The sequence below is a fragment of the Acutalibacter sp. 1XD8-36 genome, assembly GCF_009917525.1.
GTDB lineage: Bacteria > Bacillota > Clostridia > Oscillospirales > Acutalibacteraceae > Acutalibacter.
In genome coordinates this window covers 52,799-109,067 of sequence record NZ_QZDU01000001.1, presented here as the reverse complement: position 1 = coordinate 109,067, position 56,269 = coordinate 52,799, and the positions used below count along the sequence as shown (strand labels likewise).

The window sequence follows — 56,269 nt, the reverse complement described above, 5'->3', positions numbered from 1 at the left end:
ACCATGTCGGCGCCAAGCGCTGCCTCAATTACGGTGAAGAAGCCCATCTTCTTAAGCCCTGTAATGACCTGTCCCAGGTTTGCATATACAAACTGACTGGAAATTGACGGTGCAACCACCGCGTATACCTTATAATTCTTATTGTCCTCGCTCTTTTTCAGCATATCGATTACGTTGAGCATAAAGGACTTGTCCGTCACCGCACCGAACGGGCACTGATACACGCATGCACCGCACTGTATGCACTTCTCATCGTCGATAGCCGCCGCATTGTTCTCATTGATAGAGATAGCCTTGACCTTGCATGCCACCTGACACGGGCGCTTGCGGTCAACAATAGCCGAATAGGGGCAGACCTTCGCGCACTGTCCGCACTCAACACACTTACTCTTATCGATATGGGCCACGTGGTTATGGTCGAAGGAGATAGCACCCCTGCGGCATACATCCTCGCAGCGGTGCGCAAGGCAGCCGCGGCATGAATCTGTGACCTCATAGCCTGCGGCAGGACACTCATCACAGGCTATGTCTATTACCTCTATAATATTGGGATTATCCGCATGGCCGCCCATTGCCATCTTGACTCGTTCCGCCAAAATCGCGCGCTCTTTATAGACACAGCAGCGCATTGTTGGCTCCTTGCCGGGAACGATGATTTTGGGTATGTCCATCATCCCCTCCAGCAGCCGGTCCTCCCAAGCCATCCTGGCCGTCTCCCGGAGGACTTTATATTTTAGGTACTGTACCTTGGTGTCAAACCGTTTCAGTTGATTTGGTTGGTTCACTTGGCACCCTCCTTAAAAATAGCTTACCTTTACCCTTTTGCCCATCTGCCGCAGGCAATCTACCAGCTCCTCAGCAAGGCTCATCTTAATGCTGAAGGTTATGGGCAGGTCAGGGTTTTGGTGGGCCGGGTTTATCGCCCGTCCCACAAAGAAGTTTATGTCTGTAGCCTCCTCGAACAGGAAGCGACTTATGAGAGCCGCGCCGTCCCGCTTCATGCCCCAGTCCTCATATCTGTCGTTGTCCTTCAGGTAGTCCTTGGCATATTCAAGCACTCTGGCTATAGTTATAACACCCTCAGTTACCAAATCTACTCCCTCCAGCTCCGCAGTGGGCGGTAGGTCTGAGCCCTCAAAGTTGAGGCTGGGCTTCAGCGGCTTGCGCAGGAACTGTGAGGCTATTGTAGAGGTGGTACCGCCGCAGATGATATGCTTGCCCTCCTTGGAGAAGAACAGGCTCATCATTCTGTCGCAGTCGTCACGGTTGGACGGCGGGCCAAACAGCAGGTTCATGGGCTCGCGCTTGCGGATACGCACTACACACGAGGTAACATCATCCTTTGGCTCTCCCCCATACAGCTTATAGCACTCGTCCACCAGCATAGTTGAAAGGGTCTTTGCCGTATATCCGGCAAGGATGATGGTCTCCATAAAGCTAGTGATATCCTCAATGGCCCATCCGAAATTGTACTCTATTCCGATTCCCGCATGTGGGCACCCATCGCTCATGGCGATAAACGCGTCGTTCTCCCTTAAAGGTATAGACGACTTGAATATCTGCTTGCCGCCTATGTTCATCTCGGTCTTGGGATAGTCATAGTTCACCCCATCCCTTAACAGTATAACATGCGGGTTATCATACTGTATCAGCTCGGCAGTCTGATTGTTCAATAGGTGTATTATAGTAAATGTAGAGTAGGCTACACCATGCTCCGAGCTGACCGGCAGTGTGGCCGCCACCGCAGAGACACACTCCTCCAGGGGCATGCCTGCTGCCATCATTGTAGAAATTATCTTTGATGTGAGCGTGGAGAGAATGCTGGCCTTCACGCCGCTGCCAAGGCCGTCCGCCAGCACCACAACGGTGGAGTTGTCTCCCTGCTCTATCACATCCACATGGTCGCCGCATAGCTGCTCGCCATAGTGGTTAATGCTCTTATATCCGATATCAGCGCAAAGGTCATTCATCAGTGATTGACTCCTTCAGCTTTGTCAGCGCTATCTTGGTCTCGGCAGCTGTCTCGCCCAGCAGACTTGCAATGTCCTGGACAATACGCATTTGCTTTTCTACCACCTTGTCGGCAACCTCCACCGTCTGCCGGCTGATGCTCTCCTTCTTTTCCTTATCAAGCTGCTCATCGGTTATATCGCGCATAATTCCAATAAGCAGGTGCAGGTCCCGGTCATAGACTACCGACTGCTCAACATAGCACTTATACTCGGCCAGATATACCTTTTCATCGCGCACATCCCGCTTAGAGTTCAGCACATTTAGGAACACAGTGGGGTCAAGTATCCTCACCACCGGCTCACCCAGCACATCAGACGCAGAGCGTATGTTCATTATCTTCCTGGCCTTATTGTTTATCTGCTGCACTTCCAAGTCCTCGTTGAGCACAATGAGGCCATTTGGTGTATTGTTGACTATGGCGTCAGAGAAGCCCTCTGCCTTATCCTTCAGGAAGGGCAGGCACATGGATATCTCAGCCTTACCCTGGCATACGGCAATGGCCTTCTCGCGGCAGGTGTTATAGCCACAGGAGCCACAGTTCAACTCCTGAGACGGCTTGAACTTACCCATCTGGCGCAGGGCTGTATTTATCTCAGCCTCGGTTGGCATACGGTTTTGCATTTCAAGATAGGCAAACTGCTTGCGCATAGACTTTGGTTCAGGCTGCCTGACCTCAAAGTCCCTCTCCCCGGCATAACCGGACACCGCAACATAATCCCTTACAGGCGAATGCCTTTCCATCACAGGGCCGCCAATACAGCTGCCGGTGCAGATTGACATTTCAATAAAGCAGTTATGCAGCTTGCCGTCTATAATGTCCTTCAGCGCCGCAATGCAGTTTTCCGCACCGTCCAATGCCAGGTAAGCGTAGCAAGGAGCATTCAGCTCCATTGTCTTTAGGATGCCGCCTGTGGTCGGGAAAAAACGCGCACGGCTGCACTCCTCTGAATCTATCTCCTGCTCCAGCTTGATGCCTGCAGAATCCAGCCACTGGCTCAGCTCCTCAAATGTAAGCACACTGTCCACAATACCTTCATATCGGGCCGCCTCGTCCTTTTTGGCAACGCAAGGCCCGATAAAGACAGTCTTTGCATTGGGAATGCGGCGCTTAATGTCCTTGCAGTGGGCCATCATGGGGGAATCAATGTCGGCCAGGAACTCTAAAGCCGCAGGGAAATGCTTTTGGATAAGCAGGTTTACCGAGTGGCAGCATGAGCTGATAACCACATCACGCTTATCCTCTTTGAGCATACGGTCATACTCAGTTTTGACCATTGTTGCCCCCAGAGCGGTCTCCTCTACATCAAAGAAGCCCAGCTGCTTCAAGGCCTTTCTCATAGCTCCAATACCCACACCGGGGAAATTGGCTATAAACGACGGAGCGAGACTGACAATAACAGGGTCACCGCTCTGCATAAAGACCTTTACCTTCTCGGTCTCATCAACTATCTCCTTGGCGTTCTGCGGGCATACCACAAAGCACTGCCCGCATAAGATGCACTCGTCACTGATGATATGGGCCTGGCTGCCGGAAAAGCGTATAGCTTTCACAGGGCAGTGGCGGATACATTTATAGCAGTTTTTACAGTTGGATTTTTTTAACCGCAAACAGTCCGGCATACTCCCAGTCTCCTTTCGGTTTTGATAAGTTTAGACCTTGGCTTTGATATTGGTGTTGAAGAACTCCTCTGCTGTCTCAGGAGAGACGGAGTAGAACTGGTCGTCCACTGTAACACAGACGCCCTGCTGGCATTTGCCCATGCAGAAGGTGCCGCCCAGGTCAACCTTCTCCTTCAGGCCGTTGTCGGCAATGAGCTGCTGAAACTGCTCGACCACCTGACGGGACCCCTTTATGTGGCAGGAACTACCGATGCACACTGTAACTTTCATGACTTTGACCTCCTAAAAAATGTTGTTGGGAACTGTGTCTATATTCTAACATTTTTCTATGAATTTTGCAATGAAAAATTCTGTATATCCGCATAATTGTTATCGATAACTATTTATCGATAACTTGGGCGGCAAAACAGGGCATTCTGCTCAAAAGTAATGTTTTACTGCTTGCTTTATGCTTTCAAAACATTATAACAAGCCTTTTATAGCCAGTGTCATAGCTAAATTACATCACGATTTTCCCAAATGAAACTTCTCACCACACCTCTTGCATTTTCCTTCCAAAAGGCGTATAATAATTGCATTAACAACTATTTTTAGTTTGGGAGAGTGGGTATATTGCAGTTTATAAATGCAGAAAAAATATGTAAGGGTATGGAACTTGGAGAAATTCCCCCTAACAGACAGATATTTCAGGACGCTGTAAATGTCGCCTGGCCCTCGGTGCTGGAATCATTTTTTGTCTGTCTTGCTGGGATGGTTGATACTATCATGGTGGGCTCTCTGGGCTCATTTGCCATTGCTGCCGTCGGCCTCACCACTCAGCCAAAATTTCTGGGGCTTGCCGTGTTTCTGTCCATGAATGTCGCAGTATCAGCGCTGGTAGCCAGACGCAAGGGGGCCGGTGATCGCGAGAGCGCCAACCGTATTGTGCGGATGGCTCTGCTCATCACTATCGCCCTCACTGTACTTATCAGTACAGCCTTTGTGATTTTTGCCAGCCCAATTATAAAAATGGTTGGCTCCCAAGCCGATACCCATGAATATGCTGTTGAGTACCTACAAATTATTATGGGTGGCATGGGCTTCTCCACTATATCGCTTATGCTAAATGCTGCACAGCGCGGTGCCGGTAATACCAGAATAGCTATGCTCACTAATGTGATATCCAATACTGTCAATGTGGTCTTTAACTACTTACTTATAGGAGGCAATTTCGGCTTCCCTGCTTTAGGTGTGCGCGGGGCCGCGCTGGCTACTGTAATCGGAACGGTATGTGCCTGCTGCCTTAGCATTGCTTCCGTCCTTAGAAAAGACGGCTTTATAAACCTGCGCTCAGTAAAGGGATGGATTGCCGACCGTATTAGTATACGCTCCATGCTAAACGTGGGCTCAAGTGCTTTTGTGGAGCAGATATGCCTACGCATTGGCTTCCTGCTGTTCTCTATGACTGTTGCCCACCTGGGCACCACTCAAATGGCTGCCCACCAGATTGGCATGAATCTTATGAGTATGTCTTTCTCCTTCGGTGACGGCCTGTCCGTAGCGTCAGTCACTTTAATAGGTCAGAGCCTTGGCAGGAAGCGTCCGGATATGGCGAAGATATACGGAAACGTGTGCCAAAAGATAGGACTGCTCTGCGCCTGCCTCGTAGCTACGGTATACTTTCTGTTTGGCAAGCAGATATTTACTCTGTTCTCTCAGGAGCAGGTCATCCTCAACTATGGCGAACAGATAATGCGCATACTCAGCGTTACCCTCTTCTTCCAGATAGAGCAGGTGGTGCTGTTCGGTTGTCTGCGCGGAGCCGGGGACACAAAGTTCACCGCTCTGGTGTCACTTATCAGCGTCACTTTCATTCGCCCTGGCATGAGCTGGCTGCTCTGCTATCCGCTGGGTATCGGCCTTATCGGCGCATGGCTTGGCACCTTCTGCGACCAAGTTTTGAGATTTATACTCACCTTCCTACGGTTCCGCAAGGGCCAGTGGACAAAGATACGTCTATAAAATATACGGAAACGGAGCTGATTTTATGTCAGACTGGAACGCCCGTCAATACTTAAAGTTTAAAAATGACCGCACCCAGCCCGCTATAGACCTGGCGGCCCGCCTTAATTGCGATGCTCCGGCAAAAGCTCTTGACGTTGGCTGCGGCCCCGGAAACAGCACCGCCGTGCTGAAAGCCCGCTTTCCCAAGGCTCAGATAATCGGTGCAGACTTCTCAGAGAACATGGTGGAGACAGCAAAAAAGGATAACCCCGGACTTGAGTTTATTCGGTGCGACATAAGCGCGGATATTGACAGTTTGCCCCATGATTTTGACATTGTCTTCTCTAACGCCTGCCTGCAGTGGGTGCCCGACCATCCATCCCTCCTGCCACGGCTTATGAGCCTGCTGAAACCTGGCGGGTTCTTAGCAGTACAGATACCAATGAACTATCAGGAGCCTATTCACAGGATTATCGAGTCAACCGTATCCCATAGCCCATGGACAGAGCTGATACCATATATGAGGCTGTTCCACACTCTCAGTCAGGAGCAGTATTTTGATATCCTCTCTGACATCTCGACTGACTTCACCCTTTGGCAGACTACATATCTTCACCGCCTACCCTCCCATCAGGCAATTATGGAATGGTACAGCTCCACCGGCTTGCGGCCCTACCTGGATGCTGCTGTGACTAAAGAGGCAAGGGATGATTTTTATCAGGAGGTGTTCCGTCAGGTCCGAGATGAGTACCCGGTACAAAAAAACGGCGAAATAATATTCCGTTTCCCCCGCTTCTTCTTCATCGCTGAAAAATAGAAAAATCTCCGGGACTGCTTGATACAGCAATCCCGGAGATTTTTTATTTTAGTCTCCAAACAAATCTCTTAGCTTGGAGAAAAATGTTTTGCGCTTCTGGTAATTCTTATCGTCAGTATTATTGTCCAGCTCCGATAGTATCTCCTTCTGACGCTTGTTAAGGTTTTTGGGTACCTCGACTGTGACCTGCACATACTGGTCGCCTCTGGCCCTGGAGCGAAGGCTCTGTATACCCTTCCCCTTTAACCTAAACACATCTCCCGGCTGTGTCCCTTCGTGGACATGATAGCTAACTTTGCCATCCAGGGTTGGCACCTCTACGTCCGCGCCAAGCGCCGCCTGGGTGAAGGTTATGGGCATTTCACACCAAACGTCGTTTCCGCGCCGTTTGTAGATTGGGTGCGGCCTCACATTGATATACACATGAAGGTCGCCGCTAGGCCCGCCATTCGCCCCGGTGTTGCCGTGACCGCTCACATTCAGCACCTGCTCATCATCAATACCAGCGGGGACCGTAACCTCAATGGTCTTCCTTCTGCGCACCCTGCCCTTGCCGTCACATGTATGGCAGGGCTTCTCTATCAGCTTGCCTGTGCCGTGGCAGCGGTCACAGGACTGGGTAGACTGGACAACGCCGAAGGGCGTGCGCTGGCTGACACGCACCTGGCCCGTGCCATTGCAGTTGGGACAGGTTTTTGGGGTGGTACCGGCTTCAGCTCCGGTGCCATGGCAGTCAGAACAGACCTCTATCTGCTGGTATTCCACATTCTTCTTACAGCCCTTGGCGGCCTCCTCAAAGTCTATGGCAAGGTTTGCCTGGGCGTCAGAGCCCTGGCGCGGCGCATTTGGGTTAGCCCTGCGCGAACTGCCTCCAAAGCCTCCTCCAAAAAAGCTGTCGAATATATCCGTAAAGTCGAAGCCGCCCTGGAACGGATTGCCTCCTCCTGCACCGCCTCCGAAGTTCGGGTCTACTCCGGCATGACCGAACTGGTCATACCGGGACCTTTTATCGCTGTCGGAAAGCACCTCATAAGCCTCATTGACCTCTTTGAACTTTGCCTCGGCAGTTTTATCTCCGGGATTCAAGTCCGGGTGGTACTGCTTCGCCATCTTTCGGTAAGCTTTCTTTATATCATCCTCTGAGGCCGACTTCTGGACGCCCAGCACCTCATAATAGTCTCTCTTATCCGCCACTCAAATCAACTCCTGAAAACCTCGGTTAGTTCACATCCTTAAAGTCCGCGTCGTACACGTTGCCGTCGCCGCCGGGATTGCCGCCCTGTCCAGGGTCCACAGGTCCCTGAGCGTTGGGGTCTCCCTGAGGCCCATTCTGCTGATACAGCTTCTCGCTGACTGAGTACAGCGCCTTCTGCAGCTCATCCATATTGGCCTTTATGGTGTCAATACTGCCGTTTGTGATACTGTCACGCAGTGCGGCGACCTTAGCATTCACCTCATTCTTCTCAGCTTCAGACACCTTGTCGCCGGTCTCAGAGATAAGCTTCTCCGCAGAATAGCACATGCTCTCGGCGTTGTTCTTGGTATCGACCTCTTCCCTGCGCTTTTTATCCTCCTCGGCAAACTGCTCAGCAGCCTTTACAGCTGCATCAATATCCTCTTTGCTCATATTGGAGCTGGAGCTGATGGTAATATGCTGCTCCTTGCCGGTTCCAAGGTCCTTTGCAGAGACATTCACTATGCCGTTAGCGTCGATGTCAAAGGTGACCTCAATCTGGGGTATACCACGGGGAGCGGGAGCAATGCCGTCCAGCTTGAACAGGCCCAACTGTTTATTATCCCTTGCAAACTCCCTTTCGCCCTGGAGCACATTGACCTCAACCTGGGTCTGTCCGTCGGCAGCTGTGGAAAAAATCTGGCTCTTCTTAGTGGGGATAGTAGTGTTGCGGTCTATAATCTTTGTCATAACTCCGCCCATTGTCTCAACACCCAGAGAAAGCGGGGTAACGTCCAGCAGCAGCAGGCCCTGGACCTCGCCGCCCAGTACGCCGGCCTGGATTGCCGCGCCAATTGCAACGCATTCATCGGGGTTAATACCCTTAAAGGGGTCCTTGCCAATGAAATTCTTCACAGCTTCCTGTACAGCAGGAATGCGGGAAGAGCCACCGACCAAGAGCACCTTGCTGACCTCATTTATAGACAGCCCGCTGTCCTGGAGAGCCTGACGGACCGGGCCCATGGTCTGCTCCACCAAGTCGGCAGTGAGCTCGTTAAACTTAGCCCTGGTTAAGGTCATCTCCAAATGCTTGGGTCCGCTGGCGTCAGCGGTGATATACGGCAGGCTTATAGTGGAGGTCGTAACTCCGGACAGGTCTATTTTAGCCTTCTCTGCCGCTTCTTTAATGCGCTGCATAGCCATCTTATCATTAGTCAATTCAACGCCCTGTTCCACCTTAAAGCTGTCAACTATCCAATTTATAATACGCTGGTCGAAGTCATCGCCACCCAAACGGTTATTACCGGCTGTGGCCAAAACCTCCTGCACGCCGTCGCCCATTTCGATGATGGATACGTCGAAAGTGCCGCCACCAAGGTCATACACCATAACCTTCTGGTCGTTATCCTTATCCACACCATAGGACAGGGCCGCAGCGGTGGGCTCGTTGATTATACGCTTGACTTCCAGTCCGGCAATCTTGCCAGCGTCCTTAGTTGCCTGGCGCTGGGCGTCGGTGAAGTAGGCGGGCACAGTAATGACCGCGCTGGTAACCGTATCACCCAAGTAGGCCTCAGCGTCTGCCTTCAGCTTCTGGAGGACCATAGCGCTTATCTCCTGAGGGGTATAGTTCTTGTCATCAATGCTCACCTTATAGGAGGAGCCCATCTCACGCTTAATGGAGGATATGGTACGGTCCGGGTTGGTGATAGCCTGGCGCTTCGCCACCTGGCCCACCATGCGCTCACCGGTCTTGCTGAATGCTACAACAGATGGAGTGGTACGAGCACCCTCGGCGTTGGCGATGACAACGGGCTCGCCGCCCTCAATAACTGCAACACATGAGTTGGTAGTGCCTAAGTCGATACCAATAGTCTTTGCCATAATAAATTACCTCTCTTAATAAAATTTTCAATTCACGTCATATATCTTGTTATAACTTTTATAGCTTTAGTTCGCCACCTGTACCATTGCGTGGCGCACCATTCGGTCGCCCAGCATGTAGCCCTTCTGATACACCTGTGAAATAACATTCTCCCCAATATTCTCATCTTCAATATGGGCAATGGCGTTGCAGCGGTTTGGGTCAAAGGCCTCCCCCACCTGCCCAACGGCGGTGATACCAAGTTTTTCAAAGGCCGTATCTATCTGGGACTGAATCATCTCCACGCCTTTACGCATATCCTCAGCCGACGCGTTCTCCTGGTTTAGGGCAAGGCCGATATTATCGGCGATAGGCAGAATAGCCTGTATTGTGTCAGAAACGGCATTATTATAGATAGCACTCTTTTCGTTGGCTGTACGCTTTCTAAAATTATCGTACTCAGCCAATACCCGAAGATATTGCTGCTTGTGCTCGTCCAGCTCCCGGCGCAGCTTTTCCAGATCTTCCTCCAGCTTTGGAGCCTCCTCAGTCTCAGGCAGTACCTCAACTTCTGGAGGCTTCTTTTCCTCTTTGTCCTTCATTATAGGCATCTCCTTTCCAACTGTATATTTGTATTAAACCATAATATTACTTACTAGTCTTCTCCCGCCAGCAGAGTTAGTTGACCGCTTAGGCGTTCCGTTAGATAATCCAGCATAGCGGTAAGCTTCGGATAGTCCATCCGTACCGGGCCTATCAACGCAATAGCTCCGGCGTCCTGTTCATCTATAACATACCGTGACACCAGCATGGATGCGGAGTCCAGCTCCGGCCTCCCACACTCCCGGCCTATCAACGCTGCTACCCGGCCAGGCTTTTGCTGTAGAAGCGCTGATAGTTCTTCCTTATTCTCCAGCAGGTCCAGTATGCTCCTAGCCGCACCAGGCTCCAGCTCAGGATAAAAAAGCAGGTTCATCTGGCCTCCCAACAGTGTCTCGGTGTGGGCTGTATCCCTGGCAGTCCCAAGAAGTGCTCCAAGCGGCGCTCCCACTAGCGCATACATCTCTCCCAGAGATGCCCCTAAATTCTGTAAAAATGCCGGGGTTATATCGGAAACTCTCTTGCCTGTCACTTCTTTGTTGAACACCTGGAAGAACACCCGCAGAATATCCGTCGTCAAATCATAATCGCATCGGAACACACGGTTCTTCATAGTTCCGGCAGTGCTCATCATCAGCAGCATACCTGTGCGTCGGCTGGTCTGTACCAGTTGTATAGCCTTTACCCTGGTCCCCGCGCCACCTGGAGTTGTTGCCATTGCCGCACAGTGGCTTACAGACGCTGCCAAATCCACCGTTCGCAGCAATAGCTGCTCCGCGTCATACAGTGCCGGTGCCAGTTTCACATCCACCCATCGCTTTTCTCCGGCTGTCAACTCCGGCACTTCCATCAGCCGGTCCACAAACTCCCGGTAGCCGCGCTGGGAGGGTATTCTTCCCGAGGAGGTATGCGGCTGCTCTAATAGCCCCATCTCAGTGAGGCTTGCCATCTCGTTTCGCACGGTGGCCGACGAAACTCCTATCTCCTCAGCGATGGCCTTGCTGCCCACAGGCTCACCGTTCCTGACGAAACTCTCCACCACCGAGCTCAATATCTTTTCCTTGCGCAGGGTCAGCTCCATGGAACAGCCCTCCTTTCTATCGGGCCAGCTCTTTTCTCCTGCATTGTTTAGCACTCATAAGCTCCGAGTGCTAAACTGTATTTATAATGTACCACGATGGTCAGAAAAAGTCAATACGATAATTTGTAAATTGTTTATGAATTGCCATTTCATACAAAAAATCCGCCGCTTGGCAGGAAAAAAGAAGCTTCCATACCTGCGGCGGTGGCATAGTTAACGCAGTACAAAAGAGATGTCACCTCTTTTGTACTTAGCGGCGCGGGTACACCCGCGCCGCTCTGCTTGAAAATCGGTATTTACCGATTTTCAAGTGCGTTTACTATATTACTCAGTTTGCTGCATAGACTTCTTTTCCTCTGTACCGCTTATTAGGCTGTTTATTCCCAGGAAGCTCCCAATGAAAATAGCTCCCGATATTGCCGTTTGAATAAAAACCTGTAAAAATCCGTTTGATATTACCATGTGCTGTAATAGCAATCGCCCTATGCTTACTGCCAAAACCGCACAAGTCAGAGGCAGAAGGATATGCTGTACCACTTGGATGTGCAGGCGGCTAACCTTCATCAGTCTGTGCAAGCTCAAAGACGCATTGAAAATTGTGCTGAAAAATAGGATACATACGTAACTCTCCATCCCAAAGAATCGTAGAAAACAAAGCACCAGAATCACCCTTATAAGTGAGTCCGTAAAATTATACTTCATGGAGTTAAATTGTTCATCCAGGCCCTTCAGCAAATTATCGACCACTACATCCAAGTACGTCAGCGGGACAAGTGGAGCCAGCACACGTAAATATGCTCCTGCACTGTCGCTGCCGTAAAACGCCTGGCCCCAGCTATTGCCGAACGCTATAAATAACACTGCAAAAAACATGCCAAAGGCCAGTGCCGCCTGCACCGCCCGGCCTGAAATATACGCCACAGCATTTTTATGGCTCAGCTCTCGCTCCTTGGCGATTTTGGGTATCAATAGTGAAGCAAATGAGGTTAAAAAAGATGAGGGGAAATACAGCATTGGCATTGCCATCCCCTGCAAAAGCCCGTACTGGGACAGTGACGCCGAGTAGCCCAGGCCATACTTTTGCAGTTCCCTGGGAATGAGCAGGTTTTCCCCGGTGTTCAGCAGGCTCCTTGCGGCAGAGCTGAGAGTGCATGGCAGCGCGATATGTCCCAACCCCCTCAGCACTCCCTTACTCTTTTCCCTCCGGCGTGGAGTATGTCTGCGGATGCTCCCGCGGTACGCGCACCAGCTTGCCACAAACGATACCGCTTCCCCCAAAGTTGACGCCGCCATTGCAGCCAAGCACGCAGTTTCGATACTCTGCGGAGCAAACTTCCAGAAAAGAAACACCGTTGCACCGATGGTGAGTATCTGCTCCAAAGCGTCTGAGACTGCCGTAGAAAGTGACTCATCTACTGCAAGAAAATACCCCTTCATGCAGGTGCACATAGACATGAACGGCAGCCCCAGCCCCAGTATCCTCAAACATGGCGCCGCAGCAGAGTCGCCAAGAAAAAGTCCTGCCGCAAAGTCGGCTGTCAGAAATAGAGTAAACGCAATGCAGATACTTATACTCAGGCAGAATCCAAAACACTTTGCTACCACCGAGCGCACAGTCTCTCCCCTGCCGTTTGCCAGCGCCGCAGTCACCATCCTTGTTACTGCAAGGCTAATGCCTGAGGTGGACAGTGTGACAGTAAGCATAAATATTGAGAATATCAGCTGATACAGGCCCATACCCTCTGAGCCTATCTGCTGAGATAAATAGGAGCGGTATCCCATATTTGTAACTCTCAGGAACAGTGACACCAGGGTAAGCAGGGCTCCCTGCAGGAAAAACTTTTTCTTTGTCATTGGGCTACTCCCTCCATGCAGTGTATATAGGAAACACACTTAAAAACCGGCAAATATCGATTTTTAAGCTAGGCAGAAAAGCTGCCCGTGTTATCTATAAACAGTAAAGATTTCAGAAAAAGATTGACAAAAAAGTATACTTAGTATAAAATGGCTATCAAGCTTAGGCAAAAATAAAGCAGAAAAGAGTAGAGCATATGAGCGAAAACTGGACCGAGATAAAAATAACCGTACCGGCTTCAAAGGCAGACCTGGCTGGAGACATAGCTAACATGACTGTGCCTCATGGTATCTATATTGAAGACTACTCCGATTTAGAAGAAAAAGCCATGGAAATCGCCCATATCGACCTGATAGACGAGGATTTGCTGGCAAAAGACCGCACTAAGGCAATCGTGCACGTGTACATCAGCCCTGAGGACAACCCTGCTGAAGCTGTCTCATTCCTTGAGGAACGCTTGAATGCCTGTGGAGTTGAGTATAGCATCGACCGCGCCTCCTGTGCTATGGACGATTGGCTCAATAACTGGAAGAAATATTTTAAGCCTATATCCGTTGGAAAGAAGCTGCTCATTCGCCCTATCTGGGAGGACGATTTTGACAACATGGGCCGCGCCGTATTAAACCTGGAGCCTGGCTTGGCATTCGGTACCGGGACCCACGAGACCACCCGGCTATGTATGGAGCTCATTGAAGAATATATGGTCCCCGGAGTAGATTTCCTTGACGTCGGCTGTGGCAGCGGCATACTGTCTGTGGCGGCACTGCTCCTTGGCGCTGAATCCGCAGTAGGCGTGGACATCGACCCGCTGGCTGTGAAAACTGCCCTTGAAAATGCCCGGCTAAACAGTGTAGACAGCAAGTTCACCGGTATCTGCGGCAACCTTGCGGACAAGGTGTCCGGAAAATACCAGGTGATAGCCGCAAATATCGTGGCAGACATTGTGATAGAGCTGAGCCGCTCTGTACCGGAGTTTCTTGCCCCGGACGGTGTTTATATCATCAGCGGAATCATTGACACACGTGAACAGGATGTGCTGGACGCACTTGAGGATAGGTTCACCGTGATACAGCGAAAAGCTGAGCGCGGCTGGGTAGCTATGGCACTGAAAGCAATCGTGAGATGAGCAATTACGAGTTTAATTGCCCTCTCAGTCACTGCACCGCCTATTTATTGAAAATGTGCCTACTTGAGGCAAAAATAAAGAAAGCGAGGTCAAAACAATGAATATGATACTCGAAACAGAGCGAATGCGCCTGCGCACCTGGCGCATGGAAGACATACAGGATATGTATGTCTACGCCAAAGACCCGGACGTTGGCCCGTGGGCTGGCTGGAAGCCCCATGAGAGCCTTGAGGAGTCTCGCGAAATAGTAAGCAGATGGGTCAATAATACCGACGAAAATAACATAAAGTTTGCTTTGGAGGAAAAAGCCAGCGGCAGAGTTATCGGGTCGATTGGTATTGAGCCTGACGGCAAGCGGCCTAATATTGATGGCTGCCGAAACCTTGGATATGTACTGGGCAAGAATTACTGGGGCCAGGGACTTATGACTGAAGCTGTCCGCGCAGCCATAGACTACGCCTTCCGGGTGCTGAAGCTGCGTCTGCTGACAGTAAACCATTACACCATAAATGACCGCTCCCGCCGGGTGATAGAGAAATCCGGCTTTGTGTATGACGGCACTCTGCGCTCTGGCAGCAGTATCTATAACGGCGAGGAACGCGACCTGTGCTGCTATTCCATGCGCGCCTGGGAATATTGGGCAATGCGTGCAAAGGAGTCCGGATTCTCTCTGGAACTGCCTGAGGATATTGACCGTGGAGAGCTCCAAGCTATGCAGAAAGAGTTTATAGACGTTGACAAGGATGTCACCCCCTTCGGGCTGGACCCGAAGGATATGCGCTTTGACCGGTGGCTGGAGCGCAGCGTCGCCTGGCGCTTCGTCGTACCGGCCACCTTCGCAAAATCTACCCTATACATCCTGAAAAGCCCACATACCGGCCCTACAGGAGCTCTTGACCTGCGACATTACCTCACTGAACGCCTCAAAAACGGCGGCGGTAACATAGGCTATGGCATTCGCCCCAGCCAGCGAAGAAACGGCTTTGCGCCGTACATGCTGGGGCTAGGTATAGAGAAAGCCAAAGCCATAGGGCTTGACCGTGTTCTTGTCTGCTGCGACGACGACAACCCTGCCTCTGCCCATACAATCGAGGACTGCGGCGGTAAGCTGGAGAATGTAGTTGACGGCCTGCGGCGCTATTGGATAACAATATAATATAAAAATAATCCGGGAGCTTTTACACTCTCGGATTATTTTTATCACTATATTTTCTTCAAATACCAGTCATTGACAATTTTTTCGTCGCCATCACCCATAAATGCGTGCTCTCTGCCGGGTGATACAGTCAAATCACATCCATGAGCCTGGGCAAACTTCTGTATAACCTCCTCAGACTGAAACCAGTCTTTCCCGCCATACAGAATGGCTGTTGGAATATCCCACGCTGTAATGGGATTCGCCTTTACATACTGGTAATAATCCCACCGTAAAGGGTCCACCGGGTTACTGGCCTCGCCCTTTTTCCGCAGCTCGTCCTCTGTTATACCAAACTGTTTCATCATTTTCTTCACCAGGAACTCCATGTCCACAATAGGCGACTGGAACAGGCATTTCGCTATCGGCAGTCTTCTATATGCGTGCAGGCTGAAAAATGCTCCCAGGCTTGATCCAAAGAGGCAAACAGATCTCCAATGCTCAAACGCATACCCAGCGATCAGTTTAAGGTCCCGCGACCCGTTCCAGATATCGCAGTGGCACTCATGGTCATTTGCGCGCTCACCGTGCTCGGGGAGATCGAAGCTCAGGGTCTGATATCCTTTTTCTTCCGCGATAACGGCAAAATCCTCGGCAAATTCCTTTCGGGACATCTTGCCGTGGACGTGGATATAGGCCTTGTCAGCCTCTCGCCCCCAAGTTAAAGCTGGAATACCGCCGATACTCAATTTCTTGACTTCAATAATATTTTTACTCATATCCTTGTTCCTTTATATACGTAATATCTTATATATATCGCATATATACAAGGCTTCGGGACTTCAGTTTCGCTCCATGCTGGTCGTCCCTAAAAAGCCCCGCATGGAGCTGAAACAATGGCAAGCCGCATAGCTGCTCCTTTCCAGGCTTATGGCTTAAAGCTGTCCTTGAGTTTCACAGAACGGTTAAACACCAGGCTGCCGGGTTTGCTGTCCCTGCTGTCGGCGCAGAAATATCCCTGCCGCATGAACTGGTAGCTCTCTCCAGGCTTAGCCCCGGCCAGCGACGCCTCTGCCTTACAGCCTGTCAGCACCTCTAACGAATCCGAGTTCAGATAATCCAGAAAGTCACCTTCTTCCGGGTTGTCAACGGTGAACAGATTGTCATATATACGCACCTCGGCATCAACAGCGTTCTTGGCGTCCACCCAGTGTAAAGTTGCTCCCTTTACCTTGCGTCCGTCTGCAGGGTCGCCGCCACGGCTGTTCGGGTCGTACTCCGCAGTTATTTCTATAATATTACCATTTTCATCAGCCGTAAAGCCCGTGCACTTTACAATATATGCACCTTTCAAACGGCACTCCGGTCCATCCGGATATAGACGCTTATACTTCGGCACCGGCTCCGCCATGAAGTCCTCTGCCTCTATCCAGAGCTCCCTTGAGAAGCTTATCTCTCTGCTGCCGTCCTCAGGACAGTTGGGATTGTTCTCGACTGTAAAGGTTTCAACCTTGTCAACAGGATAATTAGTAATCACAAGCTTCACCGGGTGCAGCACCGCCATAACCCGCTGAGCCGTCATATTCAAATCCTCTCGAAGGCAATACTCCAGGAAGGCGTACTCCACCGTAGAAGCGGCTTTAGACACACCGTTCCTCTCGGAAAAGCTGCGGATTGCCTGAGGAGTATATCCCCGGCGGCGCAAACCGCAGATAGTCGGCATCCGCGGGTCATCCCAGCCGTCCACATATCCACCCTCCACCAACGCCCGAAGCTTTCGCTTGCTCATGACCGTATGGTCTATCCCCAGGCGTGCAAATTCAATCTGTCGAGGCTTTGAAGGCAGGGTTACATTTTCAATGACCCAGTTATAGAATGGCCTATGGTCCTCAAACTCCAGGGAGCATAACGAGTGGGTTATGTGCTCCATCGCGTCCTCAAATGGATGTGCATAGTCATACATTGGATAGATACACCACTTATTACCTGTCCTATGGTGCGCAGCATGGTTGATACGGTATATCACCGGGTCGCGCATATTGAAGTTGCCGGAGGCCAAATCTATTTTTGCCCGGAGGGTCATGCGCCCATCCTCAAACTCTCCGGCACGCATACGCCTAAATAAATCCAGGCTCTCCTCCTTGGGTCGGTCCCTGTATGGGCTGCTGGCGGGCGTATTCAGGTCGCCGCGCATCTCTCTCATCTGCTCCTGTGAGAGCTCACAGACATAGGCCAAACCTTTTTCAATAAGCTCAATGGCACCCTCATACATCTCTTCAAAATAGTCTGACCCATAGTAAAAACGGTCTTCCCAGTCATAGCCCAGCCAGTGAATGTCGTCCTTTATGGCATTTACATACTCCACATCCTCTTTAGTGGGGTTTGTGTCGTCCATCCGCAGATTGCATATGCCACCAAAACGCTGGGCTGTGCCGAAGTCCACATATATAGCCTTTGCATGGCCAATATGCAGGTAACCGTTGGGCTCTGGCGGGAATCTGGTATGCACCTTCATTCCCTCTGTGCGGCCCCCCGGCCCGATATCCTCCTTCACAAACTCATCAATAAAGTTGGTGCTGACGACCTCAGTATTTTCGCCTTTATATTCCTCGCTCATTATATTACCTTCTTTACACATTTATTTTATCGAATTACGCCAGCTTGCCAAGCCCAGCCCTAAGCCTGCGGAGAGCCTCATCCCTGCCCAGCAGTGCTAGTATTTCCATGGCCCCGCCTGGTGTCACAAGCTTGCCCGCAGCCGCTATGCGCACAGGCCATAGTAATGTGCCATTCTTAACCTCCAGCTTTTGGGCTAGACCTATCATCGCTTCGTGAATCGTGTCCAGCTTCCAATCGGGCAGCTTCTCCAGCACTTCTATGGCTGACTCAAGCATCTTGGGCGAATTTTCCAGGTTAGTCTTCGACTTCTTGTTCACAAAGAAATCGGTTGGATAGTCCGGCAGCTCCTTAAAGAAAGCTAATAGCGCAGGTATCTCATTGAACTTCGTCAGCCGAGCCCGCAGTATAGAGTCCAGCACATCCCAAGGCTTCTCCCTATCCCCAAATATCTCCTTATAGCAGGGCATCGCGTGGGCAAGAAAATCCTCGCTGCTCATGGCTTTGATATACTCACTGTTAAACCAGTTGAGCTTGTCATAATCAAATACCGCCGGAGATTTGCTGATACGGTCCACCGAAAAATTCTCCACCAGCCCTTGCAGGCTGAATACTTCCTGGTTATCTCTGGGGGCCCAACCCAGCAGGGCAATATAGTTGGTAATGACCTCCGGCAGATAGCCGTCCTGCACAAGCCCCTCAAAGCTCGTGGAGCCGTGCCTCTTTGCCAGCTTCGATGTGGTACCATCTTCATTGCGGCCCATTATCAGCGGCAGGTGGATATATGTGGGCTGCTCCCATCCCAGCGCCTCATAAAGCATCTGATACTTGGGCGTGGATGTCAGATACTCGCTGCCTCGCACCACATGGGTTATATTCATCAGGTGGTCGTCTATAACATTTGCAAAGTTGTACGTTGGATAGCCGTCTGCCTTGATGAGTACCTGGTCCTCTATCTCCTTATTCTCTATAGTTATCTCTCCAAATACCTCGTCTTTGAAGGTAGTAGAGCCGGTAAGCGGCACCTTCTGCCTGATAACATATGGAGTCCCCGCGTCCAGAAGCTTTTGAACCTCCTCCTGCGGAAGCTCACGGCAGTGGCGGTCATATCCACCGAATCCCTGCTCATGAAGCTGCTCCAGCCGCTCCTTGGTGCAGAAGCAGTAGTATGCCTTCCCCTCCCTCACCAGCTGCTCAGCATACGGCTTATATGTGTCCAGACGTTGGCTCTGGATGTATGGGCCGTACTTACCGCCTATATCAGGTCCCTCGTCGTGCTTCAGCCCAACCTTCTCCAGTGTGCGGTAGATTACGTCCACGGCACCCTCCACGTAGCGCTCCTGGTCTGTATCCTCCAGGCGGAGTATAAAGTCCCCCCCCTGGCTCTTAGCTACCAGATACTCATAAAGGGCCGTGCGCAGGTTGCCCACATGCATAAACCCCGTAGGGCTTGGGGCAAATCTTGTCCTTACATTGCTCATGGTCTTCCCTCTTTTCACTTCATTAGCTTTGCCTTTTATCATACAATAAACCGGCGTGATTGGCAAGATATAATTTAGCCGTCCTGGGCATAATTTTACCACAAGACGGCTGTTTACAGCGATTTTAACTCTGCTTTTAGCTACTTACGCAACTCCCTGGTCCTTCAGATACTGAACATACTCCTCAAGGCACATATTCAGGCGGTTCATTTCCCTGGCGTTCTCAGCACCCACATACCTGTAATGCCAGCTTTCGTTGTCTATTCCTGTAATTTCTACCTTATCCGAACGGTAACGCTGCACAAAGCCGTAGTCCTCCGCATATTCACTCAGCCATCTGTATGTGTCTGTCTCCTCAAAGGCGTCATCCACATCGTTTAAGTCCACCACAAATCCGGTATGGTGCTCACTGTGCCCGGGGCGGGCTATGGTACGCAGTGAAAGCTCTCTAGCCTCTTCCTCAGACATACCGTTATTCATATGCTGCTCTATTTCCCGGTTTAGTATTATCTCCTGTTCCTCCACGCTGCGGTAGCCCGAGCATATCCACAGACTCACACCGTCCTCCTGGGCGGCGCGCATCATTGCACTTAGCTGGTCATATACTCGGATGTCAACGGCTTCCTCGCCTATAAAGCTTGGAGTCACTTCCCAGTTTTCCGGCAGCTTAACCTCATCGTTCACCAGCACCAGGAACGGGTCTGAAAGCTGCTGGAAGCTGCTTTCCTCCGGCTTCACATCCTGCCTTGTATATGCGTCCTGCTGGCTGCTGCTTTCAACGCGGATAGGCGTACCGGCAGTCTGCTTTACAGGCATATCAGCGCCGCCGTCAGCAAAGCTCAGCGATATAACCACTGCAGCCATACACGCCAACATTGCCCCAATAACAATTAACGCCGCCAAAGTTTCCTTAGCCCGCCGCCTCTGCTGCCTTGAGCGCCGGGAAATATTATTTTCTGCCATATTGACCATCCTCTCTGTAATCTGTTTGCAAGAAGAATATTCTTGACAGAAAAAGACTGCCGGCTGTACAATACTATTGCACTTTCTTTTCTGCCATCCAAGGGTTAGACAGAAAATCATTTAAAAAGGTAAGCAAAATTTTTTTGTTCCAAAGCATATTATAATGTGTAACCGTCTGCAAGTCAACGGATACTCTGTAAACTTTCCTGTATGCACAAAAAATCGTTCTACAATATGCGACAAGTTTTTACAAATTTCCACAATATATCGTACTTTACTATTTTTTCAGCAAAGGAGCGCACCAATGAAAAAAATTTATATTTACGGAGACCGTGAGAAGCGTTTAAATTATGTTGAAGCTCTTGAGGACTGCGGAGCTCAGGCGGTTGTATCCACAGATGTGCGTGATGCCGAAAGCTGCGACGCCCTGCTTCTGCCCGGAGGCGCTGACATGGACCCCAGCTTCTATGGCGAGGATAACCATGGAAGTAATGGCATAGACCGCGGCCTAGACCTCACAGAGCTGGCGTTAGTCAATGCCTTTCACAGCCGGCCTATTCTTGGCATATGCCGCGGTATGCAGGTGCTGAACGTGGCCTTTGGCGGCACGCTGATACAGGACCTCCCCACCGCCGCTGTACACCGCTGGCAGGAGTGTGACCAGGTACATATTGTCTCCGCTCCAAAGGACAGCTTTCTTTATAGTCTATATGGCGAGCATTTCTCCGTCAACAGCGCACATCACCAGGGTGTCTCCCGACTTGGTGACGGCTTCAGCATAGCTGCTATAGCCCATGACGGAGGTATAGAGGCTATTCAATGGCCTGAAAAGCGGATATATGCCGTACAATGGCACCCCGAGCGCCTCACTCTGCATCATAAGCGAGCAGATTCTGTTGATGGTAAAGATGTATTTCAATTTTTCCTGGGAAATATATAGCTGCAAAAAATGCTGAAAAAGCATAGATTGCTATACAAAAGGAGTATTGGACATATTAGGCTAGCCGCGATATAATAATTAAAAGAATACTACAAACGGAGGAATTATAGTGAAATATACAAAACTCGGCAATTCAGATTTGAGCGTTTCACGAATCTGTATGGGCTGCATGGGCTTCGGCGACCCTCAAAAGGGAATGCACTCATGGACGCTTGACGAACATAATTCAAAAGTGATAGTAAAGCGTGGGCTGGAGCTTGGCGTCAACTTTTTCGACACTACTATCTCCTACCAAGGCGGCACTGGCGAAGAATATCTCGGACGAATCCTGCGGGATTTAGCCAGGCGTGAGGATGTAGTCGTTGCTACCAAGTTCCCTCCCCGGACCCAGGCAGAGATTGACGCCGGAATAAGCGGAAGTCAGCATGTACAGAATATGTTAGACCAGAGCCTTAAAAATCTTGGCACGGACTATATTGACCTTTACATCGTCCATTCCTGGGACTATAACACCCCGATTTTCGATATTTTGGACGGTCTAAATAACGCCGTAACGCTGGGCAAGGTCCGGGCCATAGGCATCTCCAACTGCTACGCCTACCAGCTGGCAAAGGCCAACGCCCTGGCTGAAGCCCACGGATTTCCTAAATTTGTGTCCGTTCAGGGCCACTACAACCTGATTTTCCGTGAGGAGGAGCGCGAAATGGCACGGCTCTGTGCCGAAGACAATATTGCAATGACTCCCTACAGTGCCCTTGCATCAGGCCGGCTGGCAAAACGTCCTGGTGAAAGCTCCAAGCGGCTTGAACAGGATTCCTATGCCAAAGGCAAGTATGACGCCACCGCCGGGCCGGACAGCCAGATTATCAACCGGGTATCGGAGCTGGCTGATAAATATGGTGTAAGCATGACAGAGATTTCCCTGGCCTGGCTGCTGACAAAAGTAACCTCACCAGTGGTGGGCGCTACAAAACTTCACCATATTGAGGACGCTGCAAAGGCGATTGACTTGGAGCTTACACCCAGCGAACTGCAATACTTAGAGGAGCCGTATGTTCCTCATAAGCTGGTTGGGGTTATGGCGCAAAACTCATAATGCGCACCTAATCATCCCCCTAGTAGGGATAACTCCTAAATAGCATGGAAAGTTTGACGCCATATTACAATCACGGGCTGCCGGGTGGTGCCTATAAACGACAGAAAACTTCTTAAAAGCCTGTTTATGAGCCGCAGATAAGGTGGCACCAGCGCGACATGGTACGCGGCTAATAAGATGGGGCTACACTCACACAATAAATGCCACCGGCTTCGCCGGTGGCATTTATTGTGTGGAAGCAACATTTAATTCATTTTTGACTATTTCTTATTATGGGGAATCAGAAAATTCGGCTTTTACCGTATCCCCCGGCAACTTTTGTAGAGCTGGAGCTCAAACATCCGGCCGACATTGGCAGCAACACGACAAGCCATTCATGATATGCTTTATGTGCTTCATGTCCAGAGCGATTAGGCTACACCACATTTGGCACAGATACCATAAAATACGCTATGGTCAGCGAACCTTTTATTATCCTCCAAATCATTTGGGGTTTCAAAATTAACGTACAAATAATAAACTATCTATAGGCGTTATTTTCGCTTAAACCTTCCCCAAAATAATCCCAAAACATCGAAATCTATAGCAGGACATACCGATAGCCCCCACTATTCACGCCACTTTCTCCAAGCACAGCACCACTTTATAGATTCGCCAAATTTTCCATCTGCCTTTGCAGTTCTCCCACAATCTCCTCATTTGTGGACATTCCCCGAGTGATCCCAGCCATATCCTCAACCAGGTTTTGAGTCCGCCCTGCCGCGCTGTGCACGCCCTCCGCCGCGCCGCCGATGGCGTCGGAAATATTGGCGATGGAGCCGGCTACCTCGTCCATAGCTTCCCGCAGACGCTCTACCCGGCTGTTGAAAGCTTCGATACTTCCCTCTACATAAATTGCATCGTCGCGGTACTGCTTGCCAGACTCCGCCGAACGCTGGAACTGCTCAAGCACTGCATGGCCCAAATACTCCACCAGCTCCTGGGCGCTGCTGGAAAGATAGTCAACCGCCCCGGTAACTACGCCATTCACCCGCTGGATGTGTCCAGCAGTTTCCGCACACGAATCGGCCAAGGTGCGTATCTCCCGGGCTACCATGGCAAAGCCTTTGCCTGCTTCCCCTGCCCGGGCCGCTTCAATTGCCGCATTGACTGCAATCAGGTCGGTTGATGAAGAAATAGAGAGAATGTCTTTGGTTAGACTGCTGATTTCCCCAACGCTTTTGCTCTTTTCGATAGCTGTGCCCAGCTGGGATATAATTTCCTCTGTCCGCGCCCTAACCGATTCCATATTGTTGCGGGCGGTTTCCTCAACCTCCTCGGCTCTCCCCCGCATTTCCACCGAATAAGCTGTAATTGCGGCACACTCCTCTGCCATGTCCTGGGCGTCTGCCCGGGTTACGGCAGCGCTTCCACTGATAGTCTCCGTGCTTCCGGAGACCTCCTCCAAAGCGGCGGAGAGCTGAGACGTTAGGCTAGAAAGTGCCTGCACGCTGCCGCTGGAGCTATGGATGCGGTCATGCACCTGCCCCACCACTCCGCCCAGCCGCTGGGAGCTGTCCTGCAGTGTTCCTATAGCCTGACGGATTGGGACCATAACATATTTCTTTACGATACGGAATGCCGCCACCACCAGGATGATACCAGCCGTCAGGGTGCAGGCGCTGATTATCAGCGAGGTAAGGTATACTATAAACAGCCTGTCCCGGGCCTCACCCGCCAGAGTGCTGGCAGATGTATACAACTCATCTATCCGCTTCTCTGCCGAGCTTCCGTAAGACGCCACGTCTCCATTTGCCATGGCATAAGCCTCCTGGGTTTTGCTGTCCGCGCTGGCGCATACCAGCCTTACCAGAGCGTGCTTGAAGGCGTCATAGTCCTCTAAAAGCGCCTGATACGTCTCGCTCTCTTCTTCTCTGACAAAGCTTTCGTATGCATCCAGTCTTTCGTCCAGTGCCGCCTCCTCGTCTTTGATTTCCTGCACCAGCTGAATCATAGTGCTGTGGTCCGCCGCGACGATATGCGATAGGGCCAGCCGGTGTATTCCCATCATCGACCGCCGTATCTCCTCCAGCTTGGTCTCGCTTGCCATGTAAGTATCAACTATAGTACCTGCGTTGGCATTGACGTTGTTGACGCCGAATACAGCCAGTATGTTGGAAAGCAGCGCCACAAGTCCAAGCAGAACAATAGGCAGTATCAGGCGCTGCTGCAGGGTAAGCTTGCCTTTCATTAAATCCCCTCCGAGAAATATTATAGGATATATGCTACAATATAAAGTTCCCTATCGTGCCGTAACTCCCTCCACAAGCCTGTCCAGCTGTTCCTGCAAGGGAACTTCACCCGGATTACCTTGGGCCATATTTCCGGCGAACTCAGTAACCGGGTCCCAGAATTTTCCTCCTACCCGCTGCAGCTGTGAAAACTCAGACTGGGCTAGCAGTGCCGCGATTGCCGGGGAACCCTGCACTTCAGGGGAATTTGCCGCGTTTATGTTGGAGGGTCCCTGCCCCCTTACTGCAAAGCGGCGGGATTGCCCGCTCTCGCTGGTAATCCATTCAGCCAGCCGGGAAGCCCACTCAACCTCAGGCGAATAGGCGTTGACTCCAATCAGCTTGCACCCAGAGAAGGATGCCATCTGGATTTGCTGTCCGGCGCAGTCAAAGGTTGGCAGCTTTGCCGCTCCAGTGTTTTTTTCCCCCCAGGCCTCTTCCACTGCCACCGCGTTCCATACGCCGCTGACACCGGCCGCCACTGAGCCGTCCTGTACCCCTGCCAGAAAATCCGTGTCCAGCCGGCTGGCAAATCCCGGGCTGGCTGCAATATCCAGCATAGCCTGCGCCACGTCAACCCCGCAGATAGGCCCTTCGGTACTATTCCAGGTACAGCTGTTGGTAATACCGTCGTCGTTTATCCGCACCTCCATGCCGGTATTGCCAAAAAAGGCATACACATACCAGGCAGAGGACCAATCCATGGTTACCACTTTCCCGGCCTTTGCCGCCGATTCTATCAGGCGGTTAAAGTTCTGTATGTCCTCGTCTGTAAAATAAGCTTTATTATAATATAAAAAATACCCGTTGTCCGCAGTCAGCGGATAGGCGTAGAGCTTACCGTCCACGCTTGCAGCTTCCACAGCGGCAGGCAGATTTGCGCTGCCAATACCTGCCGTGTCCTCAGGAGGCTCTAGGGCTCCGGCTGCAGCCAGTGCCGCCAGCTGGTCGTCCGCAAAGGCGAACACGTCCGGCCCGCCCTCCAGGTCAGCCAACAGTGCGTCTTTGCAGCCGGATTCGCTCTGGGCCTGATAGGTAAACTCAAAATCAGCCTGTCCCGCATACTGTTTTTGGAATGAGCTGAAAAGCTCCCTAAGTAACTCCTCATCTTCCTGAGCTCCCCACACCGTTAGGGCCACCGTCCCTGACGCGGGCTCAGCCTCCTGCTGCATGGGTTCCCGGCTCGTACAAGCTGACAGTAACAGCAGTACGCCAGCAACCAGTAAAAAGAGACTCTTTCGGACCATAAATCATCATGCCTTTCTATGACTTTTGACAGCAGCGCCAGACGGTCACCGCAAAGCGCAATTCTAGTGTATTATACCATATTATGACTTACCTGGCAACCCTTTTGATGTCTTCCCATCAAAGTGCATAATACAATTTGACAAACCCAAATCACAGGAGTATAATATAATAATAAATACATTGTATCAGCAACCGCTGTATTTACTAAATCACCTGGAATAAAGAGGAAACCATATGCCCATCAATAAAGCCATGCTGGCAGCACTTAGCCTATTGTCCTATCCTGAGCTGGACATAGAAAGAACGTACCTGGTGGAGCGCAAGCTGCAAAAACTGACCTCGCGCCGAGCCAGAAAGCCCTGGCTCTATAGGATATGGGAGCATACTGTGCCCTCCGGCGAGAGCCATATTCCCATGCGCATTTTTACCCCCAAGCAGCGGAAGATGGCTTGTGTCCTGCTGTTTTTTCATGGCGGGGGCTGGGTTACGGGCTCTATTGATTCTTATGACGGTATATGCGGCGATATGGCTGCCCAGACCGGCTGTGTTGTGGCTTCGGTTGACTATCGGCTGGCCCCTGAACACCGCTTCCCTGCGGCAGTGGAGGATTGCTATGCTGCCGCCCGGGAGGTTTTCCTGCACAGCGGCCTGCTGGATGTGCCACCTGAAAACGTGGTACTCATAGGTGACAGTGCCGGTGGAAACCTGGCTGCCGCGGTCTCCCTTATGGCCCGTGACAGAGGTGAGTTCCTTCCCACCGGGCAAATCCTAATCTACCCCGCAGTAGGGAATGACTATTCAGAGGATTCCCCTTTCCCTTCCGTGCGGGAGAACGGGACAGGCTATCTGCTCACTTCCAAGCGTGTGCGGGATTTTTTCGCCCTGTACCGCAACAGTGAATATGACCTGGAAAACCCCTACTTTGCGCCGCTGACCGCAAAGTCCTTTGTAGACCAGCCAAATACCCTGATAATCACAGCCGAATTTTGTCCCCTTCGAGACGAGGGCGAGGCATACGGCGACAGGCTGCGGGAAGGTGGTAACCATGTGGAGACCCACAGAATCCCCGACGCCCTGCACGGCTATTTCTCTCTCCCGGTATGGTTTAAGCATGTAAAAGAGACGTATGCTATCATGAATTCTTTCCTGGAGGAAAATTATGATGGATAGAAATTATCTTCCTTGGTGGCGACTGGACAATGCTGCAAAGATATTTCCCTCCACCAGCTCGGCTCACGACTCTAAAGTGTTCCGCTTTTTTTGCGAGCTGGAGGAAGATGTAGAGCCTGCCGCCCTCCAAACCGCCCTTGACAAAACTATGGAGCAGTTCCCCATCTACCGCTGTGTGCTAAGGCGGGGATGGTTTTGGTATTATCTTGAGGAAAGCCCTTTGCCTGCCCTGGTGCGCCCGGAGCAGCTGCCACCCTGTTTCCCCATCTACCCCTCTCCCCGGCGCAGCCTGCTGTTTCGCGTGCTATACTACCGCCGGCGCATAAGCCTGGAGGTGTACCATGTTTTGTCTGACGGAGCCGGGGCTCTTGATTTTTTGCGGGTACTGGTCTACGAATATCTTTATATACGGCACTCTGATGATAACCTTTCCGCCAACTGCGTACCAGTTTTAGGTATATCCGACCAGCAGAAGGAGGCGGACAGCTTCCAAAAATACTATGAAAAACCTGCAAGACGGTTTGGCCTCTCTCCTTCCGCTTATCAAATACCTGGCAATCGCCTGCCCAAAAATCAGCTTGCCATACTGGAGGGAAAAATTTCCGTTAAAGAGCTTTTGGCCTGCGCCCGGGCCCGGAAGGTTACCATTACCGAACTGCTTACTGCCGTCCTGCTTCGCTCCATCTATGAGGGGATGCCGGTACGCAGCCGGAAAAAACCAGTGGTGGTTACTGTCCCTGTAAACCTGCGGAACTATTTCCCCTCGTTCTCCTCACGTAACTTTTTCGCCATTATCCACGTAGGCTATGATTTCAGCAAAAACAGCACCGACCTTGAGGCAGTGCTGGACCAAGTGAAGCGCAGCTTTCAGGAAAAGCTTACAGTAGAAAAGCTGAAAACGCACGTAGACAGCCTATGTGCTCTGGAACATAATTTTCTTGCACGGATTGCACCGCTGCCATTGAAGGACGTGGTGCTTCGGTATGCCAACCGCATTGCCGCCCGGGCAGCCACTGTCTCCTTCTCCAATGTCGGTAAGCTCTCCATGCCCGAGGGCTCGGAGAAGTATATACGGCAGTTCGGCGTCCTCACCTGTGCAGGATGCCTTCAGGCCTGCTCCGTCTCCTTTGAGGACAGCTTTGTTATCACATTTGCCAGCCCCTATCGCTCCAGGGAAACAGAACGAATCTTTTTTCAAGAGCTTTCCCGGCTGGGGCTTGATGTAACGCTGACTACAAATATAGAAAAAGAGGTGGAGCAAAATGCTGTTCTGTGAACAATGCAGGGTGCATGTGAAAGGAGCCCTTCACCGCTGTCCTCTCTGCCAGAGCCCACTGTCGGGCACGCAGGAGGAAAATGTCTACCCTGTGCTTCTGCCCGCCAAAAGGACTATGCGGATGTTTCTGCGGCTTGCTGCCCTGGCTACCGTTGTGGTTGCCGTAATCTGCTCCGCTGTGAACTTCAGTTTACCACAAACCGGCTGGTGGAGCGTGTTAGTCATTGCCGCCTTAGCCAGCACCTGGCTGGTATTGGGGGTCACAGTCCATAAGCGGGGCAGTCCTATGAAAGCTATTGTCTGGCAGCTGGGAGTAATATCTGTCACCACCTTTTTATGGGATGTATTCACCGGCTTCGCCGGTTGGTCCCTGGATTTTGTGCTGCCCATATTTATTCCCTGCGCCCAGCTAGCCGCCTTTATTGTGGCGATGGCACTATGCCTGCGCCCAGCAGAATATCTATTCTGTATGACCTTCTGCATTCTTGCAGGCTTTCTCCCTCTGTTACCATTGTTATGCGGTGCGATTGGAATTATTTACCCGTCTGTTATCTGCGTGGGTATCAGCCTTGTGGCCCTGGCAGGGTTGCTCTTGTTTAAGGGCCGGGAGCTGAAGGACGACGCGGTGCGGCGTCTGCATCTATAGGTCGCCTCTCGCAAGGGGGTAAATTGCTGTGCGAGTACAGTCCGATAGCTAATAATATTTTATAAGAAACTATTATTGACATCTCGCGATATATGTGGTAAACTAATGTCAAAAAGGCATTGTCAACAACACAATCATAACAAAATTAACGAACTTCCGACGGAACGATGGTAAACATGTTTCCTAGAATTCTGAAAGTCACCCGACTTAATCAATAACAGGCAATGTCATGCTGTAGACGTTGCCTGTATCACTGTTTTTGCCCAAACTTTATTGGCTAAATTTTCCTATATTTCCTTTATAGGAGGTTTTTCAATGAGAAAATACAAAGATTTGCTAAAACCATATCTCCGCAATATTCTAAATATTTTAAGATATGAAAACAGCATGACCCAAAAAGAAATGGCTCATTTCTTCTACATATCCACACGCTCTTACTGTGACTTGGAGGGAGGCAAGTATTCTCTTTCCGCTGTTAGCCTAATAATTTTGCTCGCCTATTTACCCAACGATGTAATGGTGCAGGTAGTTCGGGAATTTTTCAATCTAATCTTGGACGAGCAGGATAAAGAGGACGATTAATGGTACCAAGGACTTGGAGACTTGCTGTATGAGCTTAAACTGGCAATGTTGAAGAAGGGGTGAGAGCCGTAAAGTCTCTTTCTTCTCTTGAGATTGCTTGTTTCTTCTGATTTTGTACGCCGCGTGGCTAGCTTTGCATTTCTTCATAACACTAAATACTATAGGTTTAATTGTTGCAGAATGTTCTCTTTTCATCGCAGGGCACGGCTTGCACATACTGGCAAAAAAGCGCAACATTCCCTCGTTGAAAATTTTGCCGATAAAAGGGATTGACATTTGCCTTATGGCGTGCTATAATAGCGAGGCACTGAAAGATAGGGGTATAGCTCAGCTGGTAGAGCAGCGGTCTCCAAAACCGCGTGCCGAGGGTTCGAATCCTTCTGCCCCTGCCAAAGACGTTGCCTGGCGGCAAGTCTGATTGGCCCGGAATTCCTTGGAATTCCGGGCTTTTCTCGTGTTTTGGGGTGGTGGGATGCGGTCTACAATGCCGCTCTCTATGGCGTGTATTTTGCGCTTTTTTTGCATCCGTTTCTAACCTTTCCATCTGGTACATCATCAATAAATCATCAAAAATCCGGGGTGCTCTCCCATGTACCGCCTTGCTCTCGCTAAAAATTGAACCCGTCTGTGATTCCTTGCAGGCGGGTCGTGTCTTTTTTGACATAGTACATCTCGGTTGTCTGCGAGGTGCTGTGGCCTAGAAGGTCAGCTACCTGTCTAGGAGAGAGGGCTTTGATAGTGCCATCTGGCTGTTTCACGCCACTTATCAATTGGGTCGCAAAATGATGTCTTAAACTGTGCAATCCCTTCTGCTCTATCCCAGCGGCTTTCAAAATTCTGTAGTACCGCTTGCGGAAGTTTACTGGCCTGGTGTAGCCGCCCTTCTCATCGCTCATGAGGGGCGCTGTGGGGCCGAAGTCGCGTTCCTGGCGCAACTCCCTTACTGCCTGCTCTGCGGCCCCGTTCAGGGGCACAAGCGTTCATTCTAGCGAACGCTTGTGTTTCTGCTGGCGGCTGTTCTGGTTCTTTATTCCAATTTTCCAAAGTTTGGGTCATCACACTTTTGTGGCCATCCACTCCTTTAGGACGGGTTTAACTGGAGGAGAGATATCTGCTGGCAGTTCGCCTATTGAGAAAAAGTGCAACTTTTCCACCTCATCATCGTGCATTTCAATTTCTCCTGAGTAGTTCTTACAGAGATAGACAATGTCAACAATATAAACTTCGTCGCCGTTAGGATAAATGTGATGAAATTCCTCACCAGAAAAGACACCGAATAGCTCCAACTCATTTGCGGTAAGGCCAGTTTCCTCTGTTAGTTCACGCCGTGCGGTACTTTCCGGTGTTTCTCCCAGTTCCATTGCACCGCCCGCATAGCCCCAGCAGTGGTTATCTGTCCGTTTCTGTAATAGGATTTTCCCTTCCGCATCTTCTACAATCACGCTGGCCCCCACCATGATAAGCGGTTGGTGCCCAACGTACTTTCGTAAATCCATAATATAATTTGGCATAATGCACCTCTTCGTTTTAAAGCTTTTTACAAGGATATTCTATCAGAATATAGGAAGTTTGTCAAATTGCGCAAACGCTAGCTTGAACATTTAAAATCTGTGCGTTGTGCTCTCCTTCAAAGTTTTGCGGGATTCGTCTGATTCCTGCAAGGCATCGTTAAAGGCTGCAACGTAGTCAGTCATCTTCTTGGTTACTTCAGCTTTGGTGGTGCCGGAGAATGATTTGCGCTTACGTTCCCCTTTCTCGTCCATGTACCAAACTGTGCCGCCCCAGCGGTCGTCGGTACGCTTAAAAGCTTTTCCATTCGTGAGCAGTTTCTTTTGTGCCATGCTTGTCAGCCTCCTTTCGTCAACAACACAACATACCACACCTTGTTTCGAAAGTCCACTGACATTTTTCTTACTTTTTGCTCTGGCATTTCCAGATTTCTAAAGGCCGTATTCTTTGTTTTGCGGCGCAAATTTTGAGCCAGGTGCCTTGCCCTTACAAAAGTGGGTCCGGGCTGCTGCCCGGTAATCGTGCCGTCCGACAACGTCGGACGAGCGCTCTGCTTGCCCTCCCAAAAAGGGGAGGATTTTTGCATGACATCAGCACTTCATTTGCAACCCCTGGAAGTTCCTCGCAATACCGCCGTTTTTCGCGATAGCAACCCCACTTTTCACTCCAAAGTGTCATCAGCAACCCCTATCGTGATTTTGCACTAAGAATCCCGGAATCCCTTGAAACGGCCGGCGTTGCCGGGCGTTGTGAACCGGCGGGTGGGTGCAGCGCAACCCACCCGCCTTTCTCCTGCTTGAAAATCGGATGACTGAGAATCTGTACTGTTTGTGCAAAGTATAGGATACTATAAACTGGACACCTTACGTCCTCTTTACAAAAGTTTTTGAAAAGATTTCCCCAAACTCTATCAATACTGTAATATTAGTGTGTCCTTAAACTACCGTAACTGCTTAGCGTCCTTTCCTCCATACACTATACACCTAAAAAATATGGCGGTTCTGATTTCTCAAAACCGCCGCAACTGAAGATAAGCCATGTATAAAAGTCTTTTCGCTCAGCGGTGTCTTTTCTTTCTGCCGCTGGGCAGTTTTTTCGTTCCTATTGCCGTGTTTCAATTCTCTTCATCAAAAAAGCGCACAATAGTGCAGCTATAACGAAGATTACAAGTAAAGGCCAGAGGTTATTCCAAATAAACGTACTCTCAGTCAAAAATGCGTATCCCCATGTCGCGGGAAATAATTTGCCAGCCATCACAAATGCCTTGGGCAGCATATTGTTCGGGAACATGATCCCTGAAAGCATCGTAGATGGAAGAAATAACAAGATAGATATCATTGAAGTATTTGCCGCGCTTTTTGCGGCTAATCCGATCACACTGGCAATGCTAAGCGATACGGCAATCAGGATGGTCACCCCCGCGAAATATGTTCCCGGATGTACCGGGATTTTTGCATCAAAGACAACCGGCGCAATGACATAAAGGATGAAACTCATAATGAGCAAATGAACAAACGCTGAAATATTTGTCAAAAATAAACCGAATGACAGGGGTACGCCATTCGCTTGGTATGCGTTCTTCACGTCACTCCTGTATATTTCCGCAAGCGATGGCGGCAATCCAATCAGCGCACCCATGGTGACGGAAAAGACTGTCATGGACTGAATCAAAGTATAGCGGCTCTCCGGCATAACGGATGTAAAAATCCCTCCCATGACTGCAAAAAACAGGAGTGGAACGGCATAGCACGTAATCAGCATTGTTTTGCTTCTTAAGTCCAGTTTCCATTGCAGTGCAATTCCATATAAAAAGCCGTTCATTCCCTACTCCCCCTTGCTATTTTTACAAAATGCTGTTCCAGAGAGCCACGGTCTACCTGGATGTCATGTATGTCCACACTCTTTTCCTGATAACCTTTCAATATGGAAATCAAACTGTCCCCAATGTTGTCAGCTTCAAAGGTTTCTGTTCCCTGGCTTGTTTTGATACAGATATTGTAATGTTTTCCGACCGCCTCCGTCAGTTCGTTTACTGTTCCCTCAAACGCTATCTGGCCATCTTTCAAAATCGCGATACTGTCACATAGGCTCTCTACTTCAGCCATATCGTGGCTTGCCAACAGGATCGTTTTTCCTTGGGCTTTCAGAGTGCGGATATACTCATGGAGAGAGATCCGCCCCTCGACATCCAACCCGGCAGTTGGCTCGTCTAAGAACACAATATCCGGATCACTGATTAAAGCCAGTGCCAAATGCAGCCGCCGTTTCTGCCCGGTTGACATCTCCCGATACTGTTTGCCGCTCAGATCGTTTACACCTAATGACACCAACATAGAGGTATTGACCGTTGCCTTATTCCATTTTGCGAAAAGACGAACAGCCTCTATCCCTTTGATATAGGCAGGCAGGGAAGCCGATTGTAACTGAATCCCCATACGCCCACTGATGGCTATACTCCCGCTGTCATACCTCCGCAAGCCCTCAATACATTCCAGCATAGTTGTTTTCCCTGCGCCATTTACACCCAACAGCGCGAAAATATCCCCTTTACGTATACACAAATCAACGCCTTTAAGCACCTCCTTTTTTCCATAGCTTTTACGCAATCCTTTTACTTGCAATGCGTCCGTCATGTTGTTTCCTCCTGGAATGGATTTATCCCCGAATTTGAAAAGTAAGCGCCCAATGCTGGTTCAATAAAAGCATTGGCTTGGGCCTGTTTCTGCCTCCACTCTTGATTGAGTTCCTCATTTTCCCCCATCTGCATGAGCTTAGGGAGCATAGTGGCATCCCCGCTTGTGAACTCCGAAATCATATCCCAGTAAGCTTTTGCGAATTGCAGCCCTTCCGTGCTGTCTGCCAGTATGCCCTCATCTTGTAGTCGTATTGCCTCGTCCTGGAGATGTAGAAATCTTTGCAAAAACGCGATACCGCTTTTCTTGTCAAACCGGCTGCGGATATGATCCAAAGTTTCTCCGTCAAAATGCTTGATAAGCCAATAGAAATCATTTTTCATTTCCAGATTAACGATGATATCCGCATACTTTTTGAAGTCCACCGTCTGCATTTCGAGCACTTCTGTTTTTAGCGCCTCAATTTCCGACAGCGATTCTGTCAAGTTTGCTATCTTATTGCGCATTGTAGCTGCTTGCTCTGAAAGAATTTGTGCCACATCCGCCGGATCGTCCAGTGGAATCAGTCTGTCTCTGATGTCATTCAAGGAAAACCCTAAATGTTTCAAGGACAGTATCTGGTGCAGTTTGACAATATCTTTGTCAGTATAAAGTCTGCGGCCCCCTTCGCTCAGCGCTGACGGCGAAAGCAGACCTTCCTTATCGTAATGCTGTAATGTTCGGACTGTCACGTCCATCCTTTTTGCAACCTCGCCTACCGTCAAATATCCTTGTGGGACAGCTCTAAATTTTTCCACGCTTAAACGACCTCCTGCGAATAGTATAACTCATTACGTTACGTCATGAGCAAGACTTTTTTCTTGTTTTTTTATAATATCGGCAACAGCGCTCGAAAAATGCAGCTTATAATGCGATTATGGCATTAGCAGCAAGAGGAAGGGAAAATTTGCATTTCTAACTATCATAGCTTGTACAGATTACTGTTTGCTCAATGCGGCGTAGGCTATCCCGCAGGCGGATCACATTCTCATAGTAAGCGGCCTCATCAATCAGCCCGGTAGCGTTAGCCACGAAAGCAAGCTGATTCATATTGTTGCCAATCTCTTTCAACTCGCGGGTCATGGTAAAATAGTCAGCAGGCGGGGATTCTCTAGGCTCATACCCAACGACAAGCTGACGAACATAAGCCGACTTCGTCAATCCACAAGACTTAGCTCGTCGTGTAATTCTCTTGTACTCTTTCTCGCTCAGCCGTAAGCTGAGCTTTTTCGTTCTACTGGTGTTGATATGAACATCTCCTTTCTGCCGCGCGACAGCGCGGCTCTAAATGGGGTCATAGGGGCAGCGCCCCTACCCAGCCGCGCAAGCGCGCATTTGAGGGCAAGTGTCGGACAGAATGTCTGACACGTTGTCCTACAAATGCGATGCTGGCTCGTACTTAAAACTCAAAAATTTTCGTTTTAAGTACCTTTGGGCCTTCGGCCCATTTTTAGCGGCTGAAAGCCGCTTATGAATCCTCACCCAGGCAGAAATCCTCCGTACTTTCGCTGCCGAAAAGAATCACGCTTAACGTGGCAACAGCCCGATTTAAGTTCTTGTATAATGTCGAATGTTCAATGGCAAACCGCTCCTCAATAGCAGATATGCTTATCGGAGTATCGCAGAGATAGCGTGCATAAATGAGCTTGTAACCCCTCTGGGCGGAAGGGCTGGTCTCGTTTTTACACATCTCTTTGAAACAGTCCAGGGCTGCATTTAAGCGCGCCCATAGCACCTGATTAGAGGCAGTTAAGAGCGACATTGAGGTCAATTTCTGATAGTAGGCTGTCCATTTCTCCTTTAAAATCCGCCCTCACAAATCGCCGCAAATGCCCTCACACGGCGTTCTTTACCTGCGGGCGGTAACATCTCGACCGCTGCCCCAAATTGCCCGACACGGCCCTTACACGCCTCAACAGCCCTCCGTGTAATCTTCTCCGAAAACGCCAAAGGCCGCAGCACTCTTGCGGCCCTCAAATATCGAATATCTCTTTCGATTACCTTTCTCTGTGTTCATCCATGCGGTAAATTTCAACCATCAGCAAAATTCCCAAGCTCAGTCCCTCTGCAAAAACTGCCCTGTTTTCCATATTGAATATTTCCGCATTCATGTCCATCATGTGTTCCAGCTTTTTGTATTGCTCCCTGGTTAATAATTCCTCTAATTCCTCAATCTCCTGGCCTACCCTGTTCACTGTGCGCCGATATTTTTCATCCCTGGGCGTTTCTGTTTCTACTGGTGATATTTCGCCATTATATAGCTCGTTTATTACGCTTATCATTGTCTGGCCGCCTCCTTCGTGATAAGGGTTCTTTTTGTCCTTCGCCACCACAATACCTGAAACCGCTGCGGAAGTCCAGACTTTTTTTCTTCGTGAAAACCACTGAAAAAATCGGCTTGCTTTTTATCTATGCCAAAGAGTCGCTTTCTTTGTTTTGCGGCTCAAATTTTGAGCTATGCAGCCTCTTGACAATGGGTCATTTGTATGGTACTATCACGTCAACAATTTGGTCGTTTTCTTGAAAAGCAGACAAAGAAAAAGCCCTTTCGGGGGCTGAGAAAATCGGATATCATCAATAAATCATCAAAATTCTTTGGGGCGTATGTTTCGGAAACACAAACGGCTCAACCGCGCGGGAAATTGGCCGATGTATGTCCGCTGATGCTTTTCCCACATCCACTCCAAAACCGCGTGCCGAGGGTTCGAATCCTTCTGCCCCTGCCACAGATAAATCCCGGAATTCCTTGAAATTCCGGGATTTTCTCGTGTTTTGGGGTGGTGGGATGTGGTCTACGATGCCGCTACCTATGGCGTGTATTTTGCGCTTTTTTCGTATCTGGTCGTATCCGTTTCTAACCTTTCCGTCTGGCACATCATCAATAAATCATCAAAAATCTGTGCCCACTTTTAGTTCTCCTCCACTGTGCACTCTTGAATCCAACGCAAACATAGATCCCTTTACATTGATATATGAGGTCCCTGTTCTTGCTCAAAGTCCAATGTGGTCTCAATAAAGTCTATAATCACTTCGCAAGTTGCAAGCGCCCCCCTCATCTCAGTTTTATCCACTTCTACTCCCGAGGGATATCGCATCTGTGTGCCATAACCGGTTAACTCTGAACAGCCTTCTGCAATTTCGTAGTATCTTAAGTCAATATTGGTACACAGTTTGCACAATTCTACCAAATCATGTGTACGAGGAAAATCGACCTCATGATACACTAAAAAGCTTTTTAGTGCCTTCTCTACGGCTTGCTCACAGTGATAACAGATAATCTTGTACAGCTCTGGCTTAGCTGTAGTCAAATAGTTAGCGGCCTGCCAGTCCTGCCTTGCGTATTCAAGCCATTCTCTGCTACTCTGAATAATTTCTTCCATAGAGCAAAATTCCTTTCCTTGCTATCTCTCTTTCAAGAGACGACGGCCAGTGCTTTCTCTTTTCAAATATGCTGGAATACCCCACAAGAACATCCAAAGGCCTTGCCTGAATAGGAAGTAACGCCTTTCTTATATTTCCCATAGCAGTAATTGGCCTCGGTCCATTATCCGGTATGACCACATAAATATCATAATCGCTATCCGCTTGCGGCACTCCATACGCATATGAACCAAACAAATAGATTTTTTCGATGTCTAATGTTTTTTGAATGACACCACATATAGTTTCCAACTCTTGTCGGGCCGCATCTGTCATATGCCACACCACCCTCTAAATGTTTTTAAATAATTATACCTTATATTTGCCTAAATGTCTAGGGATCGTTTGAAAAATCAAAAACACCGTCTTTTTGCCTATAAGCAGTAGCTTTCTGCGTAGAAAATCCTCGTCAATCGCGATTTCTCCTTGAAATCGCCTCCTTTTGGTCAAAAATCCGGCATTTTCTCTATTTTCAAACAAGCCCTAGTTCCAATTGGTAAATCTGCATTATCCTTTCAAAAAATGAATCCATCCGTGATTCCTTGCAGGCGGGTTGTGTCTTTTTTGACGTAGTACATCTCGGTTATCTGCGAGGTGCTGTGTCCGAGGAGGTCGGCTACCTGCCTGGGCGAGAGTGCCATAAGCGTTCCATCGGGCTGTCTTATGCCGTTCACTAGTGAGCTACCGAATGTGTGTCGGAGAGAATGCAGCCCTTTCTGCTCTATCCTAGCAGCTTTCAAAATTCTGTAGTACCGCTTGCGGAAGTTCACTGGACGGGTGTAGCCGCCCTTCTCGTCGCTCACGAGGGGCGCTGTGGGACCGAAATCGCGTTCCTGGCGCAACTCCCTTACCGCCTCAACTGCGGCCTGATTCAGCGGCACACGGCGTTTGCTGGTGGCCGTTTTGGTTTTGCCAACCTTGACCTCTCTACCGGGTGTGTACTCTACCCCATCCCTCTTGCAGACTTCCTTTACTCCCTGGCGCACCTCAAGATATTTATGCTCCAGGTCAATGTCGCTATTGAGCAGGCCCAGCAGTTCCCCTGTGCGTAGACCTGTGTTCAGCATGAGAATATAGGCCGCTGGCTGCTGGTATTTGGATTTGCCGTTACTGAATTTGCTGAATGCCTCGGCCTTGAATTTTTCTATTTCTTCTGGCGTGAACACTGTGACCGTTTCCTGCGTGGGCAGGTCCTCTTTATTCTGCGCCGCCATAAAGTTTGACTTCTTTATCATGGGTACGCTGTTCATGGGGTTCTTTTGCAAGATTTCCTGCTGGGTCAGGTAACGAAAATACTCATTGAGGGCAATGTACACTTTTTTCACCGTGGTGTAAGCGTAGTCCTGGTTCATCCAGTGGTTCAGTACTTCCTTAAGGTCTGCTGCGGTGATGTCACCTACCACCTTTTCTCCGAGCAGAGGAAAAATCTGGTGCTCCACCGTACATTCGCAGCGGTCGTAAGTAGTGCGCTCCACTGAGGGGAACTTAAAAACCTGTAGCCAGTGGGTCATGCTCTCGTGGAGAGTCTTATGGGATTCATCTGACTCCTGCAAGGCATCGTTAAAGGCCGCGACGTAATCGGTCATCTTCTTGGTGACTTCTGCCTTGGTAGTACCGGAGAACGATTTACGCTTACGTTCTCCTTTTTCATCCATGTACCAGACTGTGCCGCCCCAGCGGTCATCGGTTCTCTTAAAGGCTTTTCCATTCGTGAGCAGTTTCTTTTGAGCCATGCTTGTCAGCCTCCTTTCTCAGCACACCACAATACCACACCTTGCTCCGAAAGTCCACTGACATTTTCCTTACTTTTTGCGCTGTGGCTTTCAAATTTCTAAAGGCTGCATTCTTTGTTTTGCAACGCAAATTTTGAGCCAAGTGTCTTGCCCTTACAAAAGTGGGTTCGGGCTACTGCCCGGTAATCGTGCCGTCCGACATAGTCGGACGAGCGCTCTGCTTGCCCTCCCCAAAAGGGGAGGATTTTTGTGGGACATCAGCACTTCATTTGCAACCCCTGGAAATTCCTCGCAATACCGCCGTTTTTCGCGATAGCAACCCCACATTTCACTCCAAATCCTCATTAGCAACCCCTATCGTGATTTTGCACTAAGAATCCCGGAATCCCTTGAAACGCCTGGCGTTGCCAGGCGTTGTGAATCGAGTAGGGGACGCACCGCGACCCCTACTCTTTCTCCTGCTTGAAAATCGGACGGCTGGGAATCTTCAAGGGTTGTGCAATATAGTGGCGCTCCTTGCGGTGTATCTTCTCTCAAAACCAGTCTCGAAATCCAAGTGAGATGCGGCGCAATATCCTGCTTGGCTATCCCCTCACAAATCGCCACAAATGCCGCACAATGGTGTTTATCGTGCTTTGCCCTGTTCACGCATGACCACTGCCATAAAACTGCTGACAGCGTCCTCACACGGCTCGACAAACTGCTATCTGTATGGAGGGCCCACGCTTTAGCCTGCTTTTTTATCGAACGGTGCAAAACCAGCCTTATTTATGGGAGTATTAGGCCGTACACTCCTATTCTACTCCCAGTTGAATCCTTACCCCAGCTCAAAAAACAAGCTATACATGGCTCGCCCCTTTTGGGTTATACTTATCCCGAAAGGGGCGGATTTTATAGGCAATCAAATCGGCAAAAACATACACGCTCTCTGTAAACAGCAGGGGTTGACCCAAGAGAAACTAGCTGAACAGATAAGGGTATCCTTTCAAGCTGTTTCCAAGTGGGAAAATGGAAGTTCTATGCCGGATATTTCTGTTTTGCCGCTGCTGGCCAATGTCCTGCACTGCAGCATTGATCAACTGATGGGCTATGTGGCAGTGCAGAAACGCCTTACCGACAAGGATGATTTCATCGTAAACAGAGGCATCCAGCACCTCTGGCACATAGCCAGCGCCAATGTCCTGTATCTTGTGCGCCCCGGCCCGTCCCCCACTGAGAGTAGTGGAGTCCCTGGGCTCCACCGCCACAATTTGCACCGCCTGGTTTTGTTCCTTCAGGTATTGGCTCACGCCTATAATGGTACCGCCAGTGCCTACGCCCACCACAAAGATGGTTCACTTTCCCCTCTGTGTCTATCCAGATTTCCGGGCCAGTGGAGGTCCTGCGGGCGGCTGTGGTTGGCGGGGGGTAACAAACTGGCCGGGGATGAAGCTGCCCGAGATTTCCATTGTCAGTTCCTCTGCCCTGGCAATGGCGCCCTTCGTCCCCTTGCCCCCTTCAGTCAGCACCAGCTCTGCGCCGTAAACTTTCATCAACTGGCGGCGCTCCACGCTCATGCTTTCCGGCATGGTGATGATGATGCGGTATCCCCTGGCCACCACCACGGAGGCCAAGCCGATCCCGGTATTGCCGGAGGTGGGTTCAATAATGGTGGAGTCCGCCTGTAGCCTGCCACTGGCCTCGGTTTCGTCAATCATTGCCTTAGCAATACAGTCTTTCGCAGAACCGGCGGGGTTAAGCCTTCAGCCCTTCTGATTCCTCTATATGTGTCAGCTCCAGCAAGGGCGTTTTCCCAATTATTTGGTCAGCGGATGTATAGATCATAACAAAACCACTTCTGATTATTTCTGCGCCGCAGCGGCAAAGCCCTTCTCCAGATCAGCTAGGATATCGTCAATATGCTCCGTACCGATGGACAAGCGAATAGTGTTGGGCTTGATGCCCTGGTCCAGCAATTCTTCCGGGGAAAGCTGGGAGTGGGTGGTGGTAGCCGGGTGAATGACCAGGGACTTCACATCCGCCACGTTGGCCAGTAGGGAGAAGATCTCCAGGTTGTCGATGAACCTGTGGGCTTCCGCCTGGCCGCCCCTGATCTCAAACGTAAAAATGGACGCGCCGCCGTTTGGGAAGTATTTTTCATATAGGACATGGTCCGGGTGGCCGGGCAGGGACGGATGGTTGACTTTCTCCACAAGCGGATGGGAGGCGAGATATTCCACCACTTTTTTGGTGTTTTCGGCATGGCGCTCCAAACGCAAGGACAAGGTCTCTACGCCCTGAAGGAGCAGGAACGCGTTGAACGGGGAGATGGTGGCCCCAGTGTCCCGGAGCAGGATGGCCCGGATATAGGTGGCAAAAGCGGCAGGGCCGACAGCGTCTACAAAGCTGATACCATGGTAGCTGGGGTTCGGCTCCGCAATGGGCGCGTATTTCCCGGAGGCTTTCCAGTCAAATTTGCCGCTGTCTACGATGATGCCGCCCAAGGTCGTCCCATGGCCCCCGATGAATTTCGTAGCGGAGTGGACAACGATGTCGGCCCCATGCTCAATAGGACGGATGAGGAAGGGCGTGCCAAAGGTGTTGTCGATGACCAGCGGCAGGCCGTGGGAATGGGCGATTTCCGCAACGGCGTCGATGTCAGGGATGTCGCTGTTGGGGTTGCCCAGGGTTTCCAGATAGACGGCCTTTGTATTGGTCTGGATCGCCGAGGCCACTGCGCTCAGGTCGTGTGCATCCACAAAGGTGGTCTTGATGCCGTACTGAGGCAGGGTGTGGGCCAGCAGGTTGTAGCTGCCGCCATAAATGGTTTTCTGGGCCACGATATGGTCCCTCGCCTGGGCCAGCGCCTGGATGGTGTAGGTGATAGCGGCCGCACCGGAGGCCGTAGCCAGCGCCGCCACACCGCCCTCCAAAGCCGCAAGGCGCTTCTCCAGCACATCCTGGGTGGAGTTGGTCAAACGGCCATAGATGTTTCCGGCATCAGCCAGCCCGAATCGGGCAGCTGCGTGGGCTGAATCCCGGAAGACATAGGACGTGGTCTGGTATATAGGCACGGCCCTGGCATCCGTAGCAGGATCGGGCTCCTCCTGCCCAACATGCAGCTGTAGGGTTTCAAATTTATAATTCATAAAGCAACCTTCCTTTCTATTCCCATTCGATGAAGTGCTTCCATTATATACCTATTAACCTAGTTTGTCAATAGGTATATTGCGCATCTTGAAACCCTATTTACCTTGTGGTATAATAGGAAAAAGAAAGGAGGATTTGGGATGGTTTCTACAAAAGGAAGGTATGCGCTGCGGTTTCTACTGGACCTTGCGGAACACCAGGCAGAGGGGTATGTGCCGTTGAAGGATGTAGCCGGGCGCCAGGAAATTTCGGAAAAATATCTGGAAATCGTGGTGAAGGAACTGGTCAAAGGCGGTTTCCTTGCCGTCATGCGGGGAAAAGGAGGCGGCTACCGACTGAACCGCCCTTCGGAAGAATACAGCGTGAAGTCTATCCTTGAGCTTATGGAGGAGACGCTGGTGCCGGTTGCCTGCCTGAAGCCGGGACAGGCGCCTTGCCCCCGGAAAGACCGGTGCCGGACGCTGCCTCTTTGGCAGGGGTTGGACCAGGTGATTTCGGATTATCTTGAGCCGATTACGCTGGCGGACCTAATCGTCGGAAAGTGAGTTATCTCATGGCGCTGTCATATAGAGTCAGTACCGTTCTCGTTTGCAAGGGTCCCCTTTTCTTTAGTTTTGCGGCGCAGATTTTGGTGGGTAAAAGTTGCTTGGCTTATCTCAAATTTTATGTTACCTTCACAGAGTTGGTTGCCCTTATCACTCAAAAACTCGCTGCCTGTGGAGGCGAAACCGTCTGTTTCTTGGCTCCAAAAATTTGGATATCATCAATAAATCATCAAAATCTTTTGATGCGTACCGTTTGGAAACACAAACGGCTCAACCATGCGGAAAACTAGCTGATGTATGTCTGTTGATGCCTTTTCCACATCCACTCCAAAACCGCGTGCCGAGGGTTCGAATCCTTCTGCCCCTGCCATACCAGAGTCATACGAACCCCGCCACAATTTACTTTGTTGGCCCGGCGTTCGTGTTGGCCATGCTGTTGCCCACTGAATGAGGGCAATACGATATTGGCTTCGCCAAATCGAAAAGCACTCGGTAAAAACCGGGTGCTTTTTCTTTTGCGTATAATCCCGAGGCGGGAAGGAGTGAAAAAACCAGGATAGCGGTACACACGCCAATGTTACCCCGCTATCCTCCAGCGCCTCAAACAAGGCGGGCCGGGGAAACCTGCCCCCGGCTACCTTGATTTTAACAGAGCAGGTCACAAAAATCAAGGAGGTAAATTAAAAATGTGCAAGGAAAACACAACTGAGGCCGCAATGGCCACCAAAGACCAGGAGCGTGAAGCCCTGCAGCAGATCAAGGCCCTGGTGGCCGACCTGGGGCCAAACAGCTATATCGCCACCGCTTTCCGTGGCGTGTTCGATATCGCCGAGGAGAACATCGACAACGACTTCTCCGGGAACCCGGTGGAGCAGGCCCAGGATTTGGGGGAGCAGCTGGCTCAGCGCACGGTGCAGGTTGGCCAGTTGGCCGAAGAGCGAGATGAATACAAGGCCCGGGCCGAGGCGGCAGAGGCCCAGCTGATTGTCCTGAAAGCCAAACTGTACGACTATATGACAGCATAAAGAAACACAAAAGGGGCGGAAGATTTTCCGCCCCTTACTTTTTTCTGTTGCCTTGTTCAAAAATCATCCGGATAGGGAGCGCCTTCTTCCCATCTATATCCGAGCTCACACTGCCTCCCATCATATTCAATTTCATTTGAGTATTTTCTCCCAATGTATGCTTTGTTTTGGTGCACACAATCTACGCACCAGGGCCATCCTGGACCTTCCGCTCCACAAACTTTTTCAGATTTGTTCTCCATCATCGTCTTCCTCCCTTGCTCATTCCTTGCCGCTTTCCTCCGTCTCTGCAAGCTCCGGCTCGATGATATCCTCAATGTGGCATCCCAGCACCTGCGCCACCTTGTAAAGCTGATACACGTCCCTGGGGAGCCGTGTTCTCCGGCCCCAGGCATCCAGCGTGGGCAGCGGCACCCCGCTCCGGCGGGAAAGCTCCGACCGGGATATCCCCAGTTCCAGGCACTTCTTATCTATGGGCGTGGTATTTGCGGCTGCGGACAATCTTGGCATTTAGGTCCCTCCTCCCATTTTACTCTATTATATGCGTATGTATGGCAAAAGTCAAGCCGGCATATGCACCAGGAGAATAGCAGAATGTTTGTGCGCCTTAGCGGCTTGTATTCAGTGCGTGTGTATGGTAATATACAGACACAATCAAACCACGGAGGGAAACAAAATGAACGCGAAACTTACTAAAATGGTCGAGGACATGAAGAAACAAACCATCGGCGTGGAAATCGAAATGGCGGAGATCACCCGCCAGCAGGCCGCTAAAGTAGTAGCAAAGTATTTCGGCACCGAGCGCACAGTCCGGCATGACGGCGGCAGTTACGATTCCTGGAGTTGTCAAGACCAGCAGGGCCGGGTGTGGAAAATCACACGAGACGTGAGCATCCATGCCAGTTCTGATACAAAAAAAGCTGAACTCGGCACTCCAATCCTTACCTACGATGACTTGGAGGACCTGCAGGAAATCGCCCGCCAGCTCCGCCACGCTGGAGCAGTCAGCAACCCGGCCCACGGCTGCGGAGTGCACATCCATATCGGAGCCAATGGCCATGATGCTGCTACCTTGCGGAACCTGGCGAACCTGATGGCCAGCCACGAGGGCCTCTTGGCCAGCGCCCTGAATCTCGACCACTATCGGATGGGCACCTACTGCAAAACGGTTGACCCCCGTTTCCTGGAACGGATCAACCGGGAAAAGCCCAGCACGATGTCGGCTCTGTCCGATGTGTGGTATAAAAGCCAGAATGCTGATTACCGCCGCAGCGCCCACTACAACGACAGCCGCTACCATATGCTGAACCTCCACGCCACCTTCACCCACGGCACGGTTGAATTCCGGCTTTTCCAGTTCGACAACCCTGGCGAGGGCCGTAAGGGCGGGATCCACGCCGGCCAGCTAAAGACCTACATCCAGCTGTGCCTGGCCCTGAGCCAGATGGCTAAGGTAGCGAAAAGCGCCAGCCCCCGGCCCCAGCAGAACGAGAACCCCCGGTACGCAATGCGGACATGGCTGCTCCGCCTGGGATTCATCGGGGAGGAATTCAAAACGGCCCGGGAAATCCTTACCCGGCGCTTGAGCGGCGATACCGCTTTCCGGCACACCAGCCGCCCAGCCGCTTGAAGGACTTAGGTTAAATGCCCTGCTGAAAACCCGCCAAAGAGCGGGCTTTCAGTGGTAGGGCAAGTATGATATAATAAACTTGAAAGGAATGTTGAATCATGAAAAAATACTACCTTGCTTATGGCAGCAACTTGAACTGGGAGCAGATGGGGTACCGCTGCCCCAATGCCCGGCCTGTGGGCACGGCCCAGCTGGAGGGATGGCGACTGGTGTTCCGTGGGAGCGGATCCGGGAACTATCTTACTATTGAACCGGCCCCCGGCTATGTTGTTCCTGTGGCAGTATGGGCTGTCACAGAGGCTGACGAGGCGGCCCTGGACCGCTACGAGGGCTTCCCTGTGTTCTACCGTAAAGAAACCCTGCCTATTACTTATACCGGCCTTAAAACGGCGCAGGAGCGGCAAGTGGAGGCTTTTGTTTATCTCATGAACGATGGGCATCTGGCGGGACTGCCTACCACCCGGTATATGGACATCTGCGAGGTAGGCTACCGGGACTTTGGCTTTGACCCCGAGGCGCTGCTGGAGGCCAGGGCGTACACAAGGGAGGTGATGGCGCTTGAAAGAAGAAATGGATAACGTGTTCCAGCTAACCGTCTGCCCCAAATGCGGCAAGCCCTACCGGGGCGCCCCGGCGATCTCCCGGGACAGCACGCAGCTTATCTGCCCGGATTGCGGCACCCGCGAGGCCCTGGAGGGGCTGGGCTTGAGCCAAGAGGAGCAGGATCACATTCTGGGGAATATACACCGATATCAGGAGGAGCAGGAGTAAAGGCATGGAGCGGTCGAGTTGGCGAGCCAACTCGTGGGCCGCTCCTTTTTTGCTGCCATTACCACCAGGAAACCCGGCGAATGTTTGTGCGCCTTAGCCTCTTGTATTCTATGCGTGTGTATGGTAATATAAGGACAAGCTAAAGGAAAGGGGAACACAAAAAAATGAAAGTTACAATCCGCGAATTGAGGCAGGCTCTTACCGAAATCGACAATCAGAATCTAACCGTGCGGGAACTGAGGGCAATCCTTTTTGAACAGGAGGAGCAAGACCGGGAACTTCACGAAAACGACCTTTTCAAACTCGCCTATAGAAAATAAAACGCCGAAACGCTCCCCCGACTTGGCGCAGCCAATGTCAAGGGGCGTCCACCGAGGGACGGCCTCCCGGTGCTGAAGATGGCAGGCCAGAAAGGATGAATATCATGACAACGTATGAAAAAATCACGAAAATTTGTGAGCACAAAGAGGCTTCCGAAATGGCGACTAAAATGCTCCAAAACGCGATTAAGCGCGGCCAGAGGAATTGCTACAATGAAATAGCCGAGGCCGTGTATAGCATCTACTTTGAGAAATAGGCCCGGAAAATAAAAAAGCCCCCGGCCCTCCCAATTGGGAAAGCCAGGGGCTTTCGTATGTCCTTATGCGCTCAGCGTCAAAGTGCCCACGCCCATCTTCTGGTTGCGCACTTCCGCCTCAATGCGGCTCTGCAGGTACTCATTCAAATCACCATAGGCGCTCTCAAGGAAGGCCGCAGCCTCGGCGGTCAACAGGTTCTTAGCCTGGGCCACCGCAATTCCCAGGGCCTCCCGCTGGTTTTCTTTGGTGAACTGCCCGGTCTCCTTCAGCTTGTCCACATACACCTGGCTGGTGAATGTGACGGCGGTTGCCACCGCGTCAGCTATGGCCTCCATGTACATTTTCACTGTGTCACTCTCGGACTTCTGTCCCAGGTAGCTGGCCAGCGCCTTAAGCCCTTTGCCCAGGAACGCCGCGCACACGGGCACAGCGGCTACCAGAACGGCCTGCAGTAGGGTTGTCAAAAATTCATTCATACAGATTCCTCCTAGCCCACGGGGCTGTCGTTTTCGTCTATCAAAAAGCTATTAGCTTTCGCGCTCTCAAAGGTAATGCCGCCCTCTTTGTGGTCGGACTTGGCCATGTTCAGATAGAACGAACACACCACGCCATGTGCTGTCCAGGGCAGGCCCACCATCCCGGAAAGCCACGGAAGGGAGCCGGTATATCCCTGGTGGATGCAGTACCCAGCCAGCAGCAGGCCCCCGAGAGTGACCGCCCAGAGCAGCCAGCGAATATCGGAGATGAGCTGCTTGGAGAAATCGGGCCGGGTCTTGGTCTTGACCGCCTGCTCCTTCATGTGGGCGGCCATCACAGCTTCTCCCGGATGCGCTTGGCAATCACAGCGGCCTTGCAGTCGCTCTTGGTGAGGCCCAGCTTGCCGCCGCCCGTGCCGGCGATGATCCCCTTGTCCACCAGCTCCTTGATGTCGGCCCGCCAGTAGCTGGGCACCTCGTCGATGGTGTTGTAGGTGGGGTTGATTTCGTCGTACATTTTCTTAAAGGTCTTTCCGTCCATGATAGAATCCTCCTTTGCCGCCGGGTCTTTCGCCGACGCGATTTTATTGATGTAATCCAGGCACACCCAGCCCTCGCCGCAGTAGCCCCAGTTGCCGTCCTCTTTGGTGATGGTGAGCACCGTACCGTCCGGGTAGGTCTTGCGCACTTGGCCGCTCACAGGTGCTGTGCGGCAGTTGAGCCCGTCATCCGCGTTTACCTGGCCCTGGTAGGGCTTGAAGGGTCCGGCGGGTGCGCCGCTGAGTTTCTGGTTGACCTCTTTGGCGATCTGGCCCAGCCTGCTGTAGATGTAATCGCCGGGGCAGGACTTGTTCTCATAGTCCCGGTGTACCGTCAGGTTGCAGCCATTCAGATGGTTCATGCGGGTGCTCTTGTCCGTAGACCACACCAGCTTTTGAATGCCATTGCGCTTGCAGATATCCGTACACAGCTCGATGAGGGCTTTCCAGACATTGGCGTTGATGGCGTAAGGGTAGAACGCATCACTGGCGCACTCAATGGTAATGGCCCGGTTATCGTTCTCCCAGCTGGATGAGCACCAGGAGCGGTCTGCCTCATCCACCACGGTGCAGATGCGGCCATCATAGCCGATGCCGTAGTTGCAGCTGGCGCCCTTCGATGTCCGGCTGAACTCGCTGCACAGGGCGTCAACCCCCATTTGTCCCACCACGCAGTGGATGGTAATAGTGTCGATTTTGTGATTGCGTGGGCTGTTGCGGTTGGGGCTGATCAGCCGCATACAACTTAATGGACTGTTACTCATGCCGTACTTCTCCTTCCTGCAAAAAGTCATGTTTTTTCAGACGTTCCTTGTAGTTCTCCTGGATGTTCTCAATGGCCAGCACTGCCCGGTTGTTGGGGTAGTCCGGGTGGCCCTCGCAGAACCGCTCGTAGGCGTCGATCTCGGCCAGCACCTCAATAAATTCCTCTTTGGTGTGGTCGATGGAGCGCAGGAGCTCATTGTTAAACTGCAAAATCTTCACCCGGTGGCTGTCCGCGTCCCGCTTGTCATCGGTGGCGATGTGCTCATCCAGTTTCTTTTCAATGGCCGCGATCCCCATCGCCTTTCCAATGGTCTTTGCCAACCATGACCAGGGAGTCACCTTGATGGGAGCCAGCTGCACCAGAGTCAGCAGGACAAAAAGCCCGCCGCCCGCATAGGGTAGGCCACCCCACAAGTGGGCAAGGATTTCATTTAGAGTCACTTTCTCATCACCTCACAAAAGGAAAACCGAGGCGCACACAGCGCCCCGGCCACGTCCCTTGTTAAATTTTTGCGCCCACCAGGTCTGCAATGTGCTGCAAATCCCCGATGGGCGCGTTGTAGAAGTCATCTGTCCATATCCAGTGTTCTTCGGGCTCACAGGATCGCCCTTGTGGGCAACCTGGCCGCTTGTATGCCCTGCATCTACGGTCAGCCCATATCTTTTCCCATCTAGCGATTGAAGCCTCCTGGTGGGCTTTCTGGGGGTCGAGGCGGGCAAGGATAGCTGTCACCAGCCGCCCCCGCGTTTCACCCTGCCCGTCATCGTCCTGCACGAAGAAGTCTTTCGTGTTCTGGGCGCTGGCCGCACACAGCAGCTTGCTACCGAGGAAGAGAAAACTCTCCCACCTCTCGGGCTCCGGGTCGTCGCTTACTTTTATCAGACGCGCATCCACCACAGTTCCCCAGGGAAGATTCACCCGGCCCTCAAACACACTCTGAAATCGGGCTCTCTGGCGCACGATATACCGCTTATACATCGGTTGCCTCATCTCCCCTCAGCCTGCCCAGCATGGCAGACAGCTCCAGGTATTCTGCCTGGGTCAGCTTGTCGGCGGCGTAGAACACATCCAGCTTGCTGTCCATCCCGTCAAGCTGGCCGCGCTCAATCATCCGTTTCAAGGTTCTATACAGCATTCCGTTCCCCTCCTTTCCTATTTGTTTTCCTCCGTAGAGGTCAGCCCCAGACTTACCAGGGTCAGCCTATACTCATGGTCGACATTCATGGCGTCAATGTCAGAGAGCGCGTCCACGGCGGTCAAAAGCTCCGGGCCTCCGTCCACTTCCTCCAGCATGACGGTTTCCCTGCCCTCCAGATCATCCCGGCCCAGCAGATGGAGGGGCGTCCCCTCCCAGACTATGCCGGTGGCCTCAGCTTCAGGGCATAAAACAAGGCACCCATTGGGTGCCTGCTTGATATAGGTGGGGTGCTCGGTCATGCCGAGGCTGGCCCCATCTTTTGTGATTTTATACACTTTGTACCTCCCATGATATCCCCGAACAGGGCGTAACAAAGCCGTGAGAGCCGCAGCACCCGTCCGTGGTCATTGTAGCCTTTGTAGTAAGAAAGTTGGCAGGTCATGTACTGCTTCACGGTTTCAAGCTCCCGCTTGCCCTCTACCACCTGTTCCTTAAAGAGCTTCAGCTTGCGCCGGGCGCGTTTCACACCATCCCGGCAGCCGTTGACAATCACCCGCCCGGTTTCCAGCAACCGGAATTTAGCCTTGCAAAACTTGAAAGGCCTTGTCAGCGGAATTATCTTGCACTTGCGCTGGTTCACCGGGATTCCGATGGCCGCGAACCGCCGGACCATCTCATGAGCCAGCTTTTTCAGCTGCTCCACATCCGGCAGAATCACATAGTAGTCATCCATGTAATGGCCGCAGCAGTGGATCCCCTGCTGGCACTTGAGCCAGTTGTCCACTGAGCTTGGCAGGGCCACCATCTCCTGCTGGGACGGCTCCACGCCTAAAGGCATCCCCCGGCCCGGAGCGGTGGCGGGAACACCCTCCACGATGGTGTCCCCCGCCCATTTCAAATCCGGGTTGGTTATCAGCTGCTCATGCCGCTGGAAGATGGTTTTTCGTGGGGCGCTGGGGAAGAACTGCTTTAGGTCCATCAGCAGTACCGCGCCCGCCCGACCATAGCGACGGAAGTGCCAGCGGAGCTGTTCCTTCAGCTCCCGGAAATGCCAATGCAGGCCCTTGCCCTTTTGGCTGGCTCCGTTGTGCTTTATCATGCTGGAGCTGTAAAGGGGCACCAGCACCTTATTGCAATACACCTTTTCCACTTGCCTGTCCGTCACATGGGGCGCGTCGATAGGCCGTACCTTGCCTCGCTCACACAGGGTGAAGTGCGTACACTTCTGGGGCTTCCATTTCTTATCCAGAATCAGGCGGCGGCGCTTGGCCGTGCCGGAGAACAGGTGCATCTCGTAATTCTGGACGGATTGCTTCCAGCGGACGCCATTGCAGCATTTCGTACCGTACTTGAACATATCCCGGTATGAGAACACTTCCCCAAAGGTGCCCAGCCGGACACACCTCTCATCCTTATTCACCGCTCTTTGGGCCTTGCGGCGTTGATATCGCGCCTCCCGGCGCTGCTCACTTGTCAAAATGATTCGCTCCTTCGTACAGATATCTTGTAGGGTGCCGTCTAATCTGCTTTGCCCCGACACATGAAACGGGATAGGGCACATCCACCCGCCATGCAAGCAGCGTCCGTGCAGGGGCATCAAAGGGCAGTTTCGGCCTTACGACCGGGAAGCATCTCTCCTTCTGAAGAGGTCGTCTTTCACCAATCGGTTACTCCATTTGACCTATAAATTCAGGATCCGGCGCGCAGCCCGCCAGAGTAGTAGGCATTGTTGTTATTGTAGTTGCCGTTGTTGTTGACAATGCAGAAGTTATTGTTGTTATTGTAATAGGGCGACCGCAGCCACCACCACACCGCAGAGCACACGTTTACAGAGATACACCCAAATTAAGAGCTACTTTTTCAGCTCCCGCCGTTTTTTGGCTACATAGTCCAGCGCTCCTTTCAAAAGGTCATTTTCTTTATCGACAAGCTCTCCCAGCTTCTGGGCCATATTGTCCAGCTTTTCCTCCGCTTTCTTAGGCGGCAGATACTGGCCGGCCGAATTGGTAAAAGCTCCCTGGGGATTCTTCATCATCAAGCGGTAGCACCGGCCCAGTCTCACGTCTAAAGCCATAAGCGCCGCCCTGGCCTCCAGCAGATGCGCCTCCCGACGGTCTATCCGCAGAAGGCTGGAGGGGTACAGGCTGTTGGCCTTTTCAGCTTCGTCCATTACTTCTCCAGCAAGATCTGCTGTCTTTTCCGCCAGCAGCCGGGAATACCGGGCCGAGAGCCGGGACAAGAACGCTACTGTCTCATCGAATATCTCGCCAGCAGTGTTTACAAATTCAGCTTTGCTGACAGCCCGCATTTCTTTTAGGACCGACACAAAACCACCCCCTTTCCGCTGAACATTATAGCACAGAGGCTACAGACAAAAAACCCCCAATTTTGAAATTTTGCGCGACCGCCTTACGGCGGTATGGGGAAGGGCCTTAAGGGCCCGGTAATCCCGCCTTGCTGCCCTGCAGTACGGGCCGCTGGCGCGTCCCTGATGGTGGGGCCGATTAGGCCGCCGATACGCAGAAGCCGGCGCGCAGCCCGCCAGAGTAGTAGGCATCGTCGCCAGTGTAGTAGCCGTTGGAGCCGACAACGCAGAAGGTATCGTTGCCATTGTAATAGGGCGACCGCAGCCACCACCACACCGCAGTAGTCACTGCGGTGTGATGATTTGCTATCTTCGAGTTTCCTGCTTTAAAGTAGGCATACTGCTGTTGATAGTTTTGTTCGGCACTATTTGCATAGCTTCTGCCTCCGAATACCTCAAACTCCGATAACAAGAACAGTTTGCACGGCTTGCCGGTTACACTGGCAGCATTGTTCTGATTTCCACCCACATTATCCGTGTACTTAGTGATGGATTTAATTGCGCTCTGCAGTGTCGCAGGCAGGGCTGTCAGCAGGCTGTTGCTGGCACCGTTCAACAGCGTTTTGTTCATATAGCAAACATCCCAACCGCCAGAATTGGTATTTGATGTGTTCATGATGAAGTAACCGGCGCTGCCTTGATTACCATGCTTGCCATCGCACAGTGCGATCTCTGCCGTACCTATCTTACCCAGCAGGAAATGCACACCATTGCCCTCTCGGGTGCTGTTGTGGTTGATGCCGATGATAAACGCCTTGACCGTCAGGCTGCTGAAGGTGAAATTACCCACCTTGCCGTTTATCACCACATCCTTGCTGTCGCCCACGCTCCAGAAGTTGGCCGCATTGCCTGCAGCGCCTACATCGGCTATCACGTCCCAGCCGTTGTCTGCCATCGTTGTGGTGGGCAGGGTAACCGTTACAGGCACCTGTTTGCTCTCAGGAGCCGTGTAGTTCGTGCCCTCCGACACATTGATGGTAATGGTCGCGCTGCCTTTGGTCTTGGCCTGCACCGTGATTCGCTCCCCGTTCACCGTAGCCGTGGCCACTGCTGCGTTACTGGAAGTAGCTGTAATCACGCCATCACCGGGCCGGGTCACGCCAATGATGGCGCTCATGGCCGACGCTTTCAGGTTCAGGACGCTCTGAGAGAGCGTGATACTGCCTGCCGCTTTCGCTATGGTCCACATGACTTCTTTCTTGCCATGCGTCCCGTCCGGCCACTGGTAATTAGGACCAGGGATGAATTCCACTGTATACCCGCCGGACTCTGTAGCCGCTGTGGGACCCGTGACTGTCATTTTCTCCGGGTCATAGCCCGTCCAGCTTGGGGACTGTTCTGCCCCGGTATACACGTTCTCCACACTCTGGCAGGGCACAGCTTCCAGCGTGATCCGAGCAATCTCCCAGGGGAATTCCTTCTCACCGTAGGTCCCATCCGGCCAGCAGTAATTGTTATCCAGCGTAATCTTCTGGATATACTCCCCAGCCTCGGTACCCGCCTGCTGTCCGCTTACGGTCATGATGTCAGGACGGATACCCTCCCATGCAGGGGACTGTTCCTCCCCGGTATAGGTCAGCGTGTTAGTCTGTGTCACTGCCTCCACCGGCTGCCGGTCTATTCTCCACTTAATTGGCTTGGTGTTCGTGGAGCCGTCCGCGCCCCAGAAATAGGGCTGTTTCGGGGTGGCCAGAGCTTCATACTCGCCTGCATCCGTGGCTGCGAGAACACCTGTGAGCAGCACCGTTGCGCTGTCGTAGCCGTTGAGAACCAGGGTCTGTTCCTCTCCCGTATAGGTCAGCGTCCCATACTGTGTGGGGATATTCTGAATGGCCCGGTCTGTACTGGCCGATTCCTCCAGGGTTTTCAGAAACGCGGTCAGGGGCTTGCCCTCGTACATGATCTGGCTGGCGTCCACGCCAGCGCCGGTGACCATCCACAGGTAGTTTCCTTCCTCGTCCTGCCCGATACAAATGTACTCCTTTTTCGCCTCGGCGTCAAAGTAGTGCTGGCCGGGTTCTGCAGGGGTATCGGGGCCGGGAGGCTCCGCGCCGGGTTCCAGATTACCGCTCCCGGCTTCTTCCAGCGCCTGATCCAGTACCTGCTTGATGGCCATTGTCAGCCCAGGATGGGCCTGGGGGTCGGCGTTATGGTCAGACAGCAGCTGAGCCAGCATGGCAGGGGTGACCATTGCCTTGCTGCCCTCCAGGCTTATCTTGATCTCTACATCATTGGTGATGTAGATAAGGCCCTGCACCTCCAGGGCGAAGCTGGGGTTCTCCGTCACAGACGGGATATCTACGCCCCGCTCATCCTGAAGGATGAACAGCAGCTGTTCTGGCTCATCATCCAGCTTGGCATACACACCGATCTGGTGGAGGGTATATCCCTGCTCAATATCCACGTTGTTGATCTGTACCCGCACCATTTTGCCCTCTGGGGCCTTTTCCAGCCCCAGCAGGCCCAGCTCATGACGGTCGCCGCTCACATCGGTGAGCCCGGCCAGTGCGTCCTCTGCGGCTTTCTCCGTGCCGCCGTAGGCGCTGCAGATAGTCAGCTTCCGGCCGGCCATCAGGTCATTGAGCATTTCATTGCCCACATCGGTCACAGCTCTCTGCTGCCAGTAGCCCATACGATCATCTCCTTATACAGTAATTTTTTGATATACTCCCAGCACCGCAACACCAAACTTTGTTGTAGCCGTGCTTTTGGGCCATGCCAGTTTCTTAGGCTGCACGGTAGCCCGGTGGTACATGGTCTGACTCAGCACTACCATTTCCGCAGCCCCGGACACACCCACTCTCGGCCAGCGGAGCGCCACCCTGGGAACATTCACGGAACACACGCCGGACATCCCCAGAAGGGCACCACCCAGCAGTACCCGGGTCTTTACCCTGGGCCATTGCAGGCTCACTCTGGGCAGCTCCACCGAACACACACCAAATGCTCCCAGGTGAACCGCTCCGGCCAGAGCGCCAATCCTGACGCGCGGCCAGCTGGCCTTTATCTTCGGCAGCTCTACCGAGCATATGCCGGAAGAAGCCAGAAACACAGCGCCGGACGCGGCGCCAACCTCCGACCGGGGCCAGTGTGAGTCCGGCTTCAAGCTCACCCAGACTTGTCCACTATGGCTCAAAAGCACAGCCCCGGCATATGCCAGGGCTGTGGGCGCTTTTATGAAATACTCTATTCCGTCCAGATGAGAACGGAGATTTTTACACACGTTGATGGCATTGATAACCTGGCGGTCTTTTTCCAGGCTGAAGATGTCATCTGTGATATTGACTTTCATCTTGAAGTGAAAGGGTTCGCCGCCGTACTCAAACCATTCCTGCAGCTGGCTCCCCCCGAAGATGGTACGGGTGGCCCAATTGATGGCCTGGGGAGTACCCAGCTTTGCATAGAACGGCAGAGTGCCCGCTATCAGTTCCCGCTTGACTTCAATGGGAAAACTGTCCTCATAGGCCGGAGCCCGTAGCTCTACCGCCAGATAGTCCAGCACCCATTCGTCCAGATTCTCCACCACGGCCATGAGCCTGGTACGTTCTGCCAGGGCTAGGAGCCGCTGCTTCTCCTGCAGGATAGCGTACCCTATGGAGACGGTCTCCGGATTGTAGGACATGGGGTTGTTTATCAGGTCTGTGATTTTACCGTCCCGGAGGTCAATCATCTTCCAGCCCCCCATACTTTACAGACAGCTCCCCCAACTGGGCCACCTGGGTTTCCGTTACCGGGGTGAAAATGGGGCTTGCCAGCTCTACTCTTTTGGCCCCAGCCTCACGGATCCGCCGCACCAGTTCCGTGGGGTTCACATCCCTGCCGATTTCTGTGGTCTGCCAGGTGATGAAATCCTGGACGGCTTTCTGCACCTCTGCCTGGATGGCAGCCGCCGTGGCCTGATTGGAGCGGGCGATACGATAGGTGAGCTTAAGGTCAAAGAACTTGACGTCCGGCGCGGACACAGTCACACGGTCGGTCATGGGCCGCACTTCTTCTCTGGCCAGATAATCGGTCAGGCCATCCACCACTTCCTCATCCGGCAGGCTCCCGTCCTGCATGATGATGTACACCACCACTTCCCCGGGTGTAGGGCTGACGGGCCGCACAGAGCCGATGTCCGTATTGTAGGTCTTGGTCCAGAAGGTATAGGCGTCCTGAGAACCGGCGGTACTGTAGCCGGAGGGCGCCAGGAACGTGCGCTCCGCCAGGCTCTTGTCGTCCTCCACATCCGTGCCGCCAGCCGTAACAGTGACATTTTCCACACGCTCCACATAGGGCAGCGGGTCCACCAGAATGTTGAGCTGCCCCGGCAGGAAACCGTTGCCCTCCACACCGCTGACCGTACACTCCGCCTCTACGTCCATGAACATCTCCCCGGCGGGCACCTCCCCATACTGCAGGGTCTTAAAATACAGAT

Annotated in this window: 59 protein-coding genes, 1 tRNA gene, 1 other RNA gene and 2 pseudogenes (2 of these 63 cut by a window edge); 19 read left to right on the top strand and 44 right to left on the bottom strand. The window is 51.7% G+C overall.

Annotated elements, in window-relative coordinates; all coding sequences use genetic code 11:
- The 4 genes in view from D5270_RS00690 to D5270_RS00675 are tightly spaced (at most 30 nt apart) and all read right to left on the bottom strand, a layout consistent with a single transcriptional unit that may run on beyond the window.
- Window positions 1-785, bottom strand: the 5' portion of a protein-coding gene (locus D5270_RS00690; RefSeq protein WP_442858582.1) for a 4Fe-4S dicluster domain-containing protein. It extends 655 nt beyond the left edge of the window; the window shows 785 of its 1,440 coding nt (coding positions 1-785); its start codon is at window positions 783-785; the stop codon falls past the left edge of the window.
- Window positions 786-797: 12 nt separating this feature from the next.
- The gene (locus D5270_RS00685) at window positions 798-1,970 is read right to left on the bottom strand and encodes a SpoIIE family protein phosphatase (RefSeq protein ID WP_161472778.1); all 1,173 of its coding nucleotides are present in this window, start codon (window positions 1,968-1,970) and stop codon (window positions 798-800) included.
- A complete protein-coding gene (locus D5270_RS00680; protein ID WP_166542285.1) occupies window positions 1,963-3,633 on the bottom strand; it encodes a [Fe-Fe] hydrogenase large subunit C-terminal domain-containing protein in 1,671 nt (556 codons plus the stop codon). The genes D5270_RS00685 and D5270_RS00680 overlap by 8 nt, the downstream gene beginning before the upstream one ends.
- Before the next feature lie 30 nt (window positions 3,634-3,663).
- Complete coding sequence (locus D5270_RS00675; RefSeq protein WP_161472776.1) at window positions 3,664-3,903, bottom strand: (2Fe-2S) ferredoxin domain-containing protein; 240 nt, start codon at window positions 3,901-3,903, stop codon at window positions 3,664-3,666.
- 378 nt (window positions 3,904-4,281) lie between these two features.
- Between D5270_RS00675 and D5270_RS00670 the strand changes: the two genes are divergently transcribed.
- Both D5270_RS00670 and D5270_RS00665 read left to right on the top strand, forming a co-directional pair.
- Complete coding sequence (locus tag D5270_RS00670; RefSeq protein WP_166542284.1) at window positions 4,282-5,634, top strand: MATE family efflux transporter; 1,353 nt, start codon at window positions 4,282-4,284, stop codon at window positions 5,632-5,634.
- Between the two features lie 25 nt (window positions 5,635-5,659).
- Complete coding sequence (locus D5270_RS00665; protein WP_166542283.1) at window positions 5,660-6,433, top strand: methyltransferase domain-containing protein; 774 nt, start codon at window positions 5,660-5,662, stop codon at window positions 6,431-6,433.
- A 48-nt stretch (window positions 6,434-6,481) separates the two neighbouring features.
- Here the strand turns inward: D5270_RS00665 and dnaJ are convergent, their stop codons facing one another.
- From dnaJ to D5270_RS00640, 5 genes are all read right to left on the bottom strand, one after another.
- Window positions 6,482-7,627 (bottom strand): molecular chaperone DnaJ, encoded by a 1,146-nt coding sequence (dnaJ, locus tag D5270_RS00660; RefSeq protein WP_166542282.1) that lies wholly within the window; start codon window positions 7,625-7,627, stop codon window positions 6,482-6,484.
- A 25-nt stretch (window positions 7,628-7,652) separates the two neighbouring features.
- A complete protein-coding gene (gene dnaK, locus D5270_RS00655) occupies window positions 7,653-9,491 on the bottom strand; it encodes a molecular chaperone DnaK (protein ID WP_166542281.1) in 1,839 nt (612 codons plus the stop codon).
- A gap of 66 nt (window positions 9,492-9,557) precedes the next feature.
- On the bottom strand, window positions 9,558-10,073 hold the full coding sequence (locus D5270_RS00650) for a nucleotide exchange factor GrpE (protein ID WP_166542280.1): 516 nt from the start codon (window positions 10,071-10,073) through the stop codon (window positions 9,558-9,560).
- Window positions 10,074-10,126: 53 nt separating this feature from the next.
- Window positions 10,127-11,152 (bottom strand): heat-inducible transcriptional repressor HrcA, encoded by a 1,026-nt coding sequence (gene hrcA, locus D5270_RS00645; protein ID WP_166542279.1) that lies wholly within the window; start codon window positions 11,150-11,152, stop codon window positions 10,127-10,129.
- 324 nt (window positions 11,153-11,476) lie between these two features.
- A complete protein-coding gene (locus D5270_RS00640) occupies window positions 11,477-13,006 on the bottom strand; it encodes an oligosaccharide flippase family protein (RefSeq protein ID WP_166542278.1) in 1,530 nt (509 codons plus the stop codon).
- 197 nt (window positions 13,007-13,203) lie between these two features.
- On the opposite strand from D5270_RS00640, the gene prmA reads away from it, so the two are divergent.
- Window positions 13,204-14,133, top strand: a complete 930-nt coding sequence (prmA, locus tag D5270_RS00635; RefSeq protein WP_166542277.1) for a 50S ribosomal protein L11 methyltransferase — start codon at window positions 13,204-13,206, stop codon at window positions 14,131-14,133.
- A 103-nt stretch (window positions 14,134-14,236) separates the two neighbouring features.
- A complete protein-coding gene (locus D5270_RS16555) occupies window positions 14,237-15,289 on the top strand; it encodes a GNAT family N-acetyltransferase (RefSeq protein WP_207709266.1) in 1,053 nt (350 codons plus the stop codon).
- Between the two features lie 47 nt (window positions 15,290-15,336).
- On the opposite strand, the gene D5270_RS00620 is transcribed toward D5270_RS16555, so the two are convergent.
- The 4 genes from D5270_RS00620 to D5270_RS00605 form a co-directional block, all read right to left on the bottom strand.
- On the bottom strand, window positions 15,337-16,047 hold the full coding sequence (locus D5270_RS00620) for an alpha/beta hydrolase (RefSeq protein ID WP_166542276.1): 711 nt from the start codon (window positions 16,045-16,047) through the stop codon (window positions 15,337-15,339).
- A 149-nt stretch (window positions 16,048-16,196) separates the two neighbouring features.
- A complete protein-coding gene (locus D5270_RS00615) occupies window positions 16,197-17,885 on the bottom strand; it encodes a glutamine--tRNA ligase/YqeY domain fusion protein (RefSeq protein ID WP_166542275.1) in 1,689 nt (562 codons plus the stop codon).
- A gap of 34 nt (window positions 17,886-17,919) precedes the next feature.
- Window positions 17,920-19,365, bottom strand: coding sequence for a glutamate--tRNA ligase (gltX, locus tag D5270_RS00610; protein WP_166542274.1), 1,446 nt, complete (start codon window positions 19,363-19,365; stop codon window positions 17,920-17,922).
- Window positions 19,366-19,509: 144 nt separating this feature from the next.
- Window positions 19,510-20,328 carry a M15 family metallopeptidase gene (locus D5270_RS00605; protein WP_166542273.1) on the bottom strand — a complete coding sequence of 273 codons (819 nt, stop codon included), beginning with the start codon at window positions 20,326-20,328 and terminating at the stop codon, window positions 19,510-19,512.
- Window positions 20,329-20,632: 304 nt separating this feature from the next.
- Here D5270_RS00605 and D5270_RS00600 point away from each other — a divergent pair, with 304 nt between their 5' ends.
- The gene (locus tag D5270_RS00600) at window positions 20,633-21,268 is read left to right on the top strand and encodes a gamma-glutamyl-gamma-aminobutyrate hydrolase family protein (protein WP_166542272.1); all 636 of its coding nucleotides are present in this window, start codon (window positions 20,633-20,635) and stop codon (window positions 21,266-21,268) included.
- Window positions 21,269-21,377: 109 nt separating this feature from the next.
- On the top strand, window positions 21,378-22,364 hold the full coding sequence (locus D5270_RS00595; RefSeq protein ID WP_166542271.1) for an aldo/keto reductase: 987 nt from the start codon (window positions 21,378-21,380) through the stop codon (window positions 22,362-22,364).
- A 643-nt stretch (window positions 22,365-23,007) separates the two neighbouring features.
- On the opposite strand, the gene D5270_RS00590 is transcribed toward D5270_RS00595, so the two are convergent.
- Window positions 23,008-24,594, bottom strand: a complete 1,587-nt coding sequence (locus D5270_RS00590) for a methyl-accepting chemotaxis protein (RefSeq protein WP_166542270.1) — start codon at window positions 24,592-24,594, stop codon at window positions 23,008-23,010.
- Window positions 24,595-24,645: 51 nt separating this feature from the next.
- Window positions 24,646-25,806, bottom strand: coding sequence for an extracellular solute-binding protein (locus D5270_RS00585; RefSeq protein WP_330587300.1), 1,161 nt, complete (start codon window positions 25,804-25,806; stop codon window positions 24,646-24,648).
- Between the two features lie 310 nt (window positions 25,807-26,116).
- Here D5270_RS00585 and D5270_RS00580 point away from each other — a divergent pair, with 310 nt between their 5' ends.
- From D5270_RS00580 to D5270_RS00560, 5 genes are all read left to right on the top strand, one after another.
- Window positions 26,117-27,052, top strand: a complete 936-nt coding sequence (locus D5270_RS00580; protein WP_166542268.1) for an alpha/beta hydrolase — start codon at window positions 26,117-26,119, stop codon at window positions 27,050-27,052.
- Complete coding sequence (locus tag D5270_RS00575) at window positions 27,042-28,328, top strand: hypothetical protein (protein WP_166542267.1); 1,287 nt, start codon at window positions 27,042-27,044, stop codon at window positions 28,326-28,328. The genes D5270_RS00580 and D5270_RS00575 overlap by 11 nt, the downstream gene beginning before the upstream one ends.
- Complete coding sequence (locus D5270_RS00570; RefSeq protein ID WP_166542266.1) at window positions 28,315-28,974, top strand: DUF6320 domain-containing protein; 660 nt, start codon at window positions 28,315-28,317, stop codon at window positions 28,972-28,974. The genes D5270_RS00575 and D5270_RS00570 overlap by 14 nt, the downstream gene beginning before the upstream one ends.
- 315 nt (window positions 28,975-29,289) lie before the next feature.
- Window positions 29,290-29,556 carry a hypothetical protein gene (locus D5270_RS00565; RefSeq protein WP_166542265.1) on the top strand — a complete coding sequence of 89 codons (267 nt, stop codon included), beginning with the start codon at window positions 29,290-29,292 and terminating at the stop codon, window positions 29,554-29,556.
- Between the two features lie 316 nt (window positions 29,557-29,872).
- A tRNA-Trp gene (locus D5270_RS00560) sits at window positions 29,873-29,948 on the top strand.
- Window positions 29,949-30,164: 216 nt separating this feature from the next.
- Here the strand turns inward: D5270_RS00560 and D5270_RS00555 are convergent.
- From D5270_RS00555 to D5270_RS00505, 11 genes are all read right to left on the bottom strand, one after another.
- Window positions 30,165-30,530 (bottom strand): tyrosine-type recombinase/integrase, encoded by a 366-nt coding sequence (locus D5270_RS00555; protein ID WP_166542264.1) that lies wholly within the window; start codon window positions 30,528-30,530, stop codon window positions 30,165-30,167.
- Between the two features lie 81 nt (window positions 30,531-30,611).
- A complete protein-coding gene (locus D5270_RS00550; protein WP_166542263.1) occupies window positions 30,612-31,067 on the bottom strand; it encodes an NUDIX hydrolase in 456 nt (151 codons plus the stop codon).
- A gap of 90 nt (window positions 31,068-31,157) precedes the next feature.
- Complete coding sequence (locus D5270_RS00545) at window positions 31,158-31,397, bottom strand: hypothetical protein (RefSeq protein WP_166542262.1); 240 nt, start codon at window positions 31,395-31,397, stop codon at window positions 31,158-31,160.
- 769 nt (window positions 31,398-32,166) lie between these two features.
- Complete coding sequence (locus D5270_RS00540; RefSeq protein WP_166542261.1) at window positions 32,167-32,886, bottom strand: ABC transporter permease; 720 nt, start codon at window positions 32,884-32,886, stop codon at window positions 32,167-32,169.
- Complete coding sequence (locus D5270_RS00535; protein WP_166542260.1) at window positions 32,883-33,698, bottom strand: ABC transporter ATP-binding protein; 816 nt, start codon at window positions 33,696-33,698, stop codon at window positions 32,883-32,885. Before D5270_RS00535 ends, D5270_RS00540 begins: the two co-directional genes overlap by 4 nt.
- Window positions 33,695-34,495: a MerR family transcriptional regulator gene (locus tag D5270_RS00530; protein ID WP_166542259.1), complete on the bottom strand. Its 801-nt coding sequence runs from the start codon at window positions 34,493-34,495 to the stop codon at window positions 33,695-33,697. The genes D5270_RS00535 and D5270_RS00530 overlap by 4 nt, the downstream gene beginning before the upstream one ends.
- 157 nt (window positions 34,496-34,652) lie before the next feature.
- Window positions 34,653-34,985 carry a plasmid mobilization protein gene (locus D5270_RS17195; protein WP_442858589.1) on the bottom strand — a complete coding sequence of 111 codons (333 nt, stop codon included), beginning with the start codon at window positions 34,983-34,985 and terminating at the stop codon, window positions 34,653-34,655.
- 749 nt (window positions 34,986-35,734) lie between these two features.
- Window positions 35,735-36,070, bottom strand: coding sequence for a DUF6809 family protein (locus D5270_RS00520; protein WP_166542257.1), 336 nt, complete (start codon window positions 36,068-36,070; stop codon window positions 35,735-35,737).
- Window positions 36,071-36,697: 627 nt separating this feature from the next.
- A complete protein-coding gene (locus D5270_RS00515) occupies window positions 36,698-37,117 on the bottom strand; it encodes a HEPN domain-containing protein (protein WP_166542256.1) in 420 nt (139 codons plus the stop codon).
- Window positions 37,095-37,433 (bottom strand): nucleotidyltransferase domain-containing protein, encoded by a 339-nt coding sequence (locus tag D5270_RS00510; protein WP_166542255.1) that lies wholly within the window; start codon window positions 37,431-37,433, stop codon window positions 37,095-37,097. Before D5270_RS00510 ends, D5270_RS00515 begins: the two co-directional genes overlap by 23 nt.
- 239 nt (window positions 37,434-37,672) lie before the next feature.
- A complete protein-coding gene (locus D5270_RS00505; RefSeq protein WP_166542254.1) occupies window positions 37,673-38,890 on the bottom strand; it encodes a tyrosine-type recombinase/integrase in 1,218 nt (405 codons plus the stop codon).
- 770 nt (window positions 38,891-39,660) lie between these two features.
- Here D5270_RS00505 and D5270_RS17190 point away from each other — a divergent pair.
- A pseudogene (locus tag D5270_RS17190) lies at window positions 39,661-39,924 on the top strand (helix-turn-helix domain-containing protein); the annotation flags it as partial.
- Here D5270_RS17190 and D5270_RS16545 read toward each other — a convergent pair.
- Both D5270_RS16545 and D5270_RS00495 read right to left on the bottom strand, forming a co-directional pair.
- A pseudogene (locus D5270_RS16545) lies at window positions 39,850-40,587 on the bottom strand (PLP-dependent cysteine synthase family protein). The pseudogenes D5270_RS17190 and D5270_RS16545 sit on opposite strands and share 75 nt — an antisense overlap.
- Window positions 40,588-40,731: 144 nt before the next feature.
- Window positions 40,732-42,018 (bottom strand): O-acetylhomoserine aminocarboxypropyltransferase/cysteine synthase family protein, encoded by a 1,287-nt coding sequence (locus D5270_RS00495; RefSeq protein ID WP_166542253.1) that lies wholly within the window; start codon window positions 42,016-42,018, stop codon window positions 40,732-40,734.
- Between the two features lie 141 nt (window positions 42,019-42,159).
- Here D5270_RS00495 and D5270_RS00490 point away from each other — a divergent pair, with 141 nt between their 5' ends.
- The gene (locus D5270_RS00490; protein WP_166542252.1) at window positions 42,160-42,564 is read left to right on the top strand and encodes an RrF2 family transcriptional regulator; all 405 of its coding nucleotides are present in this window, start codon (window positions 42,160-42,162) and stop codon (window positions 42,562-42,564) included.
- Between the two features lie 218 nt (window positions 42,565-42,782).
- Here D5270_RS00490 and D5270_RS00485 read toward each other — a convergent pair whose 3' ends face one another.
- Window positions 42,783-43,172: a hypothetical protein gene (locus tag D5270_RS00485; protein ID WP_166542251.1), complete on the bottom strand. Its 390-nt coding sequence runs from the start codon at window positions 43,170-43,172 to the stop codon at window positions 42,783-42,785.
- 78 nt (window positions 43,173-43,250) lie between these two features.
- On the opposite strand from D5270_RS00485, the gene D5270_RS00480 reads away from it, so the two are divergent.
- Window positions 43,251-43,589, top strand: a complete 339-nt coding sequence (locus D5270_RS00480) for a hypothetical protein (protein ID WP_166542250.1) — start codon at window positions 43,251-43,253, stop codon at window positions 43,587-43,589.
- A gap of 56 nt (window positions 43,590-43,645) precedes the next feature.
- On the opposite strand, the gene D5270_RS00475 is transcribed toward D5270_RS00480, so the two are convergent.
- Together D5270_RS00475 and D5270_RS00470 are read right to left on the bottom strand one after the other, a co-directional pair.
- Window positions 43,646-43,834 carry a hypothetical protein gene (locus D5270_RS00475; RefSeq protein WP_166542249.1) on the bottom strand — a complete coding sequence of 63 codons (189 nt, stop codon included), beginning with the start codon at window positions 43,832-43,834 and terminating at the stop codon, window positions 43,646-43,648.
- Window positions 43,835-43,850: 16 nt separating this feature from the next.
- Window positions 43,851-44,099 (bottom strand): helix-turn-helix domain-containing protein, encoded by a 249-nt coding sequence (locus D5270_RS00470; RefSeq protein ID WP_166542248.1) that lies wholly within the window; start codon window positions 44,097-44,099, stop codon window positions 43,851-43,853.
- Between the two features lie 166 nt (window positions 44,100-44,265).
- On the opposite strand from D5270_RS00470, the gene D5270_RS00465 reads away from it, so the two are divergent.
- From D5270_RS00465 to D5270_RS00445, 5 genes are all read left to right on the top strand, one after another.
- Window positions 44,266-45,219: an amidoligase family protein gene (locus tag D5270_RS00465; protein ID WP_166542247.1), complete on the top strand. Its 954-nt coding sequence runs from the start codon at window positions 44,266-44,268 to the stop codon at window positions 45,217-45,219.
- Window positions 45,220-45,317: 98 nt separating this feature from the next.
- Window positions 45,318-45,797, top strand: a complete 480-nt coding sequence (locus D5270_RS00460; protein WP_166542246.1) for a gamma-glutamylcyclotransferase family protein — start codon at window positions 45,318-45,320, stop codon at window positions 45,795-45,797.
- Entirely contained in the window at window positions 45,778-45,990 is a 213-nt protein-coding gene (locus tag D5270_RS00455; RefSeq protein WP_334466918.1) for a hypothetical protein, read from the top strand. Before D5270_RS00460 ends, D5270_RS00455 begins: the two co-directional genes overlap by 20 nt.
- 164 nt (window positions 45,991-46,154) lie before the next feature.
- Window positions 46,155-46,310, top strand: coding sequence for a hypothetical protein (locus D5270_RS00450; protein ID WP_166542245.1), 156 nt, complete (start codon window positions 46,155-46,157; stop codon window positions 46,308-46,310).
- Window positions 46,311-46,312: 2 nt separating this feature from the next.
- Window positions 46,313-46,401: hammerhead ribozyme type II (locus D5270_RS00445), an RNA gene on the top strand.
- Window positions 46,402-46,630: 229 nt separating this feature from the next.
- Here D5270_RS00445 and D5270_RS00440 read toward each other — a convergent pair.
- From D5270_RS00440 to D5270_RS00385, 13 genes are all read right to left on the bottom strand, one after another.
- Window positions 46,631-47,044: a hypothetical protein gene (locus tag D5270_RS00440; RefSeq protein ID WP_166542244.1), complete on the bottom strand. Its 414-nt coding sequence runs from the start codon at window positions 47,042-47,044 to the stop codon at window positions 46,631-46,633.
- A gap of 11 nt (window positions 47,045-47,055) precedes the next feature.
- Window positions 47,056-47,379, bottom strand: a complete 324-nt coding sequence (locus tag D5270_RS00435) for a hypothetical protein (protein ID WP_166542243.1) — start codon at window positions 47,377-47,379, stop codon at window positions 47,056-47,058.
- Window positions 47,379-48,323: an N-acetylmuramoyl-L-alanine amidase gene (locus D5270_RS00430; RefSeq protein ID WP_243150033.1), complete on the bottom strand. Its 945-nt coding sequence runs from the start codon at window positions 48,321-48,323 to the stop codon at window positions 47,379-47,381. Before D5270_RS00430 ends, D5270_RS00435 begins: the two co-directional genes overlap by 1 nt.
- Window positions 48,324-48,339: 16 nt before the next feature.
- The gene (locus tag D5270_RS00425) at window positions 48,340-48,789 is read right to left on the bottom strand and encodes a hypothetical protein (RefSeq protein ID WP_166542241.1); all 450 of its coding nucleotides are present in this window, start codon (window positions 48,787-48,789) and stop codon (window positions 48,340-48,342) included.
- 61 nt (window positions 48,790-48,850) lie between these two features.
- A complete protein-coding gene (locus D5270_RS00420; RefSeq protein ID WP_166542240.1) occupies window positions 48,851-49,339 on the bottom strand; it encodes an isoaspartyl peptidase in 489 nt (162 codons plus the stop codon).
- A complete protein-coding gene (locus D5270_RS00415; RefSeq protein ID WP_166542239.1) occupies window positions 49,320-49,484 on the bottom strand; it encodes a hypothetical protein in 165 nt (54 codons plus the stop codon). Before D5270_RS00415 ends, D5270_RS00420 begins: the two co-directional genes overlap by 20 nt.
- Window positions 49,485-49,501: 17 nt before the next feature.
- Window positions 49,502-49,822, bottom strand: coding sequence for a hypothetical protein (locus D5270_RS00410; protein ID WP_166542238.1), 321 nt, complete (start codon window positions 49,820-49,822; stop codon window positions 49,502-49,504).
- On the bottom strand, window positions 49,783-50,964 hold the full coding sequence (locus D5270_RS00405; protein ID WP_243150031.1) for a reverse transcriptase domain-containing protein: 1,182 nt from the start codon (window positions 50,962-50,964) through the stop codon (window positions 49,783-49,785). Before D5270_RS00405 ends, D5270_RS00410 begins: the two co-directional genes overlap by 40 nt.
- Before the next feature lie 212 nt (window positions 50,965-51,176).
- Window positions 51,177-51,299: a DUF6273 domain-containing protein gene (locus D5270_RS17185; RefSeq protein ID WP_442858588.1), complete on the bottom strand. Its 123-nt coding sequence runs from the start codon at window positions 51,297-51,299 to the stop codon at window positions 51,177-51,179.
- A gap of 40 nt (window positions 51,300-51,339) precedes the next feature.
- A complete protein-coding gene (locus tag D5270_RS00400; protein ID WP_207709265.1) occupies window positions 51,340-51,795 on the bottom strand; it encodes a hypothetical protein in 456 nt (151 codons plus the stop codon).
- Window positions 51,796-51,991: 196 nt separating this feature from the next.
- Window positions 51,992-54,484, bottom strand: a complete 2,493-nt coding sequence (locus D5270_RS00395; RefSeq protein WP_166542236.1) for a DUF6273 domain-containing protein — start codon at window positions 54,482-54,484, stop codon at window positions 51,992-51,994.
- A gap of 12 nt (window positions 54,485-54,496) precedes the next feature.
- Window positions 54,497-55,522, bottom strand: a complete 1,026-nt coding sequence (locus tag D5270_RS00390) for a phage tail protein (RefSeq protein WP_166542235.1) — start codon at window positions 55,520-55,522, stop codon at window positions 54,497-54,499.
- Window positions 55,515-56,269 carry the 3' portion of a baseplate assembly protein gene (locus tag D5270_RS00385; RefSeq protein ID WP_166542234.1) on the bottom strand. It continues 400 nt past the right edge of the window, so only the last 755 of its 1,155 coding nucleotides appear in the window; the start codon falls outside the window, past its right edge — the gene reads right to left on this strand; its stop codon occupies window positions 55,515-55,517. The genes D5270_RS00390 and D5270_RS00385 overlap by 8 nt, the downstream gene beginning before the upstream one ends.

Coding starts and splice junctions, on each gene's coding strand:
- D5270_RS00540 (WP_166542261.1), bottom strand. CDS start 32,886: ATGAACGGCTTTTTATATGGAATTGCACTGCAATGGAAACTGGACTTA.
- D5270_RS00420 (WP_166542240.1), bottom strand. CDS start 49,339: ATGAGGCAACCGATGTATAAGCGGTATATCGTGCGCCAGAGAGCCCGA.
- D5270_RS00495 (WP_166542253.1), bottom strand. CDS start 42,018: ATGAATTATAAATTTGAAACCCTACAGCTGCATGTTGGGCAGGAGGAG.
- D5270_RS00680 (WP_166542285.1), bottom strand. CDS start 3,633: ATGCCGGACTGTTTGCGGTTAAAAAAATCCAACTGTAAAAACTGCTAT.
- D5270_RS16555 (WP_207709266.1), top strand. CDS start 14,237: ATGATACTCGAAACAGAGCGAATGCGCCTGCGCACCTGGCGCATGGAA.
- D5270_RS00430 (WP_243150033.1), bottom strand. CDS start 48,323: ATGCGGCTGATCAGCCCCAACCGCAACAGCCCACGCAATCACAAAATC.
- D5270_RS00605 (WP_166542273.1), bottom strand. CDS start 20,328: ATGGCAGAAAATAATATTTCCCGGCGCTCAAGGCAGCAGAGGCGGCGG.
- D5270_RS00465 (WP_166542247.1), top strand. CDS start 44,266: ATGAACGCGAAACTTACTAAAATGGTCGAGGACATGAAGAAACAAACC.
- D5270_RS00585 (WP_330587300.1), bottom strand. CDS start 25,806: ATGCAGCAGGAGGCTGAGCCCGCGTCAGGGACGGTGGCCCTAACGGTG.
- D5270_RS00435 (WP_166542243.1), bottom strand. CDS start 47,379: ATGGCCGCCCACATGAAGGAGCAGGCGGTCAAGACCAAGACCCGGCCC.
- D5270_RS00505 (WP_166542254.1), bottom strand. CDS start 38,890: ATGGCTCAAAAGAAACTGCTCACGAATGGAAAAGCCTTTAAGAGAACC.
- D5270_RS00480 (WP_166542250.1), top strand. CDS start 43,251: ATGTGCAAGGAAAACACAACTGAGGCCGCAATGGCCACCAAAGACCAG.
- D5270_RS00470 (WP_166542248.1), bottom strand. CDS start 44,099: ATGCCAAGATTGTCCGCAGCCGCAAATACCACGCCCATAGATAAGAAG.
- prmA (WP_166542277.1), top strand. CDS start 13,204: ATGAGCGAAAACTGGACCGAGATAAAAATAACCGTACCGGCTTCAAAG.
- D5270_RS00510 (WP_166542255.1), bottom strand. CDS start 37,433: ATGACAGATGCGGCCCGACAAGAGTTGGAAACTATATGTGGTGTCATT.
- D5270_RS00475 (WP_166542249.1), bottom strand. CDS start 43,834: ATGATGGAGAACAAATCTGAAAAAGTTTGTGGAGCGGAAGGTCCAGGA.
- D5270_RS00665 (WP_166542283.1), top strand. CDS start 5,660: ATGTCAGACTGGAACGCCCGTCAATACTTAAAGTTTAAAAATGACCGC.
- D5270_RS00615 (WP_166542275.1), bottom strand. CDS start 17,885: ATGAGCGAGGAATATAAAGGCGAAAATACTGAGGTCGTCAGCACCAAC.
- D5270_RS00600 (WP_166542272.1), top strand. CDS start 20,633: ATGAAAAAAATTTATATTTACGGAGACCGTGAGAAGCGTTTAAATTAT.
- D5270_RS00545 (WP_166542262.1), bottom strand. CDS start 31,397: ATGGCACAAAAGAAACTGCTCACGAATGGAAAAGCTTTTAAGCGTACC.
- D5270_RS00440 (WP_166542244.1), bottom strand. CDS start 47,044: ATGAATGAATTTTTGACAACCCTACTGCAGGCCGTTCTGGTAGCCGCT.
- D5270_RS00535 (WP_166542260.1), bottom strand. CDS start 33,698: ATGACGGACGCATTGCAAGTAAAAGGATTGCGTAAAAGCTATGGAAAA.
- D5270_RS00570 (WP_166542266.1), top strand. CDS start 28,315: ATGCTGTTCTGTGAACAATGCAGGGTGCATGTGAAAGGAGCCCTTCAC.
- D5270_RS00390 (WP_166542235.1), bottom strand. CDS start 55,522: ATGATTGACCTCCGGGACGGTAAAATCACAGACCTGATAAACAACCCC.
- D5270_RS00565 (WP_166542265.1), top strand. CDS start 29,290: ATGAGAAAATACAAAGATTTGCTAAAACCATATCTCCGCAATATTCTA.
- gltX (WP_166542274.1), bottom strand. CDS start 19,365: ATGAGCAATGTAAGGACAAGATTTGCCCCAAGCCCTACGGGGTTTATG.
- D5270_RS00675 (WP_161472776.1), bottom strand. CDS start 3,903: ATGAAAGTTACAGTGTGCATCGGTAGTTCCTGCCACATAAAGGGGTCC.
- dnaK (WP_166542281.1), bottom strand. CDS start 9,491: ATGGCAAAGACTATTGGTATCGACTTAGGCACTACCAACTCATGTGTT.
- D5270_RS00685 (WP_161472778.1), bottom strand. CDS start 1,970: ATGAATGACCTTTGCGCTGATATCGGATATAAGAGCATTAACCACTAT.
- D5270_RS00550 (WP_166542263.1), bottom strand. CDS start 31,067: ATGCCAAATTATATTATGGATTTACGAAAGTACGTTGGGCACCAACCG.
- D5270_RS00515 (WP_166542256.1), bottom strand. CDS start 37,117: ATGGAAGAAATTATTCAGAGTAGCAGAGAATGGCTTGAATACGCAAGG.
- D5270_RS00650 (WP_166542280.1), bottom strand. CDS start 10,073: ATGAAGGACAAAGAGGAAAAGAAGCCTCCAGAAGTTGAGGTACTGCCT.
- D5270_RS00580 (WP_166542268.1), top strand. CDS start 26,117: ATGCCCATCAATAAAGCCATGCTGGCAGCACTTAGCCTATTGTCCTAT.
- D5270_RS00415 (WP_166542239.1), bottom strand. CDS start 49,484: ATGCTGTATAGAACCTTGAAACGGATGATTGAGCGCGGCCAGCTTGAC.
- D5270_RS00490 (WP_166542252.1), top strand. CDS start 42,160: ATGGTTTCTACAAAAGGAAGGTATGCGCTGCGGTTTCTACTGGACCTT.
- hrcA (WP_166542279.1), bottom strand. CDS start 11,152: ATGGAGCTGACCCTGCGCAAGGAAAAGATATTGAGCTCGGTGGTGGAG.
- D5270_RS00620 (WP_166542276.1), bottom strand. CDS start 16,047: ATGAGTAAAAATATTATTGAAGTCAAGAAATTGAGTATCGGCGGTATT.
- D5270_RS00460 (WP_166542246.1), top strand. CDS start 45,318: ATGAAAAAATACTACCTTGCTTATGGCAGCAACTTGAACTGGGAGCAG.
- D5270_RS00450 (WP_166542245.1), top strand. CDS start 46,155: ATGAAAGTTACAATCCGCGAATTGAGGCAGGCTCTTACCGAAATCGAC.
- D5270_RS00575 (WP_166542267.1), top strand. CDS start 27,042: ATGATGGATAGAAATTATCTTCCTTGGTGGCGACTGGACAATGCTGCA.
- D5270_RS00640 (WP_166542278.1), bottom strand. CDS start 13,006: ATGACAAAGAAAAAGTTTTTCCTGCAGGGAGCCCTGCTTACCCTGGTG.
- D5270_RS00670 (WP_166542284.1), top strand. CDS start 4,282: ATGGAACTTGGAGAAATTCCCCCTAACAGACAGATATTTCAGGACGCT.
- D5270_RS00395 (WP_166542236.1), bottom strand. CDS start 54,484: ATGGGCTACTGGCAGCAGAGAGCTGTGACCGATGTGGGCAATGAAATG.
- D5270_RS00590 (WP_166542270.1), bottom strand. CDS start 24,594: ATGAAAGGCAAGCTTACCCTGCAGCAGCGCCTGATACTGCCTATTGTT.
- D5270_RS00400 (WP_207709265.1), bottom strand. CDS start 51,795: ATGCGGGCTGTCAGCAAAGCTGAATTTGTAAACACTGCTGGCGAGATA.